Annotated in this window: 46 protein-coding genes and 4 pseudogenes (2 of these 50 cut by a window edge); 28 read left to right on the top strand and 22 right to left on the bottom strand. The window is 58.9% G+C overall.

What is annotated here, in order from left to right:
- Together J2X71_RS33085 and J2X71_RS33080 are read right to left on the bottom strand one after the other, a co-directional pair.
- Positions 1-819, bottom strand: partial view of a DUF3300 domain-containing protein gene (locus tag J2X71_RS33085; RefSeq protein WP_310389174.1) — the 5' portion only. 585 nt of this gene lie to the left of the window's left edge; 819 of the gene's 1,404 nt are visible here — the first part of the coding sequence; it begins with the start codon at positions 817-819; the stop codon falls past the left edge of the window.
- 41 nt (positions 820-860) lie between these two features.
- The gene (locus J2X71_RS33080) at positions 861-1,175 is read right to left on the bottom strand and encodes a hypothetical protein (protein ID WP_113319977.1); all 315 of its coding nucleotides are present in this window, start codon (positions 1,173-1,175) and stop codon (positions 861-863) included.
- A gap of 323 nt (positions 1,176-1,498) precedes the next feature.
- On the opposite strand from J2X71_RS33080, the pseudogene J2X71_RS33075 reads away from it, so the two are divergent.
- The 4 genes and pseudogenes from J2X71_RS33075 to J2X71_RS33060 form a co-directional block, all read left to right on the top strand.
- Positions 1,499-1,720 (top strand): annotated as a pseudogene (locus J2X71_RS33075) (DUF3302 domain-containing protein); the annotation flags it as partial.
- 79 nt (positions 1,721-1,799) lie between these two features.
- The gene (locus J2X71_RS33070) at positions 1,800-3,518 is read left to right on the top strand and encodes a SulP family inorganic anion transporter (protein ID WP_310389082.1); all 1,719 of its coding nucleotides are present in this window, start codon (positions 1,800-1,802) and stop codon (positions 3,516-3,518) included.
- A gap of 18 nt (positions 3,519-3,536) precedes the next feature.
- Positions 3,537-4,379 (top strand): polyphosphate kinase 2, encoded by an 843-nt coding sequence (gene ppk2, locus J2X71_RS33065; protein WP_310389080.1) that lies wholly within the window; start codon positions 3,537-3,539, stop codon positions 4,377-4,379.
- Positions 4,380-4,417: 38 nt separating this feature from the next.
- Positions 4,418-5,569 carry an AI-2E family transporter gene (locus J2X71_RS33060; protein ID WP_405049781.1) on the top strand — a complete coding sequence of 384 codons (1,152 nt, stop codon included), beginning with the start codon at positions 4,418-4,420 and terminating at the stop codon, positions 5,567-5,569.
- On the opposite strand, the gene J2X71_RS33055 is transcribed toward J2X71_RS33060, so the two are convergent.
- From J2X71_RS33055 to J2X71_RS33020, 8 genes and pseudogenes are all read right to left on the bottom strand, one after another.
- A complete protein-coding gene (locus J2X71_RS33055) occupies positions 5,551-5,757 on the bottom strand; it encodes a hypothetical protein (protein ID WP_310389076.1) in 207 nt (68 codons plus the stop codon). The genes J2X71_RS33060 and J2X71_RS33055 overlap by 19 nt on opposite strands.
- A gap of 125 nt (positions 5,758-5,882) precedes the next feature.
- Entirely contained in the window at positions 5,883-6,188 is a 306-nt protein-coding gene (locus J2X71_RS33050) for a potassium channel family protein (protein WP_310389172.1), read from the bottom strand.
- A 198-nt stretch (positions 6,189-6,386) separates the two neighbouring features.
- Positions 6,387-7,478 carry a calcium/proton exchanger gene (gene cax, locus J2X71_RS33045; RefSeq protein WP_310389170.1) on the bottom strand — a complete coding sequence of 364 codons (1,092 nt, stop codon included), beginning with the start codon at positions 7,476-7,478 and terminating at the stop codon, positions 6,387-6,389.
- 132 nt (positions 7,479-7,610) lie between these two features.
- On the bottom strand, positions 7,611-8,531 hold the full coding sequence (locus J2X71_RS33040) for an amino acid ABC transporter substrate-binding protein (RefSeq protein WP_310389074.1): 921 nt from the start codon (positions 8,529-8,531) through the stop codon (positions 7,611-7,613).
- Positions 8,532-8,548: 17 nt separating this feature from the next.
- The gene (potE, locus tag J2X71_RS33035) at positions 8,549-9,907 is read right to left on the bottom strand and encodes a putrescine-ornithine antiporter (protein ID WP_310389072.1); all 1,359 of its coding nucleotides are present in this window, start codon (positions 9,905-9,907) and stop codon (positions 8,549-8,551) included.
- A gap of 20 nt (positions 9,908-9,927) precedes the next feature.
- Positions 9,928-12,291: an ornithine decarboxylase gene (gene speC / locus J2X71_RS33030; RefSeq protein WP_310389070.1), complete on the bottom strand. Its 2,364-nt coding sequence runs from the start codon at positions 12,289-12,291 to the stop codon at positions 9,928-9,930.
- Positions 12,288-14,550 (bottom strand): annotated as a pseudogene (locus J2X71_RS33025) (Orn/Lys/Arg decarboxylase N-terminal domain-containing protein). The gene speC and the pseudogene J2X71_RS33025 overlap by 4 nt, the downstream one beginning before the upstream one ends.
- 157 nt (positions 14,551-14,707) lie before the next feature.
- A complete protein-coding gene (locus tag J2X71_RS33020; protein WP_310389167.1) occupies positions 14,708-15,634 on the bottom strand; it encodes a cation transporter in 927 nt (308 codons plus the stop codon).
- 169 nt (positions 15,635-15,803) lie between these two features.
- On the opposite strand from J2X71_RS33020, the gene J2X71_RS33015 reads away from it, so the two are divergent.
- Positions 15,804-17,159, top strand: a complete 1,356-nt coding sequence (locus J2X71_RS33015; protein ID WP_310389067.1) for an amino acid permease — start codon at positions 15,804-15,806, stop codon at positions 17,157-17,159.
- 14 nt (positions 17,160-17,173) lie between these two features.
- Here the strand turns inward: J2X71_RS33015 and arcC are convergent, their stop codons facing one another.
- The 5 genes from arcC to J2X71_RS32990 all read right to left on the bottom strand — a co-directional run bounded on the left by arcC (position 17,174) and on the right by J2X71_RS32990 (position 21,295).
- Entirely contained in the window at positions 17,174-18,109 is a 936-nt protein-coding gene (gene arcC / locus J2X71_RS33010) for a carbamate kinase (RefSeq protein WP_310389065.1), read from the bottom strand.
- Between the two features lies 1 nt (position 18,110).
- Entirely contained in the window at positions 18,111-19,115 is a 1,005-nt protein-coding gene (locus J2X71_RS33005; RefSeq protein ID WP_310389063.1) for an ornithine carbamoyltransferase, read from the bottom strand.
- A gap of 40 nt (positions 19,116-19,155) precedes the next feature.
- Positions 19,156-20,382 carry an arginine deiminase gene (gene arcA / locus J2X71_RS33000; protein ID WP_310389061.1) on the bottom strand — a complete coding sequence of 409 codons (1,227 nt, stop codon included), beginning with the start codon at positions 20,380-20,382 and terminating at the stop codon, positions 19,156-19,158.
- A 171-nt stretch (positions 20,383-20,553) separates the two neighbouring features.
- Positions 20,554-20,760 (bottom strand): hypothetical protein, encoded by a 207-nt coding sequence (locus J2X71_RS32995; RefSeq protein WP_007813158.1) that lies wholly within the window; start codon positions 20,758-20,760, stop codon positions 20,554-20,556.
- A 184-nt stretch (positions 20,761-20,944) separates the two neighbouring features.
- Positions 20,945-21,295 carry a hypothetical protein gene (locus tag J2X71_RS32990; RefSeq protein WP_310389059.1) on the bottom strand — a complete coding sequence of 117 codons (351 nt, stop codon included), beginning with the start codon at positions 21,293-21,295 and terminating at the stop codon, positions 20,945-20,947.
- Positions 21,296-21,567: 272 nt separating this feature from the next.
- Here J2X71_RS32990 and J2X71_RS32985 point away from each other — a divergent pair, with 272 nt between their 5' ends.
- From J2X71_RS32985 to J2X71_RS32975, 3 genes are all read left to right on the top strand, one after another.
- Positions 21,568-22,788, top strand: coding sequence for an ATP-binding protein (locus tag J2X71_RS32985; protein ID WP_310389057.1), 1,221 nt, complete (start codon positions 21,568-21,570; stop codon positions 22,786-22,788).
- On the top strand, positions 22,778-23,446 hold the full coding sequence (locus J2X71_RS32980) for a response regulator (protein ID WP_310389055.1): 669 nt from the start codon (positions 22,778-22,780) through the stop codon (positions 23,444-23,446). Before J2X71_RS32985 ends, J2X71_RS32980 begins: the two co-directional genes overlap by 11 nt.
- A gap of 92 nt (positions 23,447-23,538) precedes the next feature.
- Positions 23,539-25,317, top strand: coding sequence for a hypothetical protein (locus tag J2X71_RS32975; protein ID WP_310389053.1), 1,779 nt, complete (start codon positions 23,539-23,541; stop codon positions 25,315-25,317).
- A 5-nt stretch (positions 25,318-25,322) separates the two neighbouring features.
- On the opposite strand, the gene J2X71_RS32970 is transcribed toward J2X71_RS32975, so the two are convergent.
- On the bottom strand, positions 25,323-26,288 hold the full coding sequence (locus J2X71_RS32970) for a hypothetical protein (protein ID WP_310389164.1): 966 nt from the start codon (positions 26,286-26,288) through the stop codon (positions 25,323-25,325).
- 144 nt (positions 26,289-26,432) lie between these two features.
- Here J2X71_RS32970 and J2X71_RS32965 point away from each other — a divergent pair, with 144 nt between their 5' ends.
- The 7 genes from J2X71_RS32965 (at position 26,433) to J2X71_RS32935 (ending at position 33,145) form a co-directional block, all read left to right on the top strand.
- Positions 26,433-27,092: a helix-turn-helix domain-containing protein gene (locus J2X71_RS32965; RefSeq protein WP_310389050.1), complete on the top strand. Its 660-nt coding sequence runs from the start codon at positions 26,433-26,435 to the stop codon at positions 27,090-27,092.
- A gap of 45 nt (positions 27,093-27,137) precedes the next feature.
- The gene (locus tag J2X71_RS32960) at positions 27,138-27,485 is read left to right on the top strand and encodes a hypothetical protein (RefSeq protein ID WP_113319956.1); all 348 of its coding nucleotides are present in this window, start codon (positions 27,138-27,140) and stop codon (positions 27,483-27,485) included.
- Between the two features lie 249 nt (positions 27,486-27,734).
- Positions 27,735-28,892: a Gfo/Idh/MocA family oxidoreductase gene (locus J2X71_RS32955; RefSeq protein WP_310389047.1), complete on the top strand. Its 1,158-nt coding sequence runs from the start codon at positions 27,735-27,737 to the stop codon at positions 28,890-28,892.
- 13 nt (positions 28,893-28,905) lie between these two features.
- Positions 28,906-29,790 (top strand): sugar ABC transporter permease, encoded by an 885-nt coding sequence (locus tag J2X71_RS32950; protein WP_310389046.1) that lies wholly within the window; start codon positions 28,906-28,908, stop codon positions 29,788-29,790.
- On the top strand, positions 29,787-30,644 hold the full coding sequence (locus tag J2X71_RS32945; protein ID WP_025669759.1) for a carbohydrate ABC transporter permease: 858 nt from the start codon (positions 29,787-29,789) through the stop codon (positions 30,642-30,644). The genes J2X71_RS32950 and J2X71_RS32945 overlap by 4 nt, the downstream gene beginning before the upstream one ends.
- Positions 30,645-30,720: 76 nt before the next feature.
- Positions 30,721-31,926 (top strand): extracellular solute-binding protein, encoded by a 1,206-nt coding sequence (locus J2X71_RS32940; RefSeq protein WP_310389163.1) that lies wholly within the window; start codon positions 30,721-30,723, stop codon positions 31,924-31,926.
- Between the two features lie 85 nt (positions 31,927-32,011).
- Complete coding sequence (locus J2X71_RS32935) at positions 32,012-33,145, top strand: sn-glycerol-3-phosphate ABC transporter ATP-binding protein UgpC (protein ID WP_310389042.1); 1,134 nt, start codon at positions 32,012-32,014, stop codon at positions 33,143-33,145.
- Positions 33,146-33,161: 16 nt separating this feature from the next.
- On the opposite strand, the gene J2X71_RS32930 is transcribed toward J2X71_RS32935, so the two are convergent.
- The 3 genes from J2X71_RS32930 to J2X71_RS32920 are packed head-to-tail and all read right to left on the bottom strand — an operon-like array spanning position 33,162 to position 36,254.
- A complete protein-coding gene (locus J2X71_RS32930; protein WP_310389039.1) occupies positions 33,162-34,262 on the bottom strand; it encodes a D-TA family PLP-dependent enzyme in 1,101 nt (366 codons plus the stop codon).
- Position 34,263: 1 nt separating this feature from the next.
- Complete coding sequence (locus tag J2X71_RS32925) at positions 34,264-35,739, bottom strand: M81 family metallopeptidase (RefSeq protein ID WP_310389037.1); 1,476 nt, start codon at positions 35,737-35,739, stop codon at positions 34,264-34,266.
- 29 nt (positions 35,740-35,768) lie between these two features.
- Positions 35,769-36,254 (bottom strand): hypothetical protein, encoded by a 486-nt coding sequence (locus J2X71_RS32920; RefSeq protein ID WP_310389161.1) that lies wholly within the window; start codon positions 36,252-36,254, stop codon positions 35,769-35,771.
- A 111-nt stretch (positions 36,255-36,365) separates the two neighbouring features.
- Here J2X71_RS32920 and J2X71_RS32915 point away from each other — a divergent pair, with 111 nt between their 5' ends.
- The 6 genes and pseudogenes from J2X71_RS32915 to J2X71_RS38185 all read left to right on the top strand — a co-directional run.
- The gene (locus J2X71_RS32915) at positions 36,366-36,752 is read left to right on the top strand and encodes a RidA family protein (protein ID WP_113325728.1); all 387 of its coding nucleotides are present in this window, start codon (positions 36,366-36,368) and stop codon (positions 36,750-36,752) included.
- Between the two features lie 25 nt (positions 36,753-36,777).
- On the top strand, positions 36,778-37,644 hold the full coding sequence (locus J2X71_RS32910; RefSeq protein WP_310389035.1) for a MurR/RpiR family transcriptional regulator: 867 nt from the start codon (positions 36,778-36,780) through the stop codon (positions 37,642-37,644).
- Positions 37,645-37,664: 20 nt separating this feature from the next.
- Complete coding sequence (locus J2X71_RS32905; RefSeq protein WP_310389033.1) at positions 37,665-38,441, top strand: SDR family oxidoreductase; 777 nt, start codon at positions 37,665-37,667, stop codon at positions 38,439-38,441.
- A 31-nt stretch (positions 38,442-38,472) separates the two neighbouring features.
- The gene (locus J2X71_RS32900) at positions 38,473-40,389 is read left to right on the top strand and encodes a beta-N-acetylhexosaminidase (RefSeq protein WP_310389032.1); all 1,917 of its coding nucleotides are present in this window, start codon (positions 38,473-38,475) and stop codon (positions 40,387-40,389) included.
- A gap of 253 nt (positions 40,390-40,642) precedes the next feature.
- Entirely contained in the window at positions 40,643-41,845 is a 1,203-nt protein-coding gene (locus tag J2X71_RS32895; protein ID WP_310389029.1) for an MFS transporter, read from the top strand.
- 78 nt (positions 41,846-41,923) lie between these two features.
- A pseudogene (locus J2X71_RS38185) lies at positions 41,924-42,118 on the top strand (IS30 family transposase); the annotation flags it as partial.
- Positions 42,119-42,120: 2 nt separating this feature from the next.
- Here J2X71_RS38185 and J2X71_RS32890 read toward each other — a convergent pair.
- The 3 genes from J2X71_RS32890 to J2X71_RS32880 all read right to left on the bottom strand — a co-directional run bounded on the left by J2X71_RS32890 (position 42,121) and on the right by J2X71_RS32880 (position 50,428).
- The gene (locus J2X71_RS32890) at positions 42,121-42,501 is read right to left on the bottom strand and encodes a hypothetical protein (RefSeq protein WP_310389027.1); all 381 of its coding nucleotides are present in this window, start codon (positions 42,499-42,501) and stop codon (positions 42,121-42,123) included.
- A gap of 173 nt (positions 42,502-42,674) precedes the next feature.
- Complete coding sequence (locus J2X71_RS32885) at positions 42,675-43,076, bottom strand: hypothetical protein (RefSeq protein ID WP_310389025.1); 402 nt, start codon at positions 43,074-43,076, stop codon at positions 42,675-42,677.
- On the bottom strand, positions 43,073-50,428 hold the full coding sequence (locus J2X71_RS32880) for a hemagglutinin repeat-containing protein (protein ID WP_310389023.1): 7,356 nt from the start codon (positions 50,426-50,428) through the stop codon (positions 43,073-43,075). Before J2X71_RS32880 ends, J2X71_RS32885 begins: the two co-directional genes overlap by 4 nt.
- Positions 50,429-51,052: 624 nt before the next feature.
- Here J2X71_RS32880 and J2X71_RS32875 point away from each other — a divergent pair.
- From J2X71_RS32875 to J2X71_RS32845, 7 genes and pseudogenes are all read left to right on the top strand, one after another.
- Positions 51,053-52,789 carry a ShlB/FhaC/HecB family hemolysin secretion/activation protein gene (locus tag J2X71_RS32875; protein ID WP_310389021.1) on the top strand — a complete coding sequence of 579 codons (1,737 nt, stop codon included), beginning with the start codon at positions 51,053-51,055 and terminating at the stop codon, positions 52,787-52,789.
- Between the two features lie 278 nt (positions 52,790-53,067).
- Positions 53,068-53,661 (top strand): flavin reductase family protein, encoded by a 594-nt coding sequence (locus J2X71_RS32870; protein WP_310389019.1) that lies wholly within the window; start codon positions 53,068-53,070, stop codon positions 53,659-53,661.
- Positions 53,662-53,890: 229 nt separating this feature from the next.
- Positions 53,891-54,127 (top strand): annotated as a pseudogene (locus tag J2X71_RS32865) (mandelate racemase/muconate lactonizing enzyme family protein); the annotation flags it as partial.
- 197 nt (positions 54,128-54,324) lie between these two features.
- A complete protein-coding gene (locus J2X71_RS32860; RefSeq protein WP_310389017.1) occupies positions 54,325-55,200 on the top strand; it encodes a sugar ABC transporter permease in 876 nt (291 codons plus the stop codon).
- Positions 55,197-56,105 carry a carbohydrate ABC transporter permease gene (locus tag J2X71_RS32855; protein ID WP_310389014.1) on the top strand — a complete coding sequence of 303 codons (909 nt, stop codon included), beginning with the start codon at positions 55,197-55,199 and terminating at the stop codon, positions 56,103-56,105. Before J2X71_RS32860 ends, J2X71_RS32855 begins: the two co-directional genes overlap by 4 nt.
- A 4-nt stretch (positions 56,106-56,109) precedes the next feature.
- Complete coding sequence (locus tag J2X71_RS32850; RefSeq protein ID WP_310389013.1) at positions 56,110-57,213, top strand: ABC transporter ATP-binding protein; 1,104 nt, start codon at positions 56,110-56,112, stop codon at positions 57,211-57,213.
- 25 nt (positions 57,214-57,238) lie between these two features.
- On the top strand, positions 57,239-57,671 hold the beginning of the coding sequence (locus J2X71_RS32845; RefSeq protein ID WP_310389011.1) for an ABC transporter substrate-binding protein. Its footprint extends 815 nt past the window's final position; only the first 433 of its 1,248 coding nucleotides appear in the window; its start codon is at positions 57,239-57,241; its stop codon lies off the right edge, out of view.

Here is a 57,671-nt window from a genome sequence, read left to right as displayed (position 1 = left end):
CCACTTCATCTTTCCGTTGAAGTTACGGTCGTTTAGGCAATTGTTGCAGTCAATGTCGATATCGCCATCCCAGTGGCCGCCCCATACGCCCCAGTCATCCCAGTTAACGACGGCCGCCCAGGCAAGGCCGGTCACAGCGCCCGCAAAGAACGCCGCCCCGGGGTAATAATAGTTGTCGTAATAATCGGGATAATAGGAGATCGGCGCCGACACATAACCCGGTTCATACAGCATTTCCGGCGGATACTGCGGGATATAGATCTTCTCCGGATCGGTCGGCCGGATGATGATGTTGTCGTTTTCGGTGACGACCGTGACCTTGTCATCCGTCTTGATAATGTTCTTTTCCACCGCTTCGTCGCGAAGCTGCTGGATGGCGATCAGGACATCCTTCTGCTGATTGGTGAGCGCATCGGCAAGGGACTGGGTCCAGTCGAGATCCTCGCTCATCATCTTGACGATGTCAGGATAATTGAGCAGCGAGATGACGCTGCCGTCCCAATCGCTCTTGGGTTTGAGGTCGGAATTTTTCTTCTTTGCCTCCAGGAAGCGCTGCGCCTCGACGATCTGCAGAGGAAAGAGCGAGGCTGCCGAAATTGCCGCAACCAGCTCATCCGGATAGAGCGCGACCCGCGCTACGAGCACTTCAAGCTCGTCATCGGAAAGAAGCGCGGCTGCGGGCTGCTCGGCGCTCGCCTGCGCGGGAGCCGCCGTTGGTAGAGGGACCTGCGTCTGTGCTCGCGCTGGGAGCACCGGTTGCAACGCGATAATCGCCAGCGCAGAGAATCCACCAAGCAGTTTGCGGGATATTGCTTTCATCACGCACGTAACTCCCTTGGACCATTGAATGATAGATACGCTTACGAAGATTTGGGGCCGGTCTGCGGGAACGGCCTGAGCACCACAATTTTCGACTGGGCAATCGCCTCCCCCATCTCTTTCAACAGGGCATCGACGAGACCCGCATATTCCAGCCGCCGCGCTTCCCGAAGCTCCTCCGGTAAGCGCTCAACGTGCGCCAAAGCCTGTGCCGCAGCAGTGAGATCCTCACACATGCTGTGAAATTGCTCGTTTACATAAAAAAGCCGCTGCACCAGCCGCTTCTGGTCGGGAAAATAAGTCTCAGCCGTCTCCAGGGCGGACAAAAATGTCGAACCTTGTTCTCCCGGCACCATCCCCGCCCCGCTGTCAAATTGCGCTAAGCAGACGAGAAAAAGTATATAGCAGAACGATCGGCAGCAGACGTAAAATACACGATCTTACGTTAGCCGGCTTTCGAAAGCCCACTGGAATCCCAGGCGCGAATGCTGACATGACCGCTGCCTCTTTGATCCAGCCTTTTTACCTTCACACAGAGATGATCTCCGCAAACGGTAGAACTTCCAGTGCTTCAATAGAGCTTACGCGATGCTACGGGCCTCAGCACGAAAACGAGCCTAATATGCCGCTGTCGATAGCGATGAAACGGCTCGGCAAGGCCAGCCCGAAGGGAGCGATCGTGTTTCTCGACTATTTTGCCTCAGGCGTGCTGGTCTTTGTCGTCGTCACCCTTTTCTGCGCGGTGCTCGCAATCGACATTCCTCATCTCATGGCCAAGGCACGAAATCATTCCCATCAGGACGCTATCCATGTCGCCGGATGCGTGAGGCTGTTCACCCTGCATGCAATCAGGCCGTTCCTGTTCGTCTGGGCCACCTTCCGCCGGCAGGATCGCGGCTGGGAGGCGCCGATCGTTTTTCTGCCAGCGATTTGATGCCGGAGAAGCCTGAGGAAGCAAGACGAAGCAATAGGAGTCCGCGGTGATAAGCAGTCTTCCAGTGTTGCGAGGCTTGGCCGGTTTCAACAAGGCCTGGTTCCGGAGCGATATCCCGGCCGGGCTGTCGATCGCCGCCGTCGGCCTGCCGAGCGCGATCGCCTATCCCGCCATTGCTGGCCTGCCTCCCGAGACCGGCATTTATGCGAGTATTGTCGCACCGATCGCCTATGCGATTTTCGGGCCTTCCAGGCTCCTGGTTGTCGGGCCTGATGCTGCGACGATGACTGTGCTTGCGGCGGCGATGGGCACCATCATCATAGCCGAACCCGCAGGGACGGATGTCGACCGGGTGGCCATCGCTTCGGCGCTTGCGCTGGGGGTTGGCATCTGCTGCATCGCCGCGAAGCTGCTGAGGCTCGGTGTCCTCGCAAGCTTCCTCTCCCGTCCGATCCTGGTCGGCTTTTTCGCCGGCGTGTCGCTTTCAATCCTTGTCGGACAGATCGGCCGGTTCACCGGCGTAAAAATCGAATCCGAGGGATTGATCTCACCGCTGGTCGAATTGTTTGCCAAGAGCAACCTGATCCACTGGCCTTCGCTCACTCTCGGGCTTGCGATGTTCGCTTTGCTCTGGATCGTCCGTGGCTTTAATTTGAAAGTTCCAGGCCCGGTTCTGGTCGTCGTCGTCTCGGTCATCCTGTCAGCGATCTTCGACTTTCAGGGCCGTGGCATCGCTGTCGTCGGCGACTTGCCGAGCGGGATGCCGAGCTTTTCCCTGCCGGCATTCTATAAGATGCCGATCGACAAGATCGTGCTCGGCTCGGCCACGATCTTTCTAGTCAGCTTCGGCGCCGGCATCGTAACGGCCCGCAGCTTCGGGTCGCGGACCGGCGAGGAGGTTGATGCCAATCAGGAACTGATCGGACTCGGTGCTGCCAATATCGCGCCCGGCCTTTTCGGTTCGTTTCCGATCAGCGCGTCGGATTCCCGCACTGCCATAAATCTATCGACGGGCGGCGTTTCGCAGCTCGCCGGGCTCGTTTCGGCAGCTACACTGATTGCGGCGCTGGTTTTCCTGAATGGCGCATTGCGGGTTCTTCCGATTCCTGCGCTTGCGGCAATTCTTGTGGCGGCTGCCATCAGCCTCATCGATATTCACGAACTCAAGAAGATCTGGCGTATCAGCCGCATGGAATTCGTCTTCGCGCTCATAGCCATGTGGGGAGCGATCAGCTTCGGCGTTCTCAACGGCGTGATCGTCGCCGTCGCCGCAACCTTCGCCTATCTACTGCGTCAGACCATGTTTCCACGCGACGGCCTGCTTGGCCGCATCGAAGGTCGGCACGGTTTCTTCGATCTTCAGCGCTACCCGGAAGCCCGCCCCGTCCCGGGCGCCGCGGTCTTCGCGGTCCAGGGCAGTATCCTGTTCTATAACGCAGATTATGTCCGTATCCGGCTGATGTCAGTCGCAAAGGCGCTTCCCGCCGACACCAAATGCCTGGTGCTCGACGCCAGCGCCATCACGCAGATCGACAGCACCGGCGCGACTGCGCTCGAAGCCGTCGCCGAAATTCTCGTGACACGGAACATCATCTTCGCATTCGCCGATCTCAGCGATGAGAGCCGCGCCATTCTCGAACGGGCCGGGGTTCTCAAGACTGTTGGAGCGGAGAATATTTTCAATGGCAGAGAAGAAGCCCTGCGGACGCTGATTGGCGATATCGACCAGATCGGCAATGCCGCACCGGCGGGTACTGCCCCTTAATTACAGAAGGAGGGAGACATGGACGAGAATTACGAGGCCAAACTAGCCGATGGTGAAGCATCCAGCACCGGCAAGGGCAAAAAGAAAAAGAAGTCGTGGGATTACGAGAAGGAAATCACCCGGCTGCAGGTGGAACTGGCCCATCTTCAGGCCTGGGTCAAGAAATCCGGTGCACGGATCGTCATCGTCTTCGAGGGGCGCGATGCCGCCGGCAAGGGTGGGATGATCAAGCGCATAACGGAAAGGGTCAGTCCGCGTGTCTTTCGCGTGATCGCCCTGCCCGCGCCGACCGACCGTGAGAAATCGCAGATCTATATGCAGCGCTACATCGCCTATCTGCCGGCCGCCGGCGAAGTCGTGATTTTCGATCGCAGTTGGTATAACCGCGCAGGCGTCGATCGGGTGATGGGCTTTTCCAGTGAGAAAAAAGCGCAGCGCTTCCTCGAGCTGGCGCCGCGTTTCGAGGCTGCAATCGTCGAAAGCGGCGTCATTCTGCTCAAGTATTTTCTGACGGTCAGCGAGGAAGAGCAGGAACGGCGTTTCAGACGCCGGATCGACGATCCGTTGCGGCAATGGAAGCTCAGCCCCATGGATGTCGAATCCTACCAGCGCTGGTGGGACTATACGCGCGTCTATGACGAGATGCTGAGGATGACGGACAGCAACCACGCGCCGTGGTGGATCGTACCTTCCGATGACAAGAAGCGGGCGCGGGTCAACTGCATCTCGCACATCCTGCAATCGATCCCCTATGAGCGCCTGAAATTCGAAGCGCCGGACCTCGGAAAGCGCCAGAAACGCCCATCGGCCTATGTCGAAGATCGCGCTATCCGGCATGTGGTACCCGACACGACGTCATGACGATGGGTCCGGCTAGGCACAGCGGAATGGGTGTAGTCATGGAGCAGGTCAACGATGCGACCCCGCAAAGGAGCAGTGCGGGGCAGATTTCGGTAGAGGCACGCGTCAGCGATCTCGTCCGACTGGGCATCATCGGGCTTTTCGCCTATTGGACCCTGGAGCTTATCGCTCCCTTCGCGTTGATCGTCATCTGGTCAGCCATTCTTGCGGTGGCGCTGTTTCCAATGTTCGATGCACTCTCGCGGCTGATCGGCAACAGGCCAGTGATTGCGGCGGTCGTCGTCGTCGTTGGTTGCCTCGTCCTGATCATCGCGCCGCTCGCCCTGGTCGCGGTCAATTTCGCAGACACTGTGCAGGCTTTGATCAGCAAGGTGTGGACGGGAGAGTTCACCTTGCCTGCAGCACCGCTAGCCATCAAGGAATGGCCCGTCATTGGGGAGCGGCTTCACAATACCTGGAACCAGATTGCCGGCGACATGGCGTCCACCATCATCAAGTTTCAGGCGCCCATTCGCGAGGTGATGGGCGCTGTCGTCGCAAAGCTCGCCTCGATTGGCGGCGGTGTCTTGAGCTTCGTCGCCTCGATCATGCTCTCCGGCCTGTTTCTCACGCGGGCCACACGACTGGCGGCCGCAACGCAGCTGCTGGCAAACCGGATCGCCGGCGAGAAGGGTGTCGGCTTTGCCAGGCTTGCAGGAACGACAGTGCGGAATGTCTCGCGGGGCGTCATCGGCGTCGCCTTCCTGCAGACGCTGCTTTGCGGCTTGTGCTTTGCCTTCTTCGACATTCCGGCACGCGGTGCGCTAACCTTCGCGGTCTTCATGCTCTGCGTGATGCAGCTGGGTCCCGGGCTGGTGCTTCTGCCCATGATCATCTGGGCATGGTTTTCCTGGCCGTCGGCCGTCGCTCTTGTCTTTACCTGTCTCGCGATACCGATCACAGTTGTCGACAACGTCCTGAAGCCCATACTGATGGCGCGCGGTCTCTCGACCCCGATGCCCGTCATCCTGATCGGGGTCATCGGCGGCACGCTCTCGCACGGGCTTCTCGGCCTGTTCCTGGGACCGGTGGTCCTCAGCGTCTTCTATGAATTGTTGCGAGCCTGGGCCTGGCCTGCGACCGCAGCAAGCGGAGCAGGGCATGATCCTGCCACCGGTTTCGACGGACAGGTTCAGCGGTCAGCGCAATAGACGAGAACCTCCCGCTCTATTTCTAGGCAAAGCTGCTCATATTCGGTAATCAGTTTGTCTTCTCCCGGATGCTGGGTTCGGAAACGGTCCAGCGCATCGACGGCAAGATCGTAGGCCTCAAACATTTCCCCCAGCGTCTCGCTGGCTATGCCAACAAGATGATGACGGATGTCGGGAAGTCGGAGCATCAATTTCCTTCGTCCACGCGGCTCATAAAGTAGCTCCGTATATCTGCTCGGACGGTTCGATTGGATCACTTCACACCAGATTGAATTGCGCGATCCCGAGGGTAAGAGCGTAGCCGAACGCGGAATCAAGGTTCCCAGTCGTCGGCATTCAACGCTTTTACAGTGACGGCAGCGACAATGCCGGTCAGCACAATTCCCGCAAAGCCGATCACCAACGACAATATTCGCGACGAAACATGTTTGGGGGTAAAATCGCCGTAGCCGATGGTCAGGCCCGTGACAAAAGTGAAATAGACAGCTTCATCGATGCGCCAATTTTCTATGCGCCAGATTATAAGCCCGGACACGATCATCACCGAGACGATCCCCGACAGGATTGGCCAGATCACACGAAGCTGCCTTGCGAGCGCGACGAAGAACAGGCGCCGCATCTCCCTATGGGTCAATTTATGGTCAGGTTTTAAGGGCACGTCGTTGACCTCCCTGCGGTTCGGGCCAGGGATAAGTGTAGGTTGCGGCACCAAATCTTCCGCCCTAGTTTCACGGGTCTATCTGCTGAGAGGCCATTTCACATACGACAGTTGCCAAAGGCGCGTCCACGACCGCCCCCTCCCCGCAGATGCGCCCCATTACGTTCGGTCGGGCAAAACATACAGCGTCATGGCGAAGATCATATAAACCATCAGCACCAACACGCCGATGAACCATGCCGAGCGCCCGCTATTGGTGACAAACATCGCCGTGATTGTCGCCAGGAAAACCATGACCACGACGCCAGGTGCAAACTGCAGATCCATCGGTGTCGGACCGATCAGATAGCTCAACAATACCAGCACGGGGGCGACAAACAGCGCGATCTGCGACGCGCTGCCGAGGGCAATACCCACGCTCAGGTCGAGGCGGTTCTTGCGCGCACCGGAAAATGCCGAAGCCATTTCGGCGGCGCCGCCGACCAATGCGACGACGATGAAGCCGACAAAGGCAGGCGTCATCCCGAAAACCTTGGCTGCCTCCTGCACGGACTCGACGAAGATCTCGCTGACCAGCGCGACCAGTATCGTGACACCGGCAAGTGTGGCGAGAGCCATGCCAATCGGCCACGGCGGTTCTTCCGCCTGGGCGTGCTCGGCGGCGGCAAAGGACTCGCGATGTGTTTTGAGCGTGAACAGCAGCCCCAGCCCATATCCGACGATGAGGAGGATCGCTAGGCCGAAGCTGAGCTTTTGGATGACGGCCGTCGCCGACGCTGAATCCATCGAAGCAACCGCAGACGGCATCAGCAACCCGACCGTGGCGAGGAAGAGCAGGCCCGCCTGAAGGCGCGCATTGGCGCGGTTGAACTCCTGCGTGTGATGCTTGAGGCCGCCGAGCAAAAAGGATGCGCCCAGCATGAACAGCGTGTTCGTGACTATCGCACCGGCGACGGATGATTTTACCAGCGTATATTGTCCGGCACGCAGGGCAGTCAGCGCTATGACGAGCTCCGTCAGGTTTCCAAGCGTGGCATTGAGCAGCCCGCCGGCGGCATCGCCCGTTTTTGCCGCAACGGATTCGGTCGCGTGGCTGAGGAGACCGGCGAGCGGTATCACCGCAAGCACCGACAGGATGAAAAGCAGAGTATGAGCCTGGGGGGCGGCGCTGGCAGCGACAAAGACCACGGGTACCGCGACGAGCAGCCACAGCATTGGATTGTTACGAATTTCTTTCCAAAGGAGGCTCACCCCACCACTCCCATCCTGTAACCTGAATCCATATTCGTCGCTTCGGCACACAGACGGGGTACAGGTCAGATTGACCTGCACCGGAGAGCGCCGCTCTCTTCGACCGTCGATGATCGGTCGCAATGCGCAGCGCTATTCCGGCAGCGCCGTCTGTCGGAAGAATGTCACGGTCGCTTCATCCGGCGGCCCGAACCAAGTGGTGAAGAATGTCCGGAAATCCTGCGCGGCATAGGCTTGGCTCAGCGCGCGATCGACAGCAAGGCGGAAGTCTTCGTCGCCGCGCGCCAGCTCGAGACCTAGCGGTTCGTACGTGAAGTGGCGCTGCAGAACGATGAGGTTGCCGGAATTGTCGCTGCGGGCGGCGGCATCCATGAGGATCGGCATGTCACCGAAGAGCACCGCCGAACTGCCGTCCAGCACGCGTTCGATCCCCTGCTGGTAGTTATTGACGGGCGTCACCGTTGCAGAGAGCTGGAAAGTCTTGATCCTGTCGGTCAGCCAGCCTTCGCTGGTCGTGCCCGCAATCGAGGAGAAGGTCTTGTGCTCCAGGATCGTGCGGGCCGGTGAACCGCGCCAGACGGGACGGCTCGACGGTTCGCCATATTGCAGCACTTCGCGTAGCGCCAGCGGAGAGCTCGCGCTGAGGAGCGCGCCGGTACCGCTCGGGAAGATAGGGATGGAGAACGAGACCTGCTGCCTGCGCGTCAGCGTCACCGGTTCCGCGCCGCAGACAAGGTCCGCCGCGCCGCTCTCTATGGCTTGCGTTTTGGCGTCGCCCGACAGGGAAACCCATTCCACATCGAGCTTTGACAGGTTTAGCTGTGCTCGCAGGCTATCGGCAATTTTGTTGCAGAGGGCAACAGCGTAGCCGTCGGGCTTGCCCTGTTCGGCGTTGAAGGAAAATGGCCTGGCATCCGCATCGTAGCCGAGCTTCAACGCACTGTTTGTTCTGACGCGGTCAAGCGTCTGCGCCCACGCGGGTGTGCTGATAGCAGCCGTCGCGGTGAGGACAGAGACGGCAATGACCGTCCAACGACCATTTCTTCTTGACATGTCTGGTCCTCCCTCCGTTACTTGGTCGGCGCCCCGCTCACGCCATTGGCGAAACGCGGAGCGATCAGGCCGTAAATGATGAAACCAATACCTGTGACGATCATACCGCCGAGCACGGCGTCCTTGCCGGAGGCGTAGATGGCAAACACGCTATAGGCCATGCCGATAAGTGCGATCGTAGCGTTCAGCCGGTATTTCGCCTGAGGCACACGGGCCGTCTTCATCATGACGAACAGCGCCGACAGAGCGATGATGTAAGGCAGCACATTGGTGACAACAGCGAGGTTGACGAGCGCGGAAAACTGCTCGCTCAGCGTCGGCGATATGGTCATCAGGGCAAGACAGGTCTGCAGGATGCCAAGAATGATCATGCCGCGCACAGGCGCTCCCATTTCGTTCACGCGCGAGAATATCGATGGGAACATCCGCTCATCGGCAGCGGTTTTCGCTGTCTGGGCGATCGTAAACTGCCAGCCAAGCAGCGAGCCGAGGCAGGCCAATACCGCCAGCGCCATGACGATCGAACCGATCGTCGAATTGAACATGGTGGCATAGGCGAGCGCAAACGGCCCTGTGGAGGTGGCGAGATCCGCATTCGGCACGATGCCCTGAATGACCGTCGTCGACAGGATGTAGATGACAGCAGCACCCAGCGTGCCGAACATGCAGGCAAGCGGCACGTCGCGCTTCGGGTTTTCGACGGCATCAGAATTCTGTGCGGCAGACTCCATGCCTAGGAAGGCCCAGAGCGTCAGCGAGATGCTCGATCCCATCCCTTGCCCCAGCGTCAGCCCTTTCGGATTCCAGGCTGCGGCAAAGGTGCTGGAACTGAACCAAAGCCAGCCGATGATCGACAGCAGACCAACGGGAAGGATGACACCCCAGACCGTGATGGAGCCGATGCGGCCGGTGATGCGCGGACCACCGAAATTGGCGGCCGTGGTCAGCCACAGGAGCACGATCAGCGCCAGGCAGGTCATGATGGGTGTCGAGGTCAGCACCGGAAAGAACCCCGCCAGATAACCGACGGCTGAAATGCCGATCGCCACGTTGCCGACGGCAAGTGAGAGGAAATAGAGGAAGAACACCATGAAGTAGCCGTCCTTCCCATAGGCATCTTCCGCATAGGCGGACATGCCCCCGGGGCGCTGATTGAACAGCCCGGCCTGAGCGAAGCCATAGGCGATTGCCATCGAGCCGATGGCGGTCACGAGCCAGGAAAGGAGCGAGATTGCACCGACCTGCGCCATGTTGGCGGGCAGCATGATGATGCCCGATCCCATCATGTTGACAGCAACGATGAAGGTGAGTTGCACGAGGTTCATCTTCTTCTTGGCTGTAGCGTCAGTTGCAAGATGCATCGTGTTGTCTGTCATGATGAAATCCTCCCCAACCCCTACTCGCGCACGACATATGTGTGGAATTTGATCCGCCCATCGATCCGCTCCTGGAACACGCCCTGGACCTCGTAATTGAAGCCCGGAAACCGGTTGAAGGATTCTTCGAAGGCCAGGAAATAGTCCCGCATCGGCTGCGCTCTGTCGTCCCAGCGCTCGCCTGGCACGATCACGCCGATGCCGGGCGGATAGATCAGTGCCAACGTCGCGGAAATGCGGCCGGCGGCCTCCGTCAGCGGCACATAGTCGACATTGTTGGCGACCAGCGCCTCATAGGCCCGCTTAGGGGCGATTGCCGGCTCCGGGAAGCTCTCGGAGCGGAAGCAAAGGCGCTGCAGTTCCTTGACGCCGGCCTCTCGGTAAAAGGAATGCATCTCCAGGCAGACCTGACGGACCGTATAACCGGCATAGCGCTCGCGGTTGGCCGCATATACGGTCGGCAGCACTTCCTGCAGCGGCGCGTCGCGGTCCCACAAGTTCTTGAACTTGACGAGCTTGGCAACGAGCGTGTTCAGCTTGCTTTCGTCCTCGGCCGGGGTCAGCAGGAAGAGGAGACTGTTCAAGTCGCATTTTTCCGGCACGACCCGCTGTTCGCGCAGATAGTTGGCGACGACAGTCGCCGGGATACCGAATTCGCGATAGCCGCCAGTCTTCCGGTCAATGCCGGGTGTGAGTATTGTGAGCTTGTTGGGGTCGACCATGGTGTAGCCGGGCGCATAGCCTGCATAACCATGCCATTTTGCCTCCGGATCGAACCGCCAGCATTGCTGCTCGCGTTTCAGTATCTGCGTTGGGACATCTTCCCATCTGGTGTCGGCGAGATCGCTGGTATGTTTCGAGCCTGAAACCGAGACCCTGTCTGGAACAAAGGGATCGAAGAACCACTGTTCTTCTGGGCTTGCTGCTTTGGTCTCGTAATGATCCACGAAGCCGCGCAGCTTCTTGCGCACCTCGATCCCGAGTTCGATGCAGCGGTCCCAGAGCATCTCACCGGCCTTGCCCTCATGCACCTTGGCGTTGACATCGAGGGAGGCGAAAAGCGGATAGAAGGGAGAGGTCGAGACATGCATCAGCAGTGATTCGTTGAAACGCTTATGTTCGACGAACCTGCGCTGGCCGCTGATGTGTTCGTCCCGCTTGTGGATCTGCGATGCCTGGGAGAAGCCTGCGCCTTGCTTATGAACCGACTGGGTGGAAAACAGCCCCGGCATATCGGCCGACAAATCCTTCAGCCGCATCGGGCTGTGGCCCTCGAAGAGCGGGTGGAAGGCGTTGTAGCCGATCCAGGCCTCATCCCAGAGCACGTAGTCGCAGAGATGGCCGATCTTCTCCATCACTTGGCTGACATTGTAGATCGTGCCGTCATAGGTCGCGAGCTGGATGCAGGCCAGGCGGAAAGGTCGTTCCGCATGCGCACGGCTTTTGTCGCCGACGAGCGGATGTTCCTCTATTTTCTGCCGCAGCCAGGCCTCGTCCCAGGCCGCCCAGTCGACCGCGCCGATCATGCCGAAGGAATTGCGGGCGGTCGGCAGATAGATCGGGATAGCGCCAGCCTGTACAAGGGCGCCCTGATGCAGGGATTTGTGATTGTTGCGGTCGAAGAGCACGAGATCGCCGCTGTGCAGCACCGCATTGGCAACGACCTTGTTGGAGGTGCTCGTTCCGTTCAGGATGAAATAGGTCCTGTCAGCGCCGAAGATGCGGGCCGCCTGTTTCTGTGCTTCGACGGCAGGGCCTTCATGTATCAGGAGATCGCCGAGATCGACATCCGCGTTGCAGAGGTCGTTGCGGAAAATGCTCTCCCCGAAATACTTGAAGAAGAGCTGTCCGGCCGGGGACTTTCGATAGAACTGACCGCCCTGATGCCCCGGGCAATCGAAGGCGATGTTCGCCTCGCCGTCATAGGCCATCATGCCGCCGAAGAATGGCGGCAAGAGCGACTTGCCGTAGTTGACCGCGCTGGAAACGATCTGCTTGGCATAGAAGGTCGGCGTCTGCTGGCCGAGATAGACGAAGCCATCCACTTCGCCGGCCATCTCGACGACATCCATATCCGCAATCGTCAGGGTATCCGCCATCGCCCATATCGGCGTGCGAAAGCCTATGTCCCTGACGGAACGAAGAAAGCTGCGAGCCGCTGGCAGCTTGCCGCCCTCGACCGAGCCGATATAGGCGCCGACATCTGCATCTTCCGATACGTCGGCCGAATAGTCGTCGCGCAACTCCACTTCGAAGCCTTGGGCAGTGATCTGTGACACCAGCGCCTGAGCCTGAGAATTATCGCGATCTATGACGGCGACGATCTTCAGCATCTTGTGAAACGGTATGGCAACCGTCGGAGACTTCACGTCGCGCGGGATCATTGCTGCCCCTCCCCTGCGATGCAATCGACAAGATAGCGACGTCCGCCGTCACTGGGCGCGAAGCGAAGCCCGTGAATATCGGTTTCGAAGCCGGGGAACTTGCTGTCGAAGTCACGGGCGTAGAGCAGGTAGTCCTGGATGGACTTCGTCGACTGCGTGATCCGCTCGCCTGGCATGATCAGCGGGATTCCGGGCGGATAGGGAACGATCATGACAGCGAGGATGCGATCCATGAGATTGTCGATCTCGACACTCTCGATCCCGCCCTTGACCAGTCGATCGTAAGCGTCGGCGGGCCGCAATGCCATTTCGGGCAGGACGGTGTACATCTCACGCTGCGCCTTCGGCACATCGTCCTTGCGATAGATCGCATGAATTTTCTCGCAGAGATCTTTCAGCCCCATGCCGGCATAGGCTTCCGGATGGGCAGCTGCCAGCGCCGGCAGCGCCCGGGTCAGTGGCGCGTTGGCGTCATAGAGATCCTTGAAATTGAGCAGCTCGGTGACGAGCGTGCTCCACTTGCCGCGGGTAATACCCATGGAGAAGAGCACGAGAAACGAATAGAGGCCGGTCTTTTCGATCTCGATGCGTCGAGATGACAGGAACTTAGTAATGACGGCGGCCGGTATGCCATGTTCGTCCATGACGCCGCTTGCCGAGAGGCCCGGCGACAAGATGGTAACCTTGATCGGGTCAACCATGACATGATTTTCGGCAAGCCCGGTAAAGCCATGCCAGGCATCATCCGGCTTCAGAACCCAGTCGGCATGGGTATCGCTCGGGGTCTGCTCGGCAACCGTCGGCTCCCAGACGTCGAACCACCAACTGCCCTCTGTTTGTTTTCTAAACCGCATTCATCGCCCGGCGGAAGCTGATCGCCTCGTCGATCGTCTCCTGCACCAGGGCACGTCCGGCCGGCTGCTCCATCATGGCAGCCGCGACATCGCAGGAGGCAATGATGCCATATTGCGGCGAGGTCGAGGTGTGCATCATGAAGGCTTCGTTGAAGCGCGTGCTGTCGAGACGCTTGTTCTCGGCATGCTGGATATGGATCATCGATGCTTGAGAAAGGGCGGCCAGCAGCTTGTGAGTCGACTGCGTTGCAAAGGTGATGGCGTTTTGCGAGCGCGCGGGTTGGTTCGACGAAATTCCGTGGAAGCCATCGTAGAATTCGTGGAAATTGGCATAAGCATACCAGGCCTCGTCGAAGTGCAGCACCTCGACCGCGTCACCCAGCGACGCCTTGATCGCATCGACATTGTAGCAGAGCCCGTCATAGGTCGAGTTGGTGATGACCATCAGCCGGACCTTGCCGCTCGTCTGCCCTGCAAAAGGACTTGCGGCGACTTTGCTGGCGATTGCCTCAGGCGTGAACTGGTCCTTCGAGATCGGACCGATAATGCCGAGCCCGTTGCGAGACGGCGTCAGATAGATGGGCGTTGCACCCGTCATGATGAGAGAGTGCAGGATCGACTTGTGGCAGTTGCGGTCGCAGAGCACGAGATCACCGCGCCCGACCATGCCATGCCAGACGATCTTGTTTGCGGTCGAAGTGCCGCCAACGACGAACAGGGTCTCATCCGTGCCGAATATTCGCGCCGCATTTCGCTCACCCTCGGCGATAGGACCGACATGATCGAGAAGCGAGCCAACGCTGCCTACCGATACGGAAATATCGGAGCGCAGCGTGTTCTCGCCGAAGAACGTGTAGAAGAGCTGGCCGACCGGGCTTTTGCGGAAAGCGACACCGCCGCCGTGGCCGGGTGTATGCCAGGAATAGGCGCCTTCCAGCGTATAATCTATCAGCGCCTTGAACATCGGCGGCGGCAGCCGGTCGAGATAGTTGCGGGCGGCCTGCGCGATGGCGCGCGCCATGAATTCCGCCGAATCCTCGAATAGCCGGAAAAAGGCATTGGCGTGGCGCAGCACGGAGGCTGGAACGTCTTCGGCGGTTGTATCGTCGCCGAAGAGGAAGATCGGCAGTCGGTCATTTCTTTGCCGTTTCGCGGCCAGGACCTCTCCCAGCACCTGCCAGCGCGTGGCCTTGTCCTCGGCTCCGTCCACGGAGACCAGCCAGCAGGATTCGGTGTTGAAGACATGGACCAGACGACGAGCGTCCTCGTAGGAAACGCCGGAGACGATCCGGAATCCTTCTCTCTCAATGGCTCCGGCGAGATCGCGCATGCCACGGCCGGCGGCGCTCTTGCCGTCAAAATCCTCGTCGATAACAGCGATCGGAAATGCCGTCTGGAAATCCATGCGTTCCTCCAGAACCCTGATGTCAAAGGCAGCGGCCGGCAAGCAGCCGCATGCATCTCAGGTTGGGGGATCGTACATGACGGGTGGTGCAGCGTCGTTGATTGCAATCAACGTGACGCGAAGCATTTCGAGGCCGTTGGCGGAGCGTGAATGCGCGCTATTCAGCCCATTCCCGATCGGCGGTAAAGGCAATCGTCAGCCAGCGATTGGCACTCTCGTCGCCGATCGCGTGCCCGATCTCGTCACGGAGTGCGTCCCACTCCTCCACGGTCTTTGCGGGAAGCCCTTCGGGGACGATGAAATAGAGTTCGATCTGCTTTGCGCGACCGACCTGGGCGACGTAGGCACGGTGCGACAGGAAGCCGAGGCGGCGAACCGTGTCCGAGGCAACGCGATCGACATGTTCCTGCAGATCGACAGGGGCAATCAGCAGGATTTCAGTCAGCGCCTTCCAGACGGTGCTGATCGGGAGCGGGATCATGACAAGACAGACGAGAGCCAAGACCACCGGATCCATGTAGCTCGCAAGCCAGGCAACTGATGTTGCCTGTACGGCCATGCCGATCAAAAACGCGATGAGCAGCGCAAACGCGATCCCACCCGACATGATCCAGGCTTTGATGTCGAGCGAGATGAAATCGGATTTGATGCTGCGGTTCAGCCTGATGCCAATGAAGGCCATGACAGCGCATACGAGCATGGTTGCCGCGGAATAGGTCACCGCCATACCGAACTGCAGTTCATGGCCGCCGTTCAGGATGCTGATGATCGCGCCGATCAACGCGTAGACGCCGACCGTCATCAGCAGACAGCCATTGAGCATGAGGACGATCGGCTCCAGATGCCAGAAGCCCATGGTAAAACGGTTTCGGATCCTGCCAGACTGGGCGTCGCTCTGCGTCGATTTGATGATCAGGCTCGAGATCCAGAGTGCAAATCCCGTCATCACTGCATCCGCCAGCGAATAAACGCCGTCAAAGGCGATCGAGAACGAGCCTGAGAGTATGCCGAAGACAACGCCGAGCGTCGCGACGACGACGGTCGCTGCAATGGAGATCCTGAGAAAACCCTGCTCGCCCAACATCATCGCTTCACCTCCAGCCCCGTATTCTAGCTGCTTTATCTCGATGGTGAAGGCTAGACCAGTCCGGCAGACTACGCATTGAACCGGATTGCGGCAGCCCGTTTTTGCAACGACAATCGCAGTCCGAAGAGCCATCGGCTCCCGGAAGCCGACTCACGGGAGGGACGTCATGACAACCTCGTCGAACGGCAAAAGCCTCGGACTTGCCGCCTGCACCGCTATCGTGGTCGGAAACATGGTGGGATCGGGCTTTTATCTTTCGCCGGCCGCGGTGGCACCTTACGGCAACCTGGCGATCATCGTCTGGATCCTCATGGGTGCCGGCGCGATCTGCCTCGGCCTCACCTTCGCGCGGCTGGCAAGACTGGTGCCCGCTGTCGGCGGCCCCTACGCCTATACCAGGCTCGCCTACGGCGATTTTGCTGGCTTTCTGATCGCCTGGGGTTACTGGATTTCGATCTGGACGTCACTGCCGGTCATCGCGATCGCCTTTACCGGCGTGATGGTCGACCTCTTCCCTGCCCTCAGTAACCGCTTCACTGCGACTGTGCTGACGCTCGGCGTGATCTGGGCGATCGTGCTCGTCAATCTTCGCGGTGTTCACGCGGCGGGTCTGTTCGCAGAGGTGACGACATATGCCAAGCTTCTCCCGTTCGGCGCCGTTGCCATCATCGGCCTTCTCTACATCGACACATCGCATTTCTCGGAATTCAATCCGAGTGGCCAGCCGCTGCTGCAGTCATTTGCAACGCTGGCGCCGCTGACAATGTTTGCCTATCTGGGGTTGGAATCGGCGACCGTTCCTGCCGGCGATGTGGAGAATGCAGAACGGACCATTCCCCGTTCAACTGTACTTGGGATCTCGATCGCCGCCACTCTTTACGTACTCGGCACCGTCGTGGTGATGGGCCTCGTTCCCCGCGAAGAGCTCATTCACTCCGTCGCGCCCTTCTCTCAGGCTGCCGGGGTCATGTGGGGACGGTCCGGTGAATTGGTGATCTCGATCGCGGTGCTGGTCTCCTCGATCGGCGCGCTGAACGGCTGGACCCTGCTGATGGGGCAAGTTCCAATGGCGGCTGCGCGCGATGGACTGTTTCCTCCGCTGTTTGCCCGATTGTCCCAGCGAGGCGTGCCGGCATGGGGGATGGTCATCTCTGCCTCGTTTGCGACGATCCTGGTGCTCGTCCAGGCGCTTGGCTCGGAAGGTTTTGCCGCGGTCTATCGTCTGATGGTCGGGTTGAGCACGATGGCTGCCGTCGTTCCCTATGCCTTCTGTTCGCTTGCCAGAATCCTCATTGCAGGCGCGACGGATGGGCGGATGCCAAGGGTCAGCGTGATCGAAGTCATCGCCTTTGTCTTTGCAATCTTCACCCTTTACGGCTCCGGCGCCGAACCGGTGCTGTATGGTCTGGTACTCTTGATGCTTGGAATCCCCGTCTATGTCTGGCAAAGGCGAAACGCTGCTGGAGCGACAGACAAAGAGGCAGGATCGAGTGCAGCAACGCGCCCGGCCGTGTCAGGATAGCGTGTCTTGGAAGATCAGTGCCAACTCAGGCCATCAAAGCCGCCATCGATGATCGTCCCGCGTTCGCCGCGCACCATTCCGGCAATGTCGGCAAGTGAGCCTATCGCCGCCGCCTTGCCGTTGGCACGGGCGAAATGACAGGCCGCCTCCACCTTCGGCCCCATCGAGCCGGCCGGGAAGGAAAACTGCTTCAGATCATCGGGACGAGCGCGATGGATCGCCTTCTGGGACGGCTTGCCCCAATCGGTATAGACGGCCTCGGCATCGGTCGCCATGATCAGGAGATCGGCATAAAGCTCGCGGGCCAGAAGCTCCGAGCAGAGATCCTTGTCGATGACGGCTTCGACGCCGATCAGCTTCCGATCGGCACCCTTTTCATACATGGTCGGTATGCCGCCACCGCCTGCACAGACAACAATCGTGCGCTGTTCCAGGAGCCAGCGGACCGGGCGGATCTCGAAGATGCGTTTCGGCGCCGGCGAGGCGACGACGCGACGCCATTTTTCGCCATCCTGCTTGAAGACCCAACCCTTTTCCGTGCGTATCCGGTCCGCCTCGGATTTGTCGTAGACCGGGCCGACGAATTTTGTCGGGTTCTGAAAGCCGGGATCGTCGGCATCGACTTCGACCATGGTGAGGAGTGTCGCCAGGGGCTGCTCGAAGGGCAGGAGATTGCCGAGCTCCTGCTCCAGCATGTAGCCGATCATGCCTTCGGTCTCGGCGCCGAGAACATCGAGCGGATAGGCTTCCTCCGGTTTATAGGCCGCCCCCTGAAGCGCAAGCAGCCCGACCTGCGGCCCGTTGCCGTGTGTTATGACAAGCTCATGTTCAGCCGCCAGGGGCGCGATCGCCTCAGCCGCGGTGCGCGCATTTCGCCTCTGGGTATCGGCAGTCATAGGCTCGCCGCGCCGAAGAAGCGCATTGCCGCCCAGCGCAATGACGACACGCATGTCAATCTCCCAAGGTAGCCACAAGTAGGGCCTTGATCGTATGCAGGCGGTTTTCCGCCTGCTCGAAGGCAACATTGGCCTCGGACTCGAAGACGTCGTTCGTGACTTCGAGGCCGTTCGCCATGCCGTAGTCTTCGGCGATCTGCTTGCCAAGCGTGGTTTCGGTATCGTGGAATGCCGGCAGGCAATGCATGAACTTGGTCTGCGGATTACCGGTCGCTTTCATCAGGTCCTGATTGACCTGGTAGGGGGTAAGCAGCTTGATGCGTTCACGCCAGACATCTTTTGGCTCGCCCATCGAAACCCAGACATCCGTGTGGATGAAGTCGACGTCCTTGACTGCCTCTCTGGGATCCTCGGTGACCAGCAGGCGTGCGCCCGAGGCCTGCTGCAGATCCTTGGCGATCTTCATATATTCCTCAGACGGCCAAAGCGATCTTGGGCCGCAGATGCGCACGTCCATGCCGAGCAGGCAGCCCACGATCAGCAGTGAATGCCCCATATTCGAGCGCGTGTCGCCGACATAGGCATATTTGATGGCGGCGATCGGCTTGTCGCTGTGTTCACGCATGGTCATGACGTCGGCAATCATCTGCGTCGGATGATATTCATCCGTCAGACCGTTATAGACTGGCACTCCTGCGTAACGTGCCAGCGTCTCCACGCCCTTCTGCGCGGAACCGCGATATTCGATCGCGTCATACATGCGGCCGAGCACCCGCGCCGTATCCTTGAAGGATTCCTTGTGCCCGATCTGCGAGCCGGACGGATCGAGATAGGTGACGTTGGCGCCTTGGTCCGAGCAGGCAACTTCGAAGGCGCATCTCGTTCTCGTCGAGGTTTTCTCGAAGATCAGGCAGATTTCCTTGCCTTTCAGATGTTCCTGCTCGGTGCGGGAATATTTGGCCCGCTTCAGATCGCGCGCGAGATCGAGGAGATAGCGGAACTCCCGAGGGGTGTAGTCCTGCACGGTCAGAAGCGAGCGATTGCGCAGATTAAAGCTCATGGTCTTGCTCCGTCAGTCTGTTTGGTGGGTGAAAACGTCATTAAGCCGGGTCGCGCCAGATAGGGCACGTCATGCAGTGCCCGCCACCGCGGCCGCGACCGAGTTCGGAACCGCGGATGGTGATGACCTCGACGCCCGCCTTGCGCAGCAGCGTATTCGTATAGGTATTCCGGTCGTAGGCGACGACGACACCGGGTTCGAGCGCGACGACATTGTTGCCGTCGTCCCATTGCTCGCGTTCGGCCTGATAGGAATTGCCGCCTGTTTCGACCGTGCGTATTAGCGGCAGATCGAGCGCTTCGCCGACGACATCGAGCATCGGCTGGCTTTCGGGATGGATCTCGAATGTGCCGTCATCGTCTACCGGATACATGCTGTAGCAGCGGATCTGATCGACGACCTCGGCAAAGAGCGTGACAAGATCGCGATCACAAAAGCTGAAAACCGTATCGAGATGCATGGCTGCGCGGCTCTTCGGCATCAGGCAGGCGATCACTCGCTTTGCGGCCTTGTTTTTGAACAGGGCCTGCGCCACCTGACCAACGGCCTGATAGGTCGTTCGTTCGCCCATGCCGATCAGAACAGTGCCATTGCCGATCGGCATGACGTCACCGCCCTCCATCGAGGCATTAGCGAACTGATTATCGGAATCGCCCCACCAGATCCGGAAATCGCCGCCGTGGAATATAGGGTGAAACTTGTAGATCGCGCGCTGGATCAGCGTCTCGGCGCGTCTGGCCGGCCAGAACATCGGGTTGCAGGTCACCCCGCCATAGATCCAGCACGAGGGGTCGCGCTGGAATAGGGTGTTGGGGATCGGCGGGATGACGAAATCGGTTTCCGGAAGGGCACTCAGCATCAGCGACTTCGCTTTGACGTCGGGCAGGTCGGAGATCGCAATGCCGCCGATCATGAAGGCGGCAAGCTGTTTGGCCGGCATCTCGTCGAGCCATGGCCGCATCGCCTCGGCGATCTGGGAGCCGAGCACGTTCGGGGTGATGCGTCGATCCAGTATGAAATCGCGCGCTTGTTTGTTTGAAAACGTCTGGTCAAGCAGGTCATGGGTCTCAAGAACTTCGACCCCTCTTTCCTGCATCTTCAGGACAAAATCATAGTGATCCTTCTGGGCCTCATGCACCCACAAGACATCGTCGAAAAGAAGGTCATGGCAATTCGCGGGCGTCAGCCGCTGGTGCGCCAGAGACGGTCGGCAGACCATGACGGTTCTCAGCTTTCCGACCTCAGAATGAACACCGAAACCACGCATGCGGTCCTCCTTCCAGCCCCCAAGGATGACGGCGCCGCCGCCGGCCCTTGAACACATCCAGCCTGTTTGAAAGCCTACTTGGGCAGACACGGCGATGTCATTGATTGCAGACAAGGTGCGGTGCAGCATTTGCAATTTCCGACCATCCGGGATGAGGAGAATGCAGCCTGTTCAGTGAAGGTCAGACGTGTTGCATCGCTGCATCTGCCATGCGCGCCAATGGGTCGGGTGGAGATCGAGCATCTCGCCGGTCAGGGCATTTGCCCATCCGCCAGGCAGACGCTGGCAGGGAAAAACCAAGGCATGGACGCCTTCGTCGTCGATGACGGCGAGTTCTATATCCTCTTCGAACGGAGCTTCGACGACCAATCGCCACATCACCGAACCCTCCCCGACGATGCGCGAGCGTCGACCGACAAGAGGCCCTGTTTCGGCGTGCCAGTCGCTCGGCCGGCGTGGTTTTTTCTGCCAGCGCGCGGATGCCGCAAAGATCTCCGCTATGACTTGCCTTTCGATGGATTCGCGACAGCGCAGACTTCTTCGTCGGAAACCTGCGTGCCGCTCATTCGATGTAGAACGTCAGATTGCCGTTGCGGGCGCGCGTCACCCATTCGATCTGGTTGGGTGTCAATTTCTTGGCCTTCAGCTGCTGAACGAGCCATGGGTTGGAACGGATCGCCGTTCGGATTTCCTTGACATGTTCAGCGCTGCCCGGCCTCGGCATCGCGCCGACTTCGACTGCGGTTCGAAAACTGACAATGGAAAACCGCTTGTCGTGATAGGCTCTGATGTGCTCCGGCAGGTTTTCGGCCCAGTTCATGCGCCGGAATTCCTTGCGGCTCTGCTGGGCGCCGACAGGGGTCACCAACGACGCAGCGGTCGCAATAGCAATGGCAAGGACGAACTTCCTCATCTTCCAGCTCCCTCAAAATGGCTGTAAACCCATCGCGTCCCAGAGTAGCGGAACAACGAGCCAGAGGCATTGAGCCGGATCAATGGAGATGAGGCCGGCCCAAAGCGTCGGCTCGCCGGGCTTTCAGCAGGTCCGGTTGTAGAAAAAGACCAATAGAGTCTACGCGATACTACACTGATCCCCCATCCAAAGATGGTAAACTCTTGTCATTGTTGAGGAGGGAAAGGCCGTTGAGGCACTGGATCGCTTCTCAAAGGGCGGAGGAGACCATCATGTCGACCAAGATGGAGGCGCCGCATGTTACCGAATTCAGCACCCATGTCTCAAGCCTGACGGGACGAACCTCGTTCATCGGCTCGCGAATAGCACGCGATAAGTCCGCGCGAGGTTTGTGCAAAGAGAACGGGCCACAGGCGAACTGGATACGGCAACTCTACGAACACATGCCCGACGCAGTCTTTTTCATGACCGCCAACAATAGAATTTCAGCCTGTAATAGGGCTGCGGTGACCCTGTTCGGTTATGAAGAAGGTGAACTGCTCGACCGCAAGATCGACTTTGTCTGGTCTTCAACGCCGGATGTTCAGATCAAGGGACGCTGGGCAGACCAGGGCGCGGTGCGTGCTGGTCTGGCGACGACCAAAACCGGCGTTCAGTTTCCAACTGCCCTGACCATCATCCGAGAACAAGGCGAAGGACGAACCTTCGTTGCGGCGATCTTTGAGGACTTCCGGACGGAGCGCGAGACATTGCAGCAGGTTCAGGAGCTTCAACGTGAGCTGGCGCGTCTTGCAAGAATAGTCGCGCTTGGGGAAATGACAGCGACGCTGGCACACGAACTGTCCCAACCGCTGTCTTCGATCGCTGCTTACTCTGAAGGTTGCAGGCGCCTTATGACGGACGACTGCCATCAGGACGGTGTGGAGCTTCGTGAGGCTCTGTCGGAAATCACACAGCACGCCTTATGGGCGGGAACGATCGTCAAGAACATCCGGGAATTTGCAAAGCGCGGCGCCAGCGAGAAACGACTAGAGGCGATGCACGCATTGATCCCCGAAGCGACGACGCTTGGGCTCACCGGATCAACCCGGAAAGGCCTTCACATCGATTTGCAGCTTGAAGCAAAGCGGGACATCGTGGTCGCAGATCGCGTCCAGATCGTCCAGGTGCTGATGAATCTTCTTCAGAATGCCGCGGAGGCGACCGACGGCGTCGAGCAGCCGACTATCGCGATCCACACCAGGACCGACGATTTCTCGCATCTGATTGTCGACGTATCCGACAATGGCTGCGGAATTGCCGCCGAGATCGAAGAGGCGCTGTTTCGTCCTTTCGTGACTAGTAAACCGCGGGGACTTGGCATGGGCCTGGCATTGTCCAAACGCATCATCGAAGCCCATGGAGGCCACATCAGCGCGCGCAAGGGAATACAGGGAGGCTCTATCCTCTCATTTTCGCTTCCGCTGGCGGAGACCACAATCGATGGCGAATGATCTTACGATCCATCTCGTGGACGACGAGGAGTCGCTCCGGCGCTCTCTAACGTTTTTGCTGGTGTCGGCAGGCTTTGCTGTTCGTGCACATAGCTGTGCGAAAGCCTTCCTGGAACTTCTGCCGCTGTCGGGGCGAAGTTGTCTGGTCACCGATCTGTGCATGCCGCATATTAACGGCATCGAATTGCTCCATCGCCTGCAGCGTCTCAGTATGGACGTGCCGGCGATCGTCATTACCGGCCAGGGAGATATTGCCGCGGCTGTACAGGCAATGAAGGCGGGGGCATTCGACTTCCTGGAGAAACCTCTGAAGGAGGACGTGCTGATTGCGGCCATCAATGGAGCGATGGGACAGAGGCGGGCCGGCGGCGTTTTACCTGATTCCGGGGGCGTCGCCGCACGGCTCCACCAGCTCACGGAGCGTGAATATCAGGTTCTGACCGGCGTGCTCGATGGCTTACAGAACAAGATGATTGCGTATCAGCTTGGCATTAGCTCGCGCACGGTGGAGGTCCACCGCGCCAATGTGATGGCTAAAATGGGCGCGCGCAATCTGGCGGAGCTCATGCGCATGGCCATTACCATCGACGCTGCGACGCAATCGCCTGAAACTGCGAAGGCTTTGCCGATCGGCGGCTGGTCAACTTATATTCGATAATCCTAAAGCAAATCTTGCAACCTCGGTCTTGTGGGGTATGATGCGTTAGAATTGACTTATATAGTTGCGTGATCTTTGTCGTAGGGACGGTTATGAGAAGCGCAAAGGTCAATGCTTTCAGCAGTCTTGGGCCGACGGCTGACGAAGTTTGCCGACAGGTTGAACGAATCCTTACAAGCGAGGAATTTCACGCGCCGAAGCGCGGGCGAAATTTCCTGGAATTTGTCGTCAACGAGACGCTTGCCGGTCGATCGGACTTCTTGAAAGCATTTACGATAGCAAATGTGGTCTTTGGCCGGGAGGCTTCATTCGACCCGCAGAATGATCCGGTTGTCCGGATCGAGGCTGGCCGAATACGAAAGGCGCTCGAGCGTTATTATCTCGTCGCAGGCGAGAGGGATGACGTCGTCATTACTGTGCCCAAAGGCGGATATGTCCCGCATTTCGAATATGCGCGGGATGCGCCCACTCCGACTGAGCCCATCGAAACCTCGGACAATCTGCAAGATGTTGAGTACGAAGATCAAAGTCATTCGCTTGAGGAAACACCTCGGCCGGGGTTGGTCACCCTCATTGGTCTCGTGGCTGCGCTGGCCGTTGTCCTCGCTCTTCTGCTCCTAGCCCTCACGTTCGCATTGTCTTCGCGTGATGCTCCGACCGCAGCATTGCCGCTGACACGTCCTGAGCCAAAGGTGATCGTCGAGTTTTTTGCCGAAAGCAGCCCAGCGGACGTTGGCTCGGATATCGCGCGTGGCCTGAGGGACGATATTATCGGACAACTCGCCCAGTTCGATGACATCGTCGTCGTCGCTGATCCGCTCCGTGATGAGCGCGTCTCAGCTGCCGACTACATTCTGCAGGGTAATGTCCAGATCGATGGAAGCAGGCTGCGTGCTGCTGCCAGGCTGGTGCACCAAGTGGATGGAGCCGTCGTCTGGGCCAATAATTTCGATGGGGATCTTCAGGACCAGAACCAGCTTGTGATTCAAGGCAATTTCGCGCGAAAAATCGCCGATGCGATCGCACAGCCCTATGGCGCCATCTTTCAGACCGACACGGATATGATAGCGCGAACGGCACAGATGGAAGACCGAAGTGCCCATGAATGTACATTCGTCTATTCCAGCTATCGTCAGACCATGACAGCGCAAAGTCACAGCGCGGCGCGCGAATGCCTGCAACAGGCCACCCAGCGTTTTCCCGACAATGCGGCGTCCTGGGCGCTGCTGTCTATGGTCTATCTCGACGAAATCAGATTCCGCCATACGCTCGGTACATTATCGTCGACCCAGCCTCTCGCGCTGGCGAGCGCTGCGGTGAAGCGGGCAGCATCGCTCGCGCCGGACAATCCCCGCGTGCTGCAGGCGCAGATGCTGGTGAGCTTCTTCAGGGGGGATATCGACGAAGCCTTAAAGGCAGGCACCGCAGCCTATGCTGCAAACCCTGATGATGTGGAAGTCGCAGGCGAGTACGGCTTGCGATTGGCGATGTCTGGGAAATGGCAGTCAGGCTGCGAGTTGCTGTCGATCGCCCTCAACAAGGGTATCGGTACCAGAGGTTATTACGAGGTCGGTATGGCTTTGTGCGCCTTCATGGAAGGAGATCTCGAAGAGGCGGAGAAGTGGTCGCGAAGGTCCGATCTCGATGGTAATCCCATGCATCGCCTTGTGCTGCAGTCCATTCTCGGTGCTGCCGGAAAGACTGATGAAGCCATGCTGGAAAAGGATTGGCTCAATATTCACGCGCCCATTTTGATGACTGACATACGCCAGGAGGTCTCGCTCCGCCTGCAGCGGCCGGAGGATCAGGAGCGGTTCCTGAACGGGCTGCGCGCCTCGGGATTGGTTATCAGCCCCCTGTCAGCAAGATAAGGCAGCTACGGATCGGCGCCCGCGTCGTTCAGCCTGTGGTTGTTCGAAATAGTCACCGCGATTTGTGTGGCGATCTCGTCCTCGACGTCGAGAATGGCCTGGCCGCGCAGGTCTCGATCATATTGATTTGCCCAGGTGACCGCGCCATCGGCGGCATTTATCAGGCGGACATGCAGATGAAGGATCGTACCCTCGATGAGCGCGCTTCCCTGCAGGCTGAAAAACGAACCGGTCGTTTCCGCCCCGGATCGGCCTGGAGCAAGCACAGTAAGGCTCTCCACCTTCATGAGCTTTGCAATCAGCTGATCGGCCAATCCCTTCACGAAATCAGGTCCCTGCGCACTGCCGCCGAGAGCGACGAAGGGTTCGACCGCAACCCTGACCTTGCTCTCCGACTTTGATGCGGCAGGCGCCGGCGACGTCTCTGGTGGGAAGAGATAGGCTTCAAGCGGACGAACAAGAGCGAGTATGGCCATTGCCCCAAACAGCGCGGGGACGCCGATCGGCAAGAGGAGATCACGATAGCTCACTGCCCGCTCCTGCCCGGGGGCGCGCCGCTTGCTCTCGCGGTTCTGCGAGGCGGAAATTTCTGCTACATACGAACTGTCTTCTGCGCTCGAAAAGTGCGGCGCATAACCTCCTTTGGGGACGGTAATCCGGATTGGGTCACTGCTTCCGCAGACCAAGTAGTATCGTTCGAGCGCTCGACGGATCCGCCCCGCCTCGATGCGGACAACTGGATCATTCTGTGCATCGAAGGATGCATCACGACCAAAAACCGCTTGTGCAATCGTATAGGCCTTGAGCTGTTCGCTGCGCCCTTCAAGTGTCTCTTCAACGATATATTGCAGGAAGCGGCGCCCGCGCTCCGGGGCAAGGAATTCCGGACTGGCGAGAATAAGGTCAAGCTGCGCATGCACGCTTGCAGAGTCTTGAAGTGCGCGGTTTTCCCCTCCCTCTTCCGATACCATCCAGACCTCCCGCGATACCTTCGTATCGCTCTCATCAAGGGGAATGGCTTTATACACCCCTTGGTGGTTCGGGGCTTCCGTAGCAATACGTAAGGGATATCTCGAATACCGGGGCGGGGAGCGATTGCTTATGCTGCGATGCGGATGGGAGCGACGCATATGCTTCAAAACCAAACGATCGTAAGGCAAACGACAGTTTCTGGCCATCGCTATGGCAGCGTTGCCGGAACGGCCAAGGATCAATCGATCCGGCTCAAGGCCGACGAGACGATCTATAGCGAAGGTGAACACGCGTTTGCGATCTACCAGGTCGAAGCGGGCGCGGTGCGGATTTATCGCCTCACGGCAAGCGGGCAGCGATATATTCTGTCCTTTTGCGGCAAGGGTGAATGGTTCGGGCTCGAGACGGGCAATGTACGAACCGATTTTGCAGAGGCCGTCTGTGAAACCTGTATAAAGCCCTTTCGCGCCAATCAGGAGGCAGTCGTCCCCATAGACCTTCTCCACATTGCCCTGACGAACCTCGCGAAGGCGCAGCACAAACAGCTCGTCATCACCGAGCAAAGCGCACTGAAGCGGGTGGCCGCCTTTGTTTATGAAACGGCTGATCGTTATCCCGGAGATTGCGAATTTGATATGATGATGTCGCGCAGCGATATTGCCGACTACCTCGGGCTGACGGTCGAGACCGTTGCCCGTTGCTTTACGAAACTACGTGAAAAACGAATTCTCTGTCTCAACGGCAAACTGCAACGCATTGTCCGACTTCTCGACCGTGATGCGCTCGTCGCACTGACGATCTAGCTGCAGCGGATTTCGAAGGTCGATCTTGAAAAAGGGGATTGAACGATGACGCATGCATCCGGTCGAAGATTGAACGCATCAGCCAAAGCGGTCCTCGCAAGCCTGATAGCACTAACGGGCCTTCCACTCGCGGCTGCGGAGGCACAGACCTCTCCATTTGACCAATTTCCAATACTTATCCAATGCAAGTACAAGGAAACCTATCACGTTTTCTACATATCACGTATTTCAGAGGACGGTGTCGCAACCTATGTGGCATCCGAACGCATGGGCGGTACGATCACCCTGGACGGTCAAGCGAAGGCAACCGGCGGCGCAAGTGGCGGCAGCTGCGTCGGCAAGACTTTGGCAGAGCTTCGTGCATCTCACCAAGCCTATGACTTGAAACCCTAAAGCCCACCTTGTGTTCTCTCCGTCACGCGAACGCTGCGGAGTGAACCGCCGGTCGCATAGTCTCGAAGCCAAAGCCGAAGGGTGTACTCCAGCCGCCCGATCTGATCTTTCAACCGGTCACATCGGGGGTGGAGCGGATTGATGAAAATTAATTTCATCAATCCGCCCTGAACCCCGTTTTCAGTTGACGGCCCGCGTTTTTTGTCCCAACTTGAAGAAAATAAATTTCGAATTGGGAACATTGTTGGCATGAAAGTGGGAATCATAGGGCTGGGATTCCGGCTCGGCTATCTTGGCTATGTTTTCAAGGCTATCGACAGCAGCTTCGAGATCGTCGGTTACGTCGATCCGGAGCCCGCGGGACTTCCCGGATTAACGGAAAAGGGCGTCTCTGTCGGCAAGGCCTATGCTTCACCGCAAGAGCTCCTCGCCTCCGAAAATCTCGATCTCCTGATGATCGGCTCTCCCAACCACATGCATCTCGATCATATCCGCCTCGGTCTTGAGGCTGGTCTCAAGGTCTTCTGCGAAAAGCCGATTGTCACCACGATCGCCGAAAGCATCGAACTTGCCCATCTGATGGCCAAGTTCGGCCATGAACGGCTGATGGTCGGCCTCGTGCTGCGCTACTCTCCTCTTTACAAGGATCTGCGCGCCATCCAGGCCGAAGGCAAGCTTGGCCATATCGTCTCCATCGAAGCCTCTGAACATATCGAACCCTATCACGGCGCCTTCTTCATGCGCGACTGGCGCCGCTACGAGCGCTATTCCGGCAGTTTCATGCTGGAAAAATGCTGCCATGACCTCGACCTTTATAATGGTGTGATCGGCGCCCGCCCCGAACGCGTCGCTAGCTTCGGCGGCCGCAAGAGCTTCATTCCCGCCAATGACCCGGCGCGCGAAGGCATCAACGATCTGGAACTCTTCCACCGCAAGCCAAGCGGCTGGATGGGCTCGGACAAGGTGTTCGACAGCGACGCCGACATCATCGATTATCAGGTGGCGATCGTCGAATACGCGAATGGCGTCGGCATGAATTTCCACACCAACCTGAACGTTCCCGACCAGTTCCGCCGTTTCGCCATCATGGGCTCGCGCGGCATGGCCGAGGGGGACTTCGTCCGCGGCTATCTCGATGTCCACGAGCAGCTGACCGGCAACAAGATCGTCGAAAACAAATATGCCGCGACCGAATTGTCGCAGCATTACGGCGCCGACGAGCAGATGGCGGCCGATATTCTGCAAAGCGTGCGCTCCGGGTCGGATCTGCCGGTCTCTACGCTGAACGCATTGGAGGCAGGCATCCTGGCACTTGCCATGGATGAGGCTCGCATGAAGAAGGCCGTGATCGACCTTCGTCCCATATGGGACCGGTTCGACGAGGCGCTACACGCCAGAGCGGCCTGAGGAGAACGGCAAGATGAGTGCTCAGAAAAGTGCCGTCATCTTCGCCTGGATCCTTCTCCTTCCGGCCGTCCTCTATGTGCTCGCGATCGTCGCCTATCCGCTGGTCGATACGTTCATCCTGTCATTTACGGATGCATCGCTGCGCAAGGTGACGAACTGGGTCGGCTGGGTCAATTACGAGAAGATCTTCAATTCCACCTTCGCGGAAGTCATTGTCCGAACCTTCATCTGGACCTTCTTTTCGGTCGCCCTGAAGATGATCATCGGCACCTTCGGCGCCTCCATGCTGAACGCCGCCGTGCCCGGCCGTTCATTGTTTCGACTGCTGACCATGCCGCCATGGATCGTGCCGATGGCAATCGGCATCTTCATGTGGGGTTGGATGTATAATGGCCAGTTCGGGATGATTTCCGGATTGCTGCAGCGCTTCGGCCTCGTCGACGGTCCGGTCGCCTTCCTCGCCTATGGCAGCACCGCCTTCTGGGCAACGATCGTGACCGACGTCTGGATCGGCGTCCCGCTGGTGACGATCTACTTCCTCGCCGCGATCCAGTCGATCCCGAAGGATCTCTATGAAGCGGCATGGACCGACGGCGCCGGCCGCTGGTACCGGTTCCGCCGCATCACGCTGCCGCTGATGATTCCGGCCATCATCACCATGTCGATGCTGTCGCTGATTGCGACCTTCAATTCCTTCGACATTATCTGGATCCTGACACAGGGTGGTCCGAGCGGCGAAACGACGACGATGATCATCGATACCTATCAGACGGCGATCGGCTCGAAGAAATATGGCGAAGGGGCAGCGCGCGCTGTGCTGATCTGCATCTTCCTGTCGCTTTTCTGCTTCGCCTATTTCCGCGTCACCCGCCGCCTGAACCCGGAGAAGCGCGCATGAGCAGCCGTCCCATGATCGATCGCTACAGCTGGTGGGAAATCATTCTCATCTACTGCGGCATAGCGCTCTTCCTGTTCTTCGTGCTGTCGCCCTTCGTCGAAGGCTTCCTGGTCTCGCTGAAGCCGCTCAGCCAGCTCTTCTCCTCGCCCTACCGCTTCTGGCCGGAAAACGGCTCGTTCGAGGCCTACCGGACGATGTGGATCAGCGTACCCGGCTTCGGTCGCTACATCTTCAATTCGTTCTTCATCTCGATCATCGTCACCGTGATCGTGCTCTGCCTCGTCATTCCGGCATCCTATGCGTTTGCGAAGTTCGAGTTCAGGGGTATGGGCATTCTGCTCGGCGCCTTCCTGACGGTGAACATGTTCTCCGGCGCCGTCCTGCTCATCCCGCTCTTCCGTTTGATGCGCAGCATCGGTGTTCTAAACACCTATCTTGCGATGATCGTGCCGGGCGTCGCCTTCCTGATCCCTTCGGCGATCTGGCTGCTGCGAACCTACATGATCCGCATTCCACAGGAACTCAATGAAGCGGCCTATATGGATGGCGCGAGCCATTTCTATACGCTTCGTCGCGTCATTCTGCCCATCGCGATGCCGGGGATTATCGTCGTTGCGATCACCACCTTCATCGGCGCCTATGCCCAGCAGTTCATCTTCGCGCTGACCTTCAACTCGAAGACTGAATACATGCCCCTGCCGGTGGGACTCTTCGCTTACTTCGGCAAGCAGGAGGTCATCTGGAACGAACTGATGGCGGCCTCCTTCGTCGGCATCGCGCCGGCGATGATCGTCATCTTCTTCCTTCAGCGCTATCTCGTCGGCGGCCTGACCGCCGGTGCGGTGAAACAATAAGACCAACAATAAAGAGTGAACAGCTAACAACGAGAATGGGAGTAACGACGTGAGCATTACCATCAAGACTGGCCTTATGGCGCTCGCCCTGCTTGGTTCGACGGCACTGACTGCGGTCACGGCCCAGGCAGCCGACAAGGAAATCAGCTGGATCTATTGCGGCGACACGATCGACCCGATCCACACCAAATATATCAAGGAATGGGAATCCAAGAACGCCGGCTGGAAGGTTGCGCCGGAAGTCGTCGGCTGGGCGCAGTGCCAGGACAAGGCAACGACGCTGGCTGCCGCCGGCACGCCGGTCGCCATGGCCTATGTCGGCTCGCGCACGCTGAAGGAATTCGCGCAGAACGACCTCATCGTTCCGGTTCCGATGACCGATGACGAGAAGAAGGGCTATTACCCGCATATCGTCGACACGGTCACCTTCGACGGCAACCAGTGGGGCGTTCCGATCGCCTTCTCCACCAAGGCGCTTTACTGGAACAAGGATCTCTTCAAGCAGGCCGGCCTCGACCCCGAAACACCGCCGAAGACCTGGGCCGAAGAAATCCAGATGGCAAAGACCATCAAGGAAAAGACCGGCATTCCGGGCTTTGGTCTTTCTGCCAAGACCTTCGACAACACGATGCATCAGTTCATGCATTGGGTTTACACCAACAATGGCGCCGTGACGGATGCCGAAGGCAAGATCACGCTGGACAGCCCGCAGATTCTTGCTGCACTGAAGGCCTATAAGGATATTTCGGCCTCTGCCGAAGAGGGCCCGACCGCCTATGAGCAGAATGAAGTCCGCGCCATCTTCCTTGATGGCAAGGTCGCGATGATCCAGGCCGGCTCGGGTGCCGCCTATCGCCTGAAGGATACGAAGATCAACTGGGGCGTCACGACGCTGCCGCTCGGTCCAGATGCCAAGGGTGCAGGCACGCTGCTGATCACGGACAGCCTTGCAATCTTCAAGGGCTCTGGTGTCGAGGACAAGGCGATGGAATTCGCCAAGTACATCACCTCACCCGACATCCAGGGCGAATACGAACTGCAGGGCGGCGCCGGCCTCACCCCGCTGCGTCCGTCCGCAAAGGTCGACGAATTCGTTGCCAAGGACCCCTTCTGGAAGCCGTTCATCGAGGGCATCAGCTACGGTGGTCCCGAGCCGCTCTTCACCGACTACAAGGGCTTCCAGAATTCGATGATCGAGATGGTCCAGTCCGTCGTCACCGGCAAGGCCGAGCCTGAAGCCGCTCTGAAGAAGGCTGCAGGCGAGATCGAGGCCTTCAAGTAAATCGACGTCGAGGATCGCAGGTCGACGATCTGCGATCCTCACCGACCAATTCATGCGCGTTCAGGCCGGGACCGGAGAAAGATTTTTGGGACAGCTTCAGCTCAACAAGGTTCAAAAATTCTATGGCGACTACGAAGTTCTCAAAGGCGTCGAGCTTGACGTCAGGGACGGCGAGTTCGTTGTCTTCGTCGGGCCTTCGGGATGCGGCAAATCCACCCTCCTGCGCATGATCGCAGGTCTTGACGCGACGACCAAGGGCGACATCATCATTAATGGCGTCAGGGTCAACGACCTGCCGCCGGTCAAGCGCGGTATCGCCATGGTCTTCCAGTCCTATGCGCTCTACCCGCACATGACGGTTTTCGAAAACATCGCCTTCCCTCTTCGTGTGGAAAAGATGGAGGAGGAGAAGCTCAAGGCCAAGGTCGAGAATGCCGCACGTATCCTGCATCTCGAAACGAGGCTGCAGCAGAAGCCCGGCATGCTGTCAGGCGGACAGCGCCAGCGCGTCGCTATCGGCCGCGCCATCGTTCGCGAGCCGAAAATCTTCCTGTTTGACGAGCCGCTGTCGAACCTCGATGCCGCCCTTCGCGCCGACATGCGCATCGAACTTGCCAAGCTGCACCGGCAGTTGAAGGCGACCATGATCTATGTAACGCACGACCAGGTGGAAGCCATGACGATGGCCGACCGCATCGTAGTGCTGGATGCCGGCAATATTTCCCAGACCGGTGCGCCGCTCGAGCTCTATCACAAGCCCGCCAACCAGTTTGTTGCCGGCTTCATCGGCAATCCGAAAATGAATTTCCTGCCTGTCACCTGCACATCCGCAAGCGAGGCAGGCGTGACCGTGGACTATCGCGGCCAGACCGCGACACTGCCGGTAGCGCCGCGCGACGGCATGGTCGGCAAGCCGCTGACGCTCGGCATCCGGCCGGAACATATCCAGCTCAGCTCCGGCGACATTTCGCTGACGGTTGCACCCAGCGTCATCGAACGGCTTGGCGCAAATACTGTGGCCTATGTTGCACTCGGCGGCGAAACGGAGAACTTCTGCGCCATGCTGCCCGGCAGTGTGGGCATTCGCACCGATGCGCCGGTCGCCGTCGGCATCAATGCCGCCGATTGCCATCTCTTTGACGAGGAAGGTGTCGCCTTCGAACGCCGCGTCGAGCTCACCGATATCGACATGAACCTGCTGGCACCTGCAACGGCCTGAACGGCCGATCGATCAGTTACCAGACGAGCCCGCGCGCGGCGACGTCCTCGACGCGCGTGACGATGCCGTCGCGATGGAAGACCATCGTGTCGAACAGGTTCGACACCACGCATGTGTGGTTCGGGATGATGAAGAGCTTTTCGCCGATCTGGGGCCGCGCACCAGTGCAGACCGAAAGGTCGATGACGCCGTGCTCTTCCGAGAGGCTGGTTATCTTTGCCTCGGGATATCCGACGACGAGGCCGAAATCGGCAAAGCCCTGAAGATCGGAGGTCAGCGCCTTCGAGCCTGCGTCGATAACGGCGCGGTCGGCATTCGGCCGCGATACGACGGTTGCCAGGACGTGCATTGCGCAATCGTCTTGCGTGCAATGTCCCATCCGGATCATCTGACGGTCATTGTAGATATAGGTCCCTGCCCGATGCTCCGTCGCCGATTTGACCAGATGCGCCTGAAAGAGACTGGGCGTGCCGCCATTGCTGACGATCGGGCAGGCAATTCCCTGTTTCGTCAGCCGTTTCAGCGTAGCCTGGATGAAAGCCTCGACGGCATCGGCAGCCTGCGGCTTCGGATAGGTGAGGATACCACCGAATGTCAGCCCGTCGGCAGCAGCGATGCGTCTGGCGAGCGAGACCGCCTGTTCGGGCGTCTGGACGCCGCAGCGCGCGCCGCCGGTATCGCATTCGACGAGGACGGTCAGCGGTTTGCGGCCGGAAAAATGTGAAGACAGGCCGTCGACCGTCACGTCGCTGTCGGCAACGACCTTGAGACCCGAAATGCGATCGTTCAGGGCAGCAAGCCGTCCGAGCTTCGGGGGGCCGATAATATTGAAGGTAATCAGGATGTCTTCGAAACCGGCTTCGGCAAAGACCTCTGCCTCTGTCACCTTCTGGCAATTGATGCCCTTGGCGCCGGCCGCGACCTGTGCCGCGGCAAGCGCCGGTATCTTGTGCGTCTTGATATGCGGGCGGAAATTCAGCCCGTGCTCGTCCATGTAAGACTGGGCCCTGGATATGTTGGCGACCAGCTTGTCTTCGTCGATGATCGGGCGGGGCGTGGAAAGATCCGCGATCCTGTCTCCAGCCTTGGCGATGACGGCAAACCGGTTGTCATGCATCTCAGGCAGCTCCGCGTTCGGTTCCATGAGGATCGGCCGCGATCGGCCAGATGGTTTTTGGCGCCCGGCGATAGTGGGTCGTCGCCGGATTGTTGGGATAGGGGGTTCCTGCCGAACAGTACAGGATTTCGGCAGCGATCTTCGAGAAGGATGCGAAGAAATGGTTGGTCGATTTGATCACCAGGATCTTCTGCTTGGTCGGATCGATGCCCATCACCGAAAACAGGCTCGGATCGAAGCTCTGCGCCCGCGTCGAGTTCAGAATGATATCGATACCATCAAGAACGATATGCGCCGCATCCCCGAAAGGTGCCAGGCTTTCGCCGAACTGCATTTCGGCATTCTTCACCAGTTTGATGACCTTCACCATCCCGTCGACGGGATTGCCGGTCCCCGGTGCCGACTTTGCGCCAAAACGCAGCGGAATTTCAGCGCCCTCGCCTGCAGCAAAACAGATCTGAACGGCGATCGGATCCCAGATGGTGCCGATCGCAGCATTCTCCACTCGGCGGGCCAGAAGCTCTTCGAGAATGACGGTGGCATCGCCAGCGGTTCCGCCGCCCGGATTATCCCAGACATCGGCAATGACGACCGGCCAGGCTTTGGCAGCCATCGCTCTCGATACGGCTTCCTTCTCGTCGATTTGCGGCACCATGAAGGTGCCGCGCTTGGAAAACAGCTCCATGCCGAGTTCACGCGCCAGAGCCGCGCCCTTCTGCGGATTGTTATCGGTGACGACAAGCAGCTTGGTACCCATCTCGGGCACATCGCCGACCATGAAGCCGTGGACCACGGAGATCGACAGGATTTCCGGATCTTCCTTCTCGATCCGCATGATCTTGTCGACGAAGGAACGCATTGGATCGCGCGAGGTCGGGAAGACATCGATCATCCGGCAGTCGAATACGGAATTGACCGGCTTGACCCTGCCCTCAAGCGCATCGACTGCGATGCGCCAGAGATCCTCGGCGCGGTCGACGAAATCCGTATGCGGAAATTCCTTGAAATAAATCGCGAAATTCAGTGCCGCGATGCGCTTCCGGGTCAGATGGCTATGCGGATCGAGTTCAGCGCAGATCAGCACATCAGCCCCGACGATGTCGCGGATGCGGGTGAGGAGGTCACCTTCTGTGTCCTCATATCCCGCGGCCACCATTGCCCCATGCAGCCCCATCACCACGGCATCGACAGGCATTGCGGCGCGGAGCTGGTCGAGGATTTCGTCCCGCAGCCCTTCATAGGCCTGACGGTTGACGAGGCCGGCCGGGTCTGCCCAGGCTGCAGTGCCCTCGATCAGCTCCCAGCCCTTTTCAGCGGCGATGCGGCGACCGACAGTGATCGGCGCGGTACAGAGTGTGGGCGTTTCCGGATGCTGGCCGGGTGGGGCATAAAGAGACGCTTCGAAAGCGCGGCGGTCCACACAGATCGGGGAAAACGTATTGGTTTCGGTCGCCAGTGCTGCCGTGAAAATGCGCAAATGAGTTGACCTTGTTTTGCGGTCCCGCCTCAACCCATCGGGTTCGGCAGGTAGCCGGTAAATCCGCAGATCTTCCACCGCCCCTCGTGGAGCCTGCAATAGTAGAGCGTCTGCCACTGCATAATATCGCGGGTGCCATCACTCTTCGTCAGGCCTCCGTCGAACTTCTTGCGGACAAGCGCCATGTCACCCTCGATTTCGATGTCCTCGAGCGTCGTGGTGGTGAAGATCGCGGTGCGGGTATCCTCCGCGAAGCTCTGTGTGGCAAAATCCTTTGCCTGTCTCAGCCACTCGTCGCGATAGGCCGAAAGTGCGGGGAATGCCAGACGCCACTTGTCGGGGCTGACGTGCTTGCGGCCATCGATGCCGATGAAGCCTTCCTCAACGAAATCATCTTCGACCATCGACCAGTCGGCTGCCAGAAATGCGTCGATGTCGCGGGGCACGAGCATCTCCCAGATGGCGTGCCGTGCAGTATCGGAGGACGGAAAAGGATTCTTGAAAGGATCACGCATCATCGCTCCCGATTTAAATTCTTTTCATAAATGGCGTTTTTCACTGGTCAAAATCTGCTTTCTATGGTCCCTTGTCAACTTATCAAGAAAATAATTTGCAGGGATCCCGACATGTCCATCAAGCGATATGGCACTGTTCAGACCGGCGCCGGCGGCAAGGCGCTGCCTTTCGCGCGCGCGGTCGAGGCTGATGGCTGGCTCTATGTTTCCGGTCAGGTGGCGATGGAAAACGGCGAGATTATCGACGGCAATATCATTGCCCAGACGCACAAGACGATCGCCAATGTGCTCGCCATTCTCGACGAGGCCGGATACGGCGTCGAGGACGTGGTGCGCGTCGGCGTCTGGCTGGACGATCCGCGCGATTTCTGGACATTCAACAAAATCTATCAGGACTATTTCGGCGCACATCCGCCGGCCCGCGCCTGCGTCCAATCGTCCATGATGGTGGATTGCAAGGTCGAAATCGACTGCGTTGCCTACAAGAAGAAGAGTTGACTGACGGATCGGCGGGAGGACAGGCTTGGATATTTTTTCCACATTGCAGGAAGACAGGAGCCGCCTCTCCGCCTCCGAGAGCCGCATCGCCGACATCATCGTCAACGATTTCGAATTCGCCGTGAATGCCTCGATCATCGAGCTTGCCGAACGCGCAGAAGTCTCGCCACCGACGGTCACGCGTTTCTGCCGCCGCCTCGGCTGCGACAGCTTCTCCGATTTCAAGGTGCAGCTCGCGCGCACCGCTCATGTCGGTGTGCGTTACCTGAAGCCGGAATCAAAGAGCAGCGATCCGGCCGATGTCGCCCAGGATATCATCACCAAGGCGCAGAACGCCCTTTTCCTGGTGCACCGCTCGCTGGACCTGACTGCGATCGAGGCCGCCGTTGCGCAGATTGCCAAGGCGGAGATGATCTATGCCTTCGGGTCGGGCGGCAATTCCTCGATGATCGCCGATGAGTTGCAAAATAGGCTCTTTCGGCTTGGCCTGCGCATTACGGCCAGCTCCGACCACAGCATGCAGTTGATGATGGCGGCAGCGGCGAAGGCCGGCGATGTGATCATCGGCTCGTCTTTTTCCGGACGCAATGCCGAACTGGTGCGGGCCTTTGCGCTGGCACGCGAAGCCAAGGTCAAAACCATCGCGCTGACGCAGTCCGACAGCGCCGTCGCAAGGGCCGCCGAGATCGTCGTGCCGATCGATATTCCGGAAGGCACAAACATCTATCGCCCGACATCGACGCGTATCGCCTATATCGCCACCGTCGATATCCTGGCGAGCCTCGTCGCCTACGCCATCCAGCCGAAGGCGACAGTCACGCTGAGGCGCATCAAGCAACAGCTCATCACCCACCGCGACGGCGACGACGACAAGCAGCTGCTCGGCGATTGATCAAGGGAAGGAAGCGGCAAATGACGCAATCAGTGGCAATCGTCACGGGAGCAGCGGGCGATATCGGAGCGGCGATCGCTGGTCGGCTCGCCGATGACCACGACATTATCCTGCTCGCGGACATCAATGCCGACGCTGCAGCAGCCGTTGCCGGCAAACTCGGACCGTCCGACCGCTTCGTCGCCTTCGAATGCGACGTGACCAACGAGACGAGCGTTGCGGCGCTTGCCGGGCGCGCAGTCGATCTTGGCAGCCTACGCACGCTCGTCAACAATGCGGGTGCAGCCCGCGCCGTCAGCCTGCATGATACGACGCCTGAGATCTGGCGTGCCGACAATGCGCTCAATCTCGAAGCGGCATTTCTCTGTTTTCGCGCCGTCGAAGACCAGCTGAAAGCGTCGCGGGGCTCCATGGTCAACATTGCCTCGGTCAACGGCATGAACGTGTTCGGGCATCCTGCCTACAGCGCCGCCAAGGCCGGCCTTCTGCATTTCACCCGGCTGGTCGCCGTTGAATATGGAAAATTCGGCATCCGCGCGAATGCCGTTGCCCCCGGAACGGTGAAGACGCAGGCTTGGGAAGTTCGCGCGGCAGCCAATCCCAATGTGTTCGAGGATGCCCGTCGCTGGTATCCGCTGCAGCGCGTGGTCGATCCGAAAGACGTCGCCAATGCTGTCGCCTTCCTGGCTGGTCCCCAGGCTGCGGCGATTACCGGCGTCTGCTTGCCGGTCGACTGTGGCCTGACAGCCGGTCAGGCCGAGCTTGCCCGTACTTTTTCTCAGTCCGAGCACTACTGAAATTCATAGGATACACCGAGAGGAACGAGATATGAAACCGGCCGACTATCGCCTGGAAAGCAGCTGGAACCCTGATGGCGGACCGAATGGCGCCTTCACTTTCACGCTTTTCAATCTTTCCACTGAGGCGCTTTCCGGTTTCAAGCTTGTCTACACCGCGCTCACTCGCGTCATCGATGCTGCCGCATGCAGCAATGCCACCTTTCTCAGGCGCAACGCCAATTTTCATGAATTCGAACCACCGGCCGGGCTGACCCTCGCTGCTGGTGGAAGCTGGACGTTCACAGTCGCCGGCCTGCACCGCCCGGCGCGGCATTGCACTGATGGAGCAAAGTCCGCCTATCTCACATTGTCATCCGGTAAACATGTGCCGGTCGCCGTTTCCGATCTGCTTCTCGAAGGCCGTACCAGCGAGCCTCCGCCCGCGCTTTTGCCCGAGGGCCGGCTCGATCTGCCTTTTGCGCTGCAGCCGTGGCCGGCCGAAATCGATGCGAAGCCGGGCGATAGCTTTCCGGTCATTCTCTATCCGGAGGGTGCCAGCGCAGACGAATTGTCGGCAATATCCGCCTGCATTTCTCTAACCCGCCGCCTTTTCGAAAGCGACCATTCGGTTTTCAATCTGGTCGCCTCGCCGCAGGGGCGCGCCCTTACGTTCAGCAAGGACGCCTCGCTCGACACCGAAGCCTACCGGCTGACCTTCTCGGCCGATCGCGTGACACTTTCCTATTCCGGCGCTGCTGGGCGCCAGTATGGCCTGACCTCGCTCGCACAAATGCTGAACGGCGCGCGAGTAAGCAAGGGCAAATTCCAATTCCCGGTTTCCGGAACGATTTCCGATCGGCCCCGCTATAGCTGGCGCGGCTGCCATCTCGACGTTTCCAGGCAGTTTTATCCGGTTGATGACGTCAAGCGGCTGATCGACATCCTTGCCTGGTTCAAGCTCAACATCTTCCACTGGCATTTGACCGATGACGAGGCCTGGCGTCTGGAGATCAAGGCCTATCCGCAGCTGACGACAACGGGCGTGTTGCGGGGCCCGGACGAACCGCTGCTCCCGCAGCTTGGCAATGGCGCGGAGCCTGTCGGCGGCTTCTACTCGCAGGACGATGTCAGAGACATCGTCGCGCATGCAAGCGCCCTTCATGTCGAGGTAGTTCCGGAGATCGACATCCCCGGCCACAATGCGGCGACGCTGGTTGCCCTGCCCGATCTGACGGACGGCCAGGAAGCGCCGGATAGCTACCATTCTGTCCAGGGCTATCCGAACAACGCGCTGAACCCGGCCGTGCCGCTGACCTACGAATTCCTGGAAAAGGTCTTCGACGAAATGGTCGAGCTGTTCCCCTCATCCTACATGCATGTCGGCGGCGATGAAGTGGCGAACGGCTCCTGGCTCGCCTCGCCGCTTGCCAGGAAGCTGATGGCCGAAGAAGGCATTTCCGGCACCTTCGGGCTGCAATCCTACTTCCTGAAGCAGGTCAAGACGATGCTCGACAAGCGCCGCCGCAAGCTCGCGGGCTGGAACGAGGTCGCCCATGGCGGCGGGGTCGCGGCAAAGGACAGCCTCTTGATGGCCTGGGAAAATCCGCAGGTCGGCATCGAGCTTGCCGAACAAGGCTATGACGTCGTCATGACGCCGGGTCAGGCCTATTATCTCGATATGGTCCAGGCCGAAGCCTTCCAGGAACCGGGCGCGAGCTGGGCCGGTACGGTACCGCCGGCCCACACCTATGCCTATGAGGCAGCCGGCGAATTCCCGGAGGAATTGAAGCATAAGCTGAAAGGCGTCCAGGCCTGCATCTGGTCGGAGCACTTCCTGTCGCGCGGCTATTTCAACCGCCTCGTCTTCCCACGTCTTCCGGCAATTGCCGAAGCTGCATGGACCCCGAAAGCGTCGAAGGATTGGGACCGTTTCGCTGCGATCGTGGCGCTTAGCCCGAAGCTTTGAGCTGGCAACGATGAAGATTGACATCAGGATGATAATCGCTAGCCCTTACCGAGGGTTTGGTCGGTCAAGGCATCGAGTATCGGATGAGCATCAGGCCGCCCGCTTTGTCTTTCCCTTGAATCAGGATTTCGGCTACACGCCGCATGCGCGCCTTCCCACCCTCAGGCGCGACCGAGATTGATCATGACGATCCTTGTGCGGACGCGGTTTCCCCTCCGCACAAGGAGCGCCTCAAAGCCAGCTGGCGACGATAATGAACCGCTTGATACCCGACGTTTTCCGTAATCCTGCAATCCGGGTGAGCATGATCGCCATCTTCACGTTCGGATTTGCCGGCGCGACGACGACCCCCTATCGGTCCGTGGTCGGCATCCGCGAGCTCGGCCTGTCGAATGAACTCTATGCGGCGCTGATCTTCGCCGCAGCGGCGGTCAACGTGATCGTCAGCATTCTGCTTGGCAATCTTGCCGACCGGCTCGGTGAATATCGTACGATGATGCTTGTTGCGGCGACCTTCGGCGTTGTCGGTTATGGCGCGGTCTTCTTCTTCCCGACGCAGGACATATTTGTCCTCAGCGCGCTTCTGCTACTGCCGGTCTATGGCTGCCTGAACTCGTTGCTCTTTGCCAATGTCCGGGCCGCAGCCCATGGAATGGCGCCGGCTGACGTGGCGACAGTCAATTCTGGCGTTCGGGCGATGATCTCGCTTTCCTGGGTCCTGGTTCCTGGGCTCACGGGGGTTTTGCTCTCCTCCTCTTCGACCATGCTGCCAGCCTATCTCTTCGCCGCTATTTCCTGCCTGGTCTGTGTGGGGCTCGTCGGCTTCCTATTGCCCCGACAGAGCGGCACGGATCGCGCTGCCACCCACCATCTCTCCTATCTCGCCGCACTCGGCCAGGTGATTTCCCCGAAAATCTTCAGCCGGATCACGGCCATCGCGCTGATCAGCAGCACATTGCATGTGAACGACGCCATTTTCCCCCTCGTCGTAACCGGCGCCGCCCGCGGCACTGTCGCCGATATCGGAATTCTGGTCGGGATCGTCGCTCTCCTCGAGGTGGTCTTCATCATCGTCTGGTCGCGCCTGCTGCGCCGCATCAGCCAACTCGCAGCCCTTGCAGCCGGTGCATTGATCTATGCCGTCTACCTGCTGCTACTGGCTTTTGCCCATGAGCCCTGGCATGTCTATGCCCTCACCTTGATCAGTGGCATCGGCGCGGCGTCGCTGATCTCTATTCCCATCACCTATCTGCAGGATCTGATTGCCGAGCGGCCCGGTCTCGGCAGCGCACTGATTTCCGTCAATATCTTCCTCAGCGCCGGACTGAGCGCCCTTCTCTTTGCCGCTGGTACAGCCATCACCAGCTATTCCGGCACTGCGGTGGTCAGTGCCCTCTCTGGTCTTCTCGGGATCGCTTGGCTGCTATTTCTCGATGGACGCCGGTGCTGGACCTGAGGCTGGAATTCGTCGGATTTCTCTTCCTCGTCCGAGAGCTTGGCACCCCTCGCCCCCTATTTCTTGATCGTTACCGATGACATCGCCAAGGAGCGGCGACGGCGCTTGAGAAAGCTTCGGCGCTATCTACACCGCTTTGGTCATTGAGAAACTGGAGGCTTACTGGTCAACAGAACAGATCGCCTGCCGTCTTCTGGCCGACAGCGTTAGCCTGGTTCGCATCGCAAGGAGACGATCTACCGCTTCATCTACGGCGCGGAGGATTACGGGCTCTGCTATTTAGTGAATACTTGAGAAATGAGTTTCAAGGTTTTACTGTCAAATCGCGAAGTAAACCCGTCCCAATGCTGGGCACATATATCAGATCCATCGAGCCACATACCTATCACGCGGCTTGCATTGGGTTCGGCCATTACTTCTTGGTGTTTCACCACCAAGACAGCATTTTTGATCGATTTGATCGGCCATCCTGATGATTGACCATGTTGATCGCGCACTATCATATTGAGGTAACCCAACGCTGAAAGGTTATCAGCGGATTTGCCAATGTAGAGATAGATAGTTCCATTCCCCAGCGCGATGGATTGCTTACAGTCTACCGCGTTGATCCGAGATGAAATTTCATCGCAACAGCATACCATCAGCCCACCCATCATCAATTCGGTTCATCACTTCCCAAGGGAGAACCGCATCATCGATCGCAGTGTTGCGGAACGCACCGCAGTGATAATTTCGGCCTGCCGAAAGAGGGCGTCAGCGAGTCTCTTGCCAACCCGCGCGGGCTGAATTGGAGATAGCAAGAACCCGTTCGTAAAATTCATGTCAATACCTATGAGGCCACGAGAGTTCCATCGTCATCGACCCAAATGATTCCTGGAATACTGTAAAAATAGGTAACCAAGTCCACGTCATATTCATCATGCACTTGCTCTGGCCATTGGGCGGAAAGTTGCATTACGATGTCCTTCGGAGATGCACTCCACTGCGCTTCGCTGTCGCTGATTGTGAACCTCGGATTTGGGTTGGCTGCAGATACATAGCAATCCACTCCCGGGGCGATGAACTTAATCCTTCCGGAAGTCAGCAATTGCTCAATCAAGCAAAAAAAAGTTTGCTTTTGCTGCTCGAAAGAAAGGGAACGGGTGTGAGCGCTAGTTGCGCTGAAAAGGCCAGCGATGGAGAGTCCAAACGAATCCCGAACAATTTCATCAATTTGTTCGATATGCCTCACGGGGCACCTCCTTTAATAAACTTTATCTCAGGATTATATGTCATACCGACGGCGTTTTTGGGCAGGTCTATCGTCCATGCTGGTCCAGTTAGGCCCGATGAGGAAGAAAAGTCTCTAAGGGTGAAATTGCCACCCGGCGTGTTGACAACATAGATAGAACCTTTTCCAGGGATAGTCCTTGGTGCGGGCAAAGATGAAACTCCGGTGAGTTCCAGAAAGAACTGATGGACTTGTGCATCGGTCGCGCCAGTGAACATGGCTGCATTTCCACGGTTTGGGATGGCGGTGAAAACTGTCTGGCCGATGGTCACCATCCCCGAGGACTTTGAAAAGAGATTGATGGCTTGCTGAAGCGTTGCCGACGGAGGAGGCTTTACGCCCCCCGACGCACTTTGTGCTGCCTCGCGTTCCGCGATCCTTTGCTGGTACGCAAAGGGACCGCCTATGCCAGCGAACATACCATTGAAGATATCCCATGGCAGCATCGCCTGATCAACGCCTGCGTTTGCAAATCGTATGCTATCAATAATCTCCGCCTGCCGAAGTAGGCTGCCGGCTATGTCGATCCGTGTGACATGCTCCTGATTGTAGACCTCCGACGCTAGATCGTAGAACCTAACGAGGTATGGAAAGAAATTCGCGTTGATCGAGCTGTCGCGGTATAGGTCTCCATTCGCATGGAAATAGATCTGACCGCAATTGGAGGATCCGGCGTTGCAGATGCCCGGAATAGATCCTTTGGGTGCGATGCTGTCCAGGAAAGCGGATGCCGCATCGTTTTGCGGATAGTCAGCGCCCGTGATATCCACCTGTTTAACCGCTTGCCGCGTGAGATCGGCAATCGCAAGTTCGACCGCCTCGCTGGAACAACTATCCGCGCTGGCGCAATAGCCCTGCTGGACTGCATAGCGGGCAGCGTTGGCAGCAATCAGCTTCGCTTCCTCAAGATGAAGTTGCCGATTGAAGCTCTCTGCGTCGAGCGCAATAGAGGCCCCCTGGTTTCCGCCGACTGCCATGCCGACGAGAACTGATGCCCATTGACCGAGCGCATTGCGCTCTTCCTGCGTCAGATTCGGATTATCCATCAGCGCCTTGCCGATGACCGCACCGATCAATTCCTGGGTGCCACCAGCGAAGGCACCGAGACCTATATTTCCTCCGGAAACCACTGCCGTGAGCGCGCCCGCCGCCGCATGCAGTGCGATCTTTTCGGGACTTCCATCGGCAAAGCCGAGCTTCTGTGAGATCTCGCCGATTGCCATGTTGAGTAGTTGCGAGACTGCCGCAGCATTCTCCTGCCGGCGCTTCAGTGTTTCGATGTCATAGAATTCGACCTGCGTATTCGCCTTCGACAAATCAGTATTGAGGTTGGCGAGATCCTGCTTCTGATCACTGAGCGTCAGCTTGCCCGGCGACAGGGTCGCCAGCGCTGCGCCGTGATCGTCCTGCCTCGCGGGCATATCGACGGCCGGCAGCGGTATGCCGCTCGGGCTGAGAACGATCCCATAGCCGGAGGTCGAGGCGCTCGAAGCATTTTCTATATTGGAATAGGTGAGTGCCGTGGCACTCAGCTCGTTGTTCTGAGGATCGGCCGTGGAGACAATGGCGCCGCCCTTGAGATCGACCGTACCGCCGGCAGCCACATGGTAACCGCCGCTACCTGCGACTATCCCGGCCTGTTCGGAGACATTCGCATAGTCTCCGTCGACTTTTCCTGTGCTGGCGCCGCCGGACAGCTTTCCGGTGGAGGATAGTCCGATCGATACGCCGGCCGTTTTTTCCCGGTAGGTCGCGGTATCCTGCTGGCTGACGATGTTGAGATCACCGCCGACATTCGCAATGACGGTGTTGCCTGACACGACAGCACCCTTCAGCGTCGTATCGTCACCCGAGTTCAGCGCGACAGCACCGGAGCCCGTGACGTGGCTGTTGACCTGCGTAACGCCATTCTGGCCCAACTTGCCCATGCCTGCGCTGGCGCTGGCGGTCAGGCCAACTCCACCGCCGAATTCTGCGCCGACGCCGATGCTGGCCCCCGCAAACTTGCTTTTACTCGAGCTTTCGCTCGTCGCCTGTGCACTTTCCAGAACGATATCATGACCGGCAGACAGGAGAACGTTGCCCGCATTCGCATCGCCTGAAAGCGTCCGAGCGCCATTTGCATCGTAGCCGGCTGCGATCTGGGCGCCATGACCTGTGAGGTCACCCGAGGTGGCCTCTATGGCGACTGCATTGCCGGCTCGTATCGTCGTGACGACGGGCGTTGACGAAGCTGCCGCATTCTCTTGCTTCTGGTAGGTAAAGCCGACCGTCAGCGATGCGGATCCGGGACTCGTCTTGTGCTTGATGATGTCGTCGAATGTTTTGTACGCGTTGATTGCCGCAAGTGCGGTCGGTGCCGCCGCGTAAAGACCACCACCGTTGCCTAAACCGCTTGCCGCCGACTGCACACTTTCTGCCGCGCTGACGAGCCCGGACGAGACCGACAGGCTCACTCCGGCAAAGAGCTCTTCATGCATGGCGCTGTAGTTGCTGACATCCTGCGCGGAGAGCAGATTGACGTTGCGGTCTGCGAGGATGGCCACGTCATGGTCGGCTTCAACCTTCGCGGCTTGGAGATTGGCATCACGACCTGCCGTAATCGTCAAATCGCGACCGGCACTCAGCGTAGACGCGGCATTCGTCGAAGCCGATTGGGCCGTCTTATCGACAGATTTGCCATAACCGATGCCGATCGAGGCCCCGCCATTACCGAAGGAGAACGAAAGGCCGAAGCCGGAACGCTTTTCCTGCTCGGACGCAGCACTGCTTTCCGAACCCGGCGTGATGTTGACGTCGCGGGCCGCCGACAGATTGATGTCTCGCCCGGCATTGATGCCGGAGCCGATGACATTGACGTCCGTGTCGCGCGCCTTGAGCGTCACATCCGTCCCAGCCGAAAGCACCGAGGCGACGTTGAATTCCGAGGCCTGGCTCTTGTCCTTCTGCTCCTTGCCCCAGAGCGAGATGAAGCCGCCGCCGGAGCCGGCGAACAGGCCGGACTTCTTGCTGCTGCTTTCGAACTGGTGCTGTTCTTCGGCGCCGATGATTGAGACGCTGTCGCCGGCAAGGCTGATCGCGTCGCCCGCCGTGACCTTCGAGCCCGCGATGACGGCGTTGCCGCCGGCATTCAGATTGATGGCGCCGGAGGCGGAGAGCTCGGAGGCGACCGTTGCTTCATCATAACTGTGAAGCGTCGAGCTTTTCTTGGACAGGAAGCCCTTGCTCGAGGAAGCCTGTTCGAATTCCGTCGTTTCCCTGCCGGAGGCGATCAGCAGATCGCCGCCGGTCGTCACGTCGATATTGGCCTTGTTGACGTCATCGCCGGCCGTCAGCTTCGACGCGGAAACGACGGTGTCGCCGCCGGAGGTGATCGAGACCCCTTTCCCGCCGCTGACGGACGATCCGACCACCGTCTGCGTCTCGGCATGGCTGGTCGTCTTCTTGCCGCCGCCGAACAGGCCGCCCTTCTTCTTGTAGCTGTAGTCGGTCGTGGTGGTCTCGACGGCTTCGGCGATTGTCACGTCGCCGGCCGCCTTGAGGCCGAGCGTTCCTTCGGCTGCAACCGTGCTGCCGATGACATTGAGGTTGCCGCCGGCCTCGGCGGCGATCGACCCGCCGGCGGTGATCTCGGAGCTGGTCACCGTCGTCTCGACCCTGGTTGTCGTGCTGCGCCGGTCGCGTTTCGTCCTGGTCGTCGTCTTCCCGGTCGCGGAAATGTTGATATCGCCGTTCGAGTTCAGGGCGAGATTGCCGCCGGCCGCCACTTTCGAGCCGGCGACGAGAATGCCGTCATCGCCCTTGATCGAGAGATTGCCACCTGTAGAGACCGAGCCGTTGACGATCGAAACGTTGTCGGCGGTGAGGCTGGCGTTGCCACCCGCTTTGAGGCTGCCGCCGGTGGCTGCGATCGATGTGCCGGAGACGGCAAGATTGCCGTTCGAGGCAATCATCCCGGAGGTGGCGAGAACGCCGGCGTCGATGGTGACGTCCTTGCCTGCGATGACAGCGCCGGCCGAGGCAAGCCGTTCCTTGTCGCCGGGTGCAAGATGCAGCACAGGGGCGAGCACGCTTTTGCCATCCACCACCTGCCATTCGTAGACGACGACGGATTGGGTCAGGCCGGCAATCTCTTCCGCCGTCAGCGGCTCGCCGAGCGCATGCTGATGTGCTCCGAGATAATCGGCCCCGTTGTCGAGCAATTGCTTTATCTGGGTGACCGTATCATCACCGACAAAGCCGGAGCCGGTCACCTGTCTCAGCTGCTGCTCGACATACTGGTTCTCGAAATAGGCGTCTCCGAGGAACAGGATCTGATGATCCGGCTGGTAGCCGATACGATCAAGGAAATAGCTGGAGCCGTAGAACTTCGACACGTCGAGGAAGGCGGCGCGGGTCTCGAACAGGAAAGACTGGCCGGGGATGGTGCCGCCAAAGCCGCCGGATTGCGGCGCTGCAACGCCGCCGAGCGTGAACAGAGCCCCGCTCGCCGTCATGCCGGCCAGCAATGTGGTCGGATCGCTCGAGCGTGCAGGCGCGGCAACCGCCACATGGTCGGCGATCGTTCCGGCAAGGGCGGTATTGTTGACGGCGGCAAAGCCGCCGATGCCGAGCGTTCCCCCTGAGCGGATCGTTGCGGGAACGCCGCCGATCGCCGTGACACTCTCCACCGTGTCGCCAGGGAACAGATCCTTCGACGAATCGCGGGTGCCAAACGGGTTGAGCTCTCTGGTCGTGACCAGATAGCCATCGCCGTTGCCGCCCGTTTCGCCGGTGTGCCGCTCCATCCACTCCTTCGCGATGAAGGCGGGATAGTACTCACAGCCTCTTGTCTCATCGCAGGTCAACGAAACAGTACGCTGCAACTGCAGGCCAAGATTGGTCAGCGTGCCGGTGCCCGTGAGCGTCATGCCTGAGCCGGCTTCGATGGCGCTATAGGCGTTGGTGAGATCGACGGTATCGATGGACAATATGTTGCCGGCCTTGATCAGCGCCGCCGGGCTTCCGTACGAAAGAACCCGGTCTTCGACAACATTCCGGTACACGTGGTGATCGGCATCTTCCGTGATGTAGATCGTGCCATTGTATTCGATCCCGCTGCCCGGGGAGCAGGTTGGGCAGAGTCTTCCCTCGAGACTGTCATAGGCGGTGACGGGCGTACTGGAGATCAGCTGGCTCGAGACCGTCGGAGCGACGATCTTTTCGTTGCGCAGATTTGCGGTGACGATCGCCATGTTTCGGTCTGATGTGATCAGGCCGGATCGGTTGACGATGGCAGCGTTGCGCGCTCCATTAGCGCTGCCGGCGATCGCAAGATCACGACCGGCGATAACAGCGCCCTGATCGTTGGCAAGCACGCCGCCCACGAACAACGCCCCATCATTGCCGGCATAGACCAGCCCGGTGGCGGTGTTGGCAAGGTTGCCGGAGACGTTGACGATGAGATCGTTGCCAGCGGCAAGCTGGCCGGCATTGGTCAATTGCGGGAGGGAGAGCGTCAGGTCGTGGGCGGCCAGCAGATTGGTGGCGTTGGTTGTGGCAACGCTGCCTGCGGCGATGGTGATGTCGCCGGAGCCGCTGATACCGCTGGTGGCACTGCGGGAGGTTACCGCGTTGAGCTGCGTTCCCCTCAGATCGGCTGCCCCCGAGGACGCAAGATCAATGCCGCCGAAGGTCAGCTGACTGCCGGAGAGATTGGCGCTGTCGGTATCGATATGCAGCGTGCCCGATGTGGCAAGCCCGCTCCGGTTGCCGGAGAGATCGACATGCCGCGCATTGATCGTGATGTCGCCGCCGGCGGCGGTGCGTTTGTCGAGGCTGATGACACCTGCCAGCGACGACAGCGATACGGCCTCGTTTGCCTCCAGGCTGGCGTAGCGGATATCGCCACCGGCCGACGCCTGCAGATTGCCGCCGGCAAGGACGCCGCCCGAGAGCCCGAGGTTAAGACCGGCAAGCAGAGCTATATCGCCCTGCGAAAGCAACGTGCCGGCTGTGATCGCGCCGGAAGCGGCCGTAACCGACAGGGTCGCGTCGGACTGCGCCATGCCGGTGATGGCGATACTTCCAGCCGCTGACGACAGCGACATCGGCCCCGCCGTTGCCGCCTCGGTGAGGGTCAGATTGCCATCGGCCAGGACGCTGAGGGCGCCATTGCCGGCGAGCATGCCGCTGACGTCGACCAGACCTGTCCCGCCATCGATGAGGATATCCTCTTCGGCCGCAACCGATCCCAGACTGACATCCTTGCCCGCCTTGACCGATACCGCCTTCTTCGAGGTTAGCCGGCCCGCCGTCACGCTCCGCTTAGAGGCGATGGCGACGCCTTTGCGGCCCGACGCATTGCCGATCGAGATCTTGCCGTCCGCTGACAGCGAAAGTTCTCCGACATTGGCCGCCATATCGGCGCGCATGCGCACACCTGCGCCTTTTTCCGTGACGACCATCTTGATGCGGCCGGCCTGCATGGCGCCGAGTGCCGAGCCGTCGATTGCGTATTCGGGCGTTCCTGATGTCGCGTCGAGGGTCGTCGCTTCGCCGGTGGCGTAGTCAAACTTGCTTTGGCCCGCCGTCAGGCGCAGGTCCTTGCCATAGACCGGGCCATCGACCTTTATGGTGCGGGATATGACGTCGAAGATGTCGACCGCACCGTCGCCGGATGCGAAGTTCGCGCCCTTCGGGCCGAAGGTGACCTCCCCATCCCTCACCGTGAAGCCGTTCAGCCGTCCATCAGCGCCGATATCAGGGGCGCCCGTCGTCAATGTGGCGTGCGGTGTGTTGATGAAGCCGCAGCCGTCGCAGGTGATGCCGTTCGGATTGGCGATGATGACATCGGCCCGGCCGCCGAATACTTCGACTGGCCCTTCCAGTGCACTTCGCCTGCCGCTGGTGACTTCATTCAGGATGACCGAAGCCGGGCCGCTGTTGCGCAGGTTCGCATTGCCTGGCGTGACACCGCCGAGCTTGGACGTTCCGACCTCACCATTGTGGTTGTTCAGGATCAGACCGGGTGTGCCGACATTAAAGTCGCCATATTTATTGTGGGAGAGACCGGCGCCGTTTGGCGTCACGATATCGATTAAGGGGATGCTGTTTGGCGCCGCGCCGATGTCAGGACGGTTTGCGGCCGGTGCTCCCACATCCGGCGTTACCTGCTGGGCCTGCAGCAAGGCCGGCTGAAACAGGAGAAGGCCACTGAGAAACGTCGCAACTGCCTTGCGCGCCAGATCGGAAGGCGCATGCTGCTCCTTACGCTTCGTGGATCCAACGGGAATTCCGCGCCAAACGGAAAAAAGCAACCCGGACTTGCGCATGCTGTCACAACCTCTGCCCAATCAACCCGGTTGCAATGCAACAAACGAGCAATCAGGCAATGCGACAACTTAGTGGCGAGAGTCAACGTGCACGAGAAAACTGTTCAATCTTAAGATGATGATTTTCTTAATACGACGCCGACGATTTCAGACAATACCTATCGGCATTTGTTTTTTGAGACTAAATATATTTAATTAAATCAAGTTATTAGTGGCAATGATGGCACCAAAGCTGCCGCAGAACCCCGCGATGGGAGACGCGAGCAACCTTCTGTTGAGACCGCGTTAAGCTTGGCGAAAGATTCAATCTCTACGAGGTTTACCGTAGGCGGGAAAATGCTCGCTTGGCGAGCGATTCCGGTATTTGCGAAGATAAGACGGTGAGGCATGGAATTGCGTTATTGCGTGAAAGGGATGGTCCTTCTGGGTGCTGCAGCGGCGCTCTGGTCGGCTGGACCCGCCGTGATGCGGGGACCAAGTGCAGTTGCTGCGGAGCCTCCTCTCCAATCGACACGTTTCGATGATTGGCACTATCGCTGCGGTGGCGCGGATGCAGGCGACGGCAAGGGCCTGACCAAGGCTCTTGCCGAACTTCAAAAACCGTCCAGGACATAGAAGCGCCTCATGCGAAGCATTTCCCTGATGTCTTGGCTCGCGGTTTTCGCCATAGCAAGCTTTGCGGCAGCCAAAAGTTTTGCGCAATCGGCCGAACCATCGAGATCGCCTGCAGACGAGTTCATGCGCAGGCAGACCGATCTGAAACGTGCGCAGCGGCTCAATGCCCTCCAGGCTGCCACGCCTGAGGATTCCGGGGCAGAAGCGCCACCGCAGATCGATAAGAGCGAGGGACCGTGCTTCGGCATTACGCACGTCGAGGTGCAAGGCGTGACACTGCTGCCGCAGACAGCACTCGCGCCAGTTCTCGAACGCTATAAAAACAGCTGCATAGGCCTTGCCGACATCAATAGCCTGCTGAAGGGCTTGACCTTTCTCTATGTGGACAAGGGCTACATCACCTCACGCTTCTATGTTCCGGAGCAGGACATCGCTGCAACGAAGACACTGCGTCTCGTCGCAGCGGAAGGATCGCTTTCGGATATCTACCTGAACGGTAAGCCAGTCACCGCCGGCGGCGTGCTGGCAACGGCCTTTCCAGGAATGCGAGGCAGGCCGGTCAATATTCGCGACGTCGAACAAGGCCTTGACCAGATCAACCTGCTCTCCTCCAACAACGCAAAGACGGCGATGTTGCCGGGCGCACATCCGGGCGAGTCAATCCTCAACGTCGAGAACAAGTCGGACAAGCCATGGCATCTCTCGGTCGCAAACAACAATCTCGGCCAGGCTTCGACGGGTTATTCCCAAAGTTCGCTCTCGCTCGGCGTGGACAACCTCTTCGACCTGAACGACCTTCTCTCGCTTTCCTATCAGCACACTGGACCGGACTATCCCTGGCCGAATGACGGGGTGGGCCGAAGCAATAGCATTTCCGGCTCATTCAGCGTGCCTTACGGCTATTGGACACTGAGCTTAAACGGATCCTGGTATCGCTACAGCAGCACGATTCCCGGCAACTTCACCGATATCGAAACTTCGGGCGATTCAGGCCAGTTCGGTTTCAGCCTTGATCGCGTGTTGCTGCGCGATAAGGACTCCATCACGACGCTGAATACCGCTCTCAACTACAAACAGACCGATAATTTCCTGATGGGCAGCCGCATCGAGGTCGGCAGCCGCCAATATAGCGTCGGCAGTCTCGGCATCTCCCATTCGCGCCGGATGCTCGGTGGGGTTTGGGTTTTCGATCTCGGCTATAGTCAGGGGCTTGATATCTTCGACGCGGTCAAGCGTGGCGAGCCGGCAGCCGCTGACGCCGAGCCGGAATTCTCAAAATTTTCCGCTACGCTCAACGTCACGACACCCTTCGAAATCTCCGGCCAGCACTTGCAGTATGCCACTGTTATCAACGGGCAATATTCGCCAGACAATCTGTTTGGGGCCGAGCAAATCTCTCTCGGGGGCTATAGCAATATACGCGGTACCCGCGACAGCGTGCTGTTTGGCAATAATGGCGTCTTCACGCGCAACGCGATCGTCTGGCGCACGCAGCCATGGGCAAACAGCCCTTTGCTCGCAAACAGGCTGGGCGAATTGCGGCCCTATGCCGGGATCGATTATGGCCATGTGTTCGGGCAGGAGCGCTTCAGCATCGAAAGCGGCGACATCGCCAGCTGGACAGTCGGAAGCCGTCTGGCAGGCGGGACGGTCAATGCCGATCTCGGCTATTCGCACATCTTCAAGAGCACGGCAGATACCAGCATGAGAGATTTATTCTTCGTGAGCGCTGCGCTGTCATTCTAACACTGTGTCACGGTGCGACCCGATCCAACTCGTCCGATATCTCAACGACCGGCCGCGAAAATGCCTCCGCTGCACCCCCCGGCCGAGGTGTTCATGGCACATTTGCACGAGGGAGCCTGTTCCCCTACCCTTGCAAACCGACAATGATGCACTGCGATCAGATTCTCTAAGTGTTATCAGGAAATTACGCACTTTCGCAGCGCCTCACTTCGTCTTAAGGCGCGGAGAAATACCCGGGACTGCAACTTCACCACTGTGGGCTTCAAATGAACGAGCATATGAAGGCTGTTGAACTCAAGAAGGCCTTTCGCCTGATCAACCACGGGCCAACGATCCTGGTTTCCGCGCGCCACGACGGCATCGACAATGTCATGGCTGCCGCATGGTGCTGCGGGCTCGACATCAATCCGCCGAAGCTCACCGTCGTCATCGACAAGATAGCCCAAACGCGCACGCTGATCGAGGCGAGCGGGCGTTTCCTCATACAGGTGCCAACGGTTGCCCAGCTGTCGCTAACGCGCGAGGTCGGGAACCGCAGCCTGTTTGAGGAGCCGGACAAGCTGCAGAAGTCGGGGGTTTCTATTTTCGACGTGCCGGGACAGGACCTGCCCTTCGTGGAAGGCTGCTCGGCCTGGCTCTCCTGCAACCTGATCAATGAGCCTCATATCCAGCATGCCTACGACCTGTTCATCGGTGAAGTAACGGCGGCATGGGCAGACGATCGTGTGTTCCGCGATGGACACTGGCACTTTGAAACGGCCGGCCCGGAATGGCGCAGCCTGCACCACGTCGCGGGTGGCCATTTCTATGCGATAGGCGAAGCGCTTTCGGTTGAAGCCGAACCTGTCGAGCGCGCGCAATCCTCACTCTGAGCAGAAGGCCAATTAGCCCTTGGTCGCTCCTGCCGTCAGCCCGCCGACGAAAAGGTTCTGGAAGAAGAGGAACAGGAGAGCGATCGGCACCGTCATCACCATGGATGCGGCCATGACCGCTCCCCAATCGGTGTTGAACTCGGTCGAGAATTCCGCGAGCCCGATCGGCAGGGTCTTGACCGAGGAATGCGTCGCAAATCAGAGCGCGAAGATGAATTCGTTCCAGGTGCTGCTTGGCCTCGGTGCGCTCATCCGGGTCTGCGCCACCCTCCCTCGTAACTTCATCGCCTTCGAATATACGACCGGCGATCCGGACTGGTGGTACGACATCGTCGAAGGGCTGCCGCAGGCGATCGTCAAGGATGGCTTTGTCGATGTGATCGAAAGGCCGGGCATGGGCGTCGACCTCGTGCCCGAACAGGCAAGACAGTATCTCGCGGAAGACCACCAGATGCTCTTCGATTGATCGGTGGTCCGAGAGCCCTCACCTTTCCAACTTCAGCGCGAACAATACCGAAGGGCGCAGCCAATTGTTATTTGACATCGCAATTTTTTGATTCCTATAGTTGATCCGTTATGAACTGCATATAGTTCATATAGAAACAGGATAGCAGCAATCCGGAGGAGCGGAGCGCTGTCAACCTGAGGAGGAGGAGGAGGCTCATGGGAATCCGATGGAGCCGCGTCATTCCGCATCTGGCCGTTGCGCCTGCTGCGCTGTTGACGCTTGTCTTTTTCATTGGGGCGATAGGCTGGACCGTCTATCTCTCATTCACGGCATCTAGACGCTTTCCCGACTATGAACTGGTCGGCTGGAAGCAGTATTGGCGGCTGTTTCACGATCCGTCCTGGACCCTGTCACTGCAGAACCTCGTCATCTTTGCCATTGGCAGTCTGCTGTCGATCGTGATGGGCTTTATTCTTGCGGCCTTGATCGACAAGGAGGTGCATGGCGAAGGCATCTTCCGCACGGTTTTTCTCTATCCGCTTGCGGTCTCGCTGATCGTCACCGGCCTCGTCTGGCGCTGGCTCTTCAATCCGGGCCTCGGCGTCGAAAATGTTCTGTACTCGATGGGCTGGGAGAGCGCCTCCTTCAATTGGCTTGCGAGCCAGGACACGGTCATGTTCGGGGTCATTCTGGCGGCGGTCTGGCAATCGACCGGCTTCTTCATGGCGCTCATGTTGGCTGGCCTGAAGTCGATCAACACCGAGATCTGGCAGGCCGCGCGCCTCGATGGCGTGCCCTTCTGGCGACTATACATCGAGGTCATCATTCCCATGATGAAACTCACCTTCCTGACGTGCATCATCCTGCTCTGCATCGGCGTTGTGAAGGCCTATGACATCATCGTCGCCATGACCAATGGCGGACCGGGCGGGGCGTCGGTCATGCCGGCCTATTTCGTTATCGATGCTTATTGGCAGAAGCAAAATCTCGGCTTCGCCTCGGCGGGTGCCACCGTCATGCTTTTGACGACACTCGTCCTCTTCCTGCCGCTCGTCATCATCACCGCAATCCGGCAAAGGAGGGACGCATGACGGCGATATCCGCTACATCGCAACCCGGCCGCGCGACGAAAGTGCGCCGGCGCCCGCTGATCCGGCCAAGCCGGGTGGTGATCTTCGTCTTCCTGCTGATGGCAGCCGCCTTCTTCGCGGTTCCACTCTATGTGGTCGTCGTCACATCCTTCAAGACGATGGATCAGATCCGCGAGGGACAGATTTTCTCGCTACCCTCGCCCTGGACGGTCGATGCCTGGTCTTATGCGTGGATGCAGGCCTGTTCCGGCATGAATTGCAACGGCGTGCGCGTCGGCTTCGTCAACTCGCTTTATATCCTTGCCCCCAGTCTGGTGCTGACGATCTCGCTCTCGATCGTCACCGGCTACGGGCTGGCGCTCTGGAACGTCAAATGGGCGAACGGCTTCCTGTTCGTGCTTTTCATCTGCGCCTTCGTACCGTTCCAGATCATCATGTATCCGCTGATCAAGATCACCGGCTCACTGCATATTTACGGCACGACATTCGGCATCGCGGTCATTCACAGCGTCTTGTCGATGCCTTTCCTCACATTGATCTTCCGCAATTATTTCAAGGGCATGCCACCGCAGATCATTGCCGCCGCGATGATCGATTCCGGCTCCTTCTGGCGGATCTTCTTCGAGATCGTCCTGCCGATGTCGGGCAATATCATGATCGTCGTGCTGATCCTGATGATCACGGGCATATGGAACGACTTTCTGGTCGGCCTGACCTTCGGCGCGCAGGACACGCAGCCGATGACGGTCGTGCTCAATAACATCACGGTCACGACGACCGGCGCCAAGAATTATGCGGTCGACATGGCCTCGGCTCTGCTCACCGCGTTGCCACCGCTGGTCATTTACTTCGTTCTCGGCAGATTTTTCGTGCAGGGCATCACTGCCGGCGCCATCAAGGGATAGAGGCATGCCTTCCATCGCATTCAACAATATCGTCAAGAAGTTCGGTGCGCTGACGGTCATCGAGAACCTGAACCTCAGCGTTGGCGACGGCGAGTTTCTGGTGCTGCTCGGACCTTCCGGCTGCGGCAAGACAACGCTTCTCAATCTTCTGGCCGGCCTGCTCGAAATCGACGACGGGGAAATCCTCATCGATGAGCGGGATGTGAGCTATCTCGATCCCAAGGATCGGGGCCTCGCCATGGTTTTCCAGTCCTATGCGCTCTACCCCACCAAAACCGTGCGCGGAAACATGAATTTCGGGCTGTCCTCCCGCGGCATCACGCGGGCGGAGGCGGATAGGCGGATCGACTGGGCGTCCAAACTGCTGCAGATCGAGCACCTGCTTGACCGCAAGCCGTCCCAGCTTTCAGGCGGCCAGCGCCAGCGCGTTGCGATCGGCCGGGCGCTGGTCAAACAATATGGCGTCTGCCTGTTTGACGAGCCGCTTTCGAATCTCGACGCCAAGTTGCGCAACGAGATGCGCATCGAGATCAAGAAACTCCACAACCAGCTCAAAAATACCGTCGTCTATGTTACCCACGATCAGGTCGAGGCCATGACCATGGCGACCAAGATTGCGGTGATGAACAAAGGCGTCATCCAGCAATTCGGCACACCCGATGAGATCTACAACGAGCCGGCCAATCTCTTCGTCGCCGACTTTGTCGGCTCGCCGGCCATGAACTTGCTCGATTGTGTCGTCACGCGTGACGGCAGCGATCTCGTTGCGGTGGATGAGAAGGACAGCATCCGCATCAGCCTCGGCGAATATAGGTGGAAGGCAAAGGCTGCGGAAGGCAAGCCCGTCAAGATCGGCTTCCGGGCGGAGGAGCTTCTGACCGAGGAGCGCCAGGACGCCGGAAATACCGTCCGATTCGACTGCCCGGTCGAGTATTTCGAGAAATCCGGACCTGACGCCTTTGCCTTCCTGACCATGTCGGGAAGGAGCATCGCCGTCCGTATCGATGGGCGTGACGCAAACCGCTATCGGGGCAAGCCGGCTCTGCCCGTCTATCTGCCGCTGACCAAATTGAACGTCTTTGACGCACCGAGCGGCCAGCGGCTGTAACCAGATTAAAAGGGAGGAATGTTGCATGACGAAATGGAATTCGCTGAAGAGACTATCGCTCCTGCTTGCTGCGACGACACTTGCCGCGAACGCCTGGGCGGATGAAGTCGTCGTCTATCACACCTGGTCCAAGCCATCCGAGATCGCGGCACTCGGCGTTCTCAGGGATGCCTGGGCAAAGGACGGTCACCAATGGAAAGATCTGTCAATCGCGCATGACTCCGGCGCCAATGTCAGCCTGATGAACATGATCACCGGCGGCAATCCGCCTGCGATCTTCATGAATTCCGATCCAGGCATCTATAGGGATCTGAACAAGCAGGGCCTCGGCGTGCCGCTCACCAAGCTGTTCGACAGCATCGGCGCCACGAAGAACTTCCCGCCCTCGGTTCTCAAGAACATTACGGTCGACGGCGAGATCATGAAGGCGCCGGCAACGGTGCATATCGACGGGATGG

The sequence above is a fragment of the Rhizobium sp. 1399 genome (genome assembly GCF_031455475.1).
Classification (GTDB): Bacteria; Pseudomonadota; Alphaproteobacteria; order Rhizobiales; family Rhizobiaceae; genus Rhizobium.
This window is presented reverse-complemented; position numbering and strand designations above follow the sequence as displayed.

Bases quoted from the DNA above. Each gene is read 5' to 3' on its own strand.
- J2X71_RS33080 (WP_113319977.1), bottom strand. From the start codon at position 1,175: ATGGTGCCGGGAGAACAAGGTTCGACATTTTTGTCCGCCCTGGAGACG.
- ppk2 (WP_310389080.1), top strand. From the start codon at position 3,537: ATGGACGAGAATTACGAGGCCAAACTAGCCGATGGTGAAGCATCCAGC.
- J2X71_RS33060 (WP_405049781.1), top strand. From the start codon at position 4,418: ATGGAGCAGGTCAACGATGCGACCCCGCAAAGGAGCAGTGCGGGGCAG.
- J2X71_RS33055 (WP_310389076.1), bottom strand. From the start codon at position 5,757: ATGCTCCGACTTCCCGACATCCGTCATCATCTTGTTGGCATAGCCAGC.
- J2X71_RS33050 (WP_310389172.1), bottom strand. From the start codon at position 6,188: ATGCGGCGCCTGTTCTTCGTCGCGCTCGCAAGGCAGCTTCGTGTGATC.
- J2X71_RS33040 (WP_310389074.1), bottom strand. From the start codon at position 8,531: ATGTCAAGAAGAAATGGTCGTTGGACGGTCATTGCCGTCTCTGTCCTC.
- potE (WP_310389072.1), bottom strand. From the start codon at position 9,907: ATGACAGACAACACGATGCATCTTGCAACTGACGCTACAGCCAAGAAG.
- speC (WP_310389070.1), bottom strand. From the start codon at position 12,291: ATGATCCCGCGCGACGTGAAGTCTCCGACGGTTGCCATACCGTTTCAC.
- J2X71_RS33020 (WP_310389167.1), bottom strand. From the start codon at position 15,634: ATGTTGGGCGAGCAGGGTTTTCTCAGGATCTCCATTGCAGCGACCGTC.
- J2X71_RS33015 (WP_310389067.1), top strand. From the start codon at position 15,804: ATGACAACCTCGTCGAACGGCAAAAGCCTCGGACTTGCCGCCTGCACC.
- arcC (WP_310389065.1), bottom strand. From the start codon at position 18,109: ATGCGTGTCGTCATTGCGCTGGGCGGCAATGCGCTTCTTCGGCGCGGC.
- J2X71_RS33005 (WP_310389063.1), bottom strand. From the start codon at position 19,115: ATGAGCTTTAATCTGCGCAATCGCTCGCTTCTGACCGTGCAGGACTAC.
- arcA (WP_310389061.1), bottom strand. From the start codon at position 20,382: ATGCGTGGTTTCGGTGTTCATTCTGAGGTCGGAAAGCTGAGAACCGTC.
- J2X71_RS32995 (WP_007813158.1), bottom strand. From the start codon at position 20,760: ATGTGGCGATTGGTCGTCGAAGCTCCGTTCGAAGAGGATATAGAACTC.
- J2X71_RS32990 (WP_310389059.1), bottom strand. From the start codon at position 21,295: ATGAGGAAGTTCGTCCTTGCCATTGCTATTGCGACCGCTGCGTCGTTG.
- J2X71_RS32985 (WP_310389057.1), top strand. From the start codon at position 21,568: ATGTCGACCAAGATGGAGGCGCCGCATGTTACCGAATTCAGCACCCAT.
- J2X71_RS32980 (WP_310389055.1), top strand. From the start codon at position 22,778: ATGGCGAATGATCTTACGATCCATCTCGTGGACGACGAGGAGTCGCTC.
- J2X71_RS32975 (WP_310389053.1), top strand. From the start codon at position 23,539: ATGAGAAGCGCAAAGGTCAATGCTTTCAGCAGTCTTGGGCCGACGGCT.
- J2X71_RS32970 (WP_310389164.1), bottom strand. From the start codon at position 26,288: ATGGTATCGGAAGAGGGAGGGGAAAACCGCGCACTTCAAGACTCTGCA.
- J2X71_RS32965 (WP_310389050.1), top strand. From the start codon at position 26,433: ATGGGAGCGACGCATATGCTTCAAAACCAAACGATCGTAAGGCAAACG.
- J2X71_RS32960 (WP_113319956.1), top strand. From the start codon at position 27,138: ATGACGCATGCATCCGGTCGAAGATTGAACGCATCAGCCAAAGCGGTC.
- J2X71_RS32955 (WP_310389047.1), top strand. From the start codon at position 27,735: ATGAAAGTGGGAATCATAGGGCTGGGATTCCGGCTCGGCTATCTTGGC.
- J2X71_RS32950 (WP_310389046.1), top strand. From the start codon at position 28,906: ATGAGTGCTCAGAAAAGTGCCGTCATCTTCGCCTGGATCCTTCTCCTT.
- J2X71_RS32945 (WP_025669759.1), top strand. From the start codon at position 29,787: ATGAGCAGCCGTCCCATGATCGATCGCTACAGCTGGTGGGAAATCATT.
- J2X71_RS32940 (WP_310389163.1), top strand. From the start codon at position 30,721: ATGGCGCTCGCCCTGCTTGGTTCGACGGCACTGACTGCGGTCACGGCC.
- J2X71_RS32930 (WP_310389039.1), bottom strand. From the start codon at position 34,262: ATGCATGACAACCGGTTTGCCGTCATCGCCAAGGCTGGAGACAGGATC.
- J2X71_RS32920 (WP_310389161.1), bottom strand. From the start codon at position 36,254: ATGCGTGATCCTTTCAAGAATCCTTTTCCGTCCTCCGATACTGCACGG.
- J2X71_RS32915 (WP_113325728.1), top strand. From the start codon at position 36,366: ATGTCCATCAAGCGATATGGCACTGTTCAGACCGGCGCCGGCGGCAAG.
- J2X71_RS32905 (WP_310389033.1), top strand. From the start codon at position 37,665: ATGACGCAATCAGTGGCAATCGTCACGGGAGCAGCGGGCGATATCGGA.
- J2X71_RS32900 (WP_310389032.1), top strand. From the start codon at position 38,473: ATGAAACCGGCCGACTATCGCCTGGAAAGCAGCTGGAACCCTGATGGC.
- J2X71_RS32895 (WP_310389029.1), top strand. From the start codon at position 40,643: ATGAACCGCTTGATACCCGACGTTTTCCGTAATCCTGCAATCCGGGTG.
- J2X71_RS32890 (WP_310389027.1), bottom strand. From the start codon at position 42,501: ATGATGGGTGGGCTGATGGTATGCTGTTGCGATGAAATTTCATCTCGG.
- J2X71_RS32880 (WP_310389023.1), bottom strand. From the start codon at position 50,428: ATGCGCAAGTCCGGGTTGCTTTTTTCCGTTTGGCGCGGAATTCCCGTT.
- J2X71_RS32875 (WP_310389021.1), top strand. From the start codon at position 51,053: ATGCGAAGCATTTCCCTGATGTCTTGGCTCGCGGTTTTCGCCATAGCA.
- J2X71_RS32870 (WP_310389019.1), top strand. From the start codon at position 53,068: ATGAAGGCTGTTGAACTCAAGAAGGCCTTTCGCCTGATCAACCACGGG.
- J2X71_RS32860 (WP_310389017.1), top strand. From the start codon at position 54,325: ATGGGAATCCGATGGAGCCGCGTCATTCCGCATCTGGCCGTTGCGCCT.
- J2X71_RS32855 (WP_310389014.1), top strand. From the start codon at position 55,197: ATGACGGCGATATCCGCTACATCGCAACCCGGCCGCGCGACGAAAGTG.
- J2X71_RS32850 (WP_310389013.1), top strand. From the start codon at position 56,110: ATGCCTTCCATCGCATTCAACAATATCGTCAAGAAGTTCGGTGCGCTG.